Source organism: Lysobacter sp. CA199 (genome assembly GCF_052078715.1).
Classification (GTDB): domain Bacteria; phylum Pseudomonadota; class Gammaproteobacteria; order Xanthomonadales; family Xanthomonadaceae; genus Lysobacter.
The window spans coordinates 173244-230914 of record NZ_JBQJIL010000014.1 but is presented as its reverse complement, the minus strand read 5'-3'; the positions used below and the strand labels follow the sequence as shown (position 1 = coordinate 230914).

The following is a 57671-nucleotide window of genomic DNA, read 5'->3' as shown; positions in this document are numbered from 1 at the left end:
GGCGTCCCGGCCCGCTGCGCTAGACTCCTTCGTCGGGCCGGTGCCGGCAGGGCGCGACCGCCTGGGCACCGACCCATCATCGTCAGCCAGAACAGGAAGATTTCAACGCATGTCGTGGCTCAAGAAACTCATGCCGTCGGGTATTCGCACCGAATCGTCGGCGGCCAAGCGGCGCAGCGTGCCCGAGGGCCTGTGGGAGAAGTGCGAGCGCTGCGGCGCCGTGCTCTACCGCCCCGAGCTCGAGGAGAACCTCGAGGTCTGCCCCAAGTGCAGCTTCCACATGCCCATCCGCGGCCGGGTGCGCCTGACCGCGCTGCTCGATCCGGGCAGCACCAGCGAGATCGGCGCCGCGCTGGGCCCGATCGATGTGCTCAAGTTCAAGGACCAGAAGAAATACTCCGAGCGCATCAAGGCCGCGCAGAAGGCCACCGGCGAGCGCGATGCGATGATCGTCCTGCGCGGCACGCTCAAGCAGCGCACGCTGGTCGCCGCTTCGTTCGACTTCGCCTTCATGGGCGGCTCGATGGGCTCGGTGGTCGGCGAGCGATTCACCCTCGGCGCCGAGACCGCGCTGGAGATCGGCAGCCCGTTCGTGTGCTTCTCCGCCAGCGGCGGCGCGCGCATGCAGGAAAGCCTGTTCTCGCTGATGCAGATGGCCAAGACCTCGGCCGCGCTCGGCCGCCTGCGCGCGGCGGGGCTGCCTTACATCTCGGTGATGACTCATCCCACCACCGGCGGCGTGTCGGCGTCCTTCGCGATGCTCGGCGATATCAACCTGGCCGAACCGGAGGCCTTGATCGGCTTCGCCGGCCCGCGCGTGATCGAGCAGACCGTGCGCGAGAAATTGCCGGAAGGCTTCCAGCGCAGCGAGTTCCTGGTCGAGCACGGCGCGGTCGACCAGATCTGCGATCGCCGCGAAATGCGCGACCGTCTCTCGCATCTGCTGGCGATGATGATGAAGCAGCCGCAGCCGGAAGACGACGTAGAGGCCGCCTGATGGCGGCCGGGAATGGGGAATGAAGGGAATGGGGAATGGAAAGCTCGCCGCGACGTGCTTTCCATTCCCCATTTCTTTCATGGCCTGATTTCTTTCATGGCCTGTTCCCCGCCCCAAGAACTGTGAGCTGGGAAGCGCTACGCAACCTCATTCAGCCGCGCGGCGCCGTAGCGCGCGCGGCTTGCGGCAAACTCGCGTTGCGGCGATCCCCCGAAGGCAGTCGTGCCTTACCGCGCCGCGCGGCTTTCATTTCCCATCCCCGACTTCCTATTCCCGACTCAAACACATGACTCGCAAATATTTCGGTACCGACGGCATCCGCGGACGCGTAGGCGAAGGCGCGATCTCCGCCGATTTCGTGCTGCGCCTGGGCAACGCCTACGGCCATGCGCTCAACCGGCGCGGCTGGCGCAATCCGATGGTGATCATCGGCAAGGACACGCGCATCTCCAACTACATGTTCGAAGCCGCGCTGGAAGCCGGCCTGGTCGCCGCCGGCGTGGACGTGCAACTGATGGGACCGATGCCGACCCCGGCGGTCGCCCATCTGACCCGCTCGCTGCGCGCCGACGGCGGCATCGTGATCTCGGCCTCGCACAATCCGCATTACGACAACGGCATCAAGTTCTTCTCGGCTGAAGGCGAGAAGCTCGACGACGAGACCGAACTGGCGATCGAGGCCGCGCTGGAAGAGCCGTTCCGCACGGTCGAATCCGAGCGGCTGGGCAAGGCGATCCGCACCCGCGACGCCATCGGCCGCTATCTGGAAGCCTGCAAGGGCTCGGTATCGCGCGGTTTCGATCTCAGCGGCATGCGCATCGCGATGGACTGCGCCAATGGTGCGACCTACCAGGTCGGCCCGCTGGTGCTGCGCGAACTGGGCGCGCGGGTCGACGCGATCGGCGTGGATCCCAGCGGCCTGAACATCAACGACGGGGTCGGCTCGACCCATCCGCAGACCTTGGTCGAGCGGGTCAAGAGCACAGGCGCGGACCTGGGCATCGCCTTCGACGGCGACGGCGACCGGGTGTTGTTCGTCGATCACGAAGGCGCGATCTGCGACGGCGACGATCTGCTCTATATCCTGGCCACCGACTGGCAGCAAAGCGGACGCCTGCAGGGCCCGGTGGTCGGCACGCTGATGACCAACTATGGGCTGGAGCGCGCGCTGGAGCAGCGCGGTATCGGCTTCATCCGCGCCAAGGTCGGCGACCGCTACGTGCACCAGCAACTGATCGCCCACGACGGCGTGCTCGGCGGCGAAGCCTCCGGCCATCTGCTGTGCCTGGACCGCACCAGCACCGGCGACGGCATCGTCAGCGCGCTGCAGGTGCTCGAAGTGCTCGGCCGTCGCGGCCTGTCGCTGCGTCAGGCGCTGCAAGGCCTGAACCGGGTGCCGCAGAAGACGATCAACGTGCGTTACGAGGGCCAGTCCAAGCCAACCGAGGCGGCGTCGGTGAAAGAAGCGCTGAAACAGGCCGAAGCCGCGGTCTCCGGCCGCGGCCGCGCCTTCCTGCGTCCCTCCGGCACCGAGCCGGTCGTGCGCGTCACCGTCGAAGCCGACGACGCCACGCTGATGCAGAACACGCTCGACGCGCTGGCCGGCGCGGTGCGCGCGGCGGTGTAAGCGCGCACGCACTCAAGCCATGCGGTAAACGACGAAGGCCGCGCGAGCGGCCTTCGTCGTTTCCTCCAGCCACCGCACCTGTAGGAGCGGCGCAAGCCGCGACCGCGACAATGAATCACCGGCGCGCACCGTGACGCGCCGCGAACCGGTACGCGCCGCGATTGCGTGCTGTCTAGGATCTGACCGCGAGACACCCAGGTCGCGCCGGCCCGTCACTGGCGCGGTCGCGGCTTGCGCCGCTCCTACGAAAGGCGATCGTTTCGCGGTCAGCGCTGCTGGAACCGAGTCAACATCTCCCACGACCGGCTCACCGCCGCCGGATCGACCTTGGCCTCCGGCAACGGCCGGTAATTGCGATCCATCACCGTCGCCGCGCCGTAGTTGTCGAACAGATACGTCAGTTCGCCCTGGCGGATTCCGCGCTGCGACCAGCTCTCCACCAACAGCGGCCGGCGATCCTGGGCCGGACCGAACAGATCGCGCCCGGTGCTGTAGTCGGCGCTGTCGTTGCGGCAGCCTAGCGCGTGTTTCATCACCGTCGGCACCAAGTCCTCGTGCGAGGTCGCATGGGCCGATTTCTGCGCCGGCTTGCCCGGCCAATGCAGCACGAACGGCGTGCGCAACTGGTAGTCGGAGAAATTGCCGTTGTGGCCCCAATAGTTCTGCTTGAGGTCGTTGAACTCTTCGCCGTGGTCGCCGGTGATCAGCACCACGGTGTTGTCGGCGAAGGGGCCGGCCTGCAGCGCGGCGAGGAATTTTCCGATCAGCGAATCGGCGTAATGCACCGCGGTGCGATAGCGGTTGAAGTCCGGCAGCGGATCGTGTTCCGGGCCGAATTCCAGCGGATTGATCGACTCAGCCATCGGCTGGAACAGCGGCGGATAACCGCGCGGCATGTAATACGGCTGATGGGGCGAGTCCATGAACACGAAACCGAAGAAGCGCTGGTCCTTCGGCGTGGCGGCGATGTCGCGCTGCAGATCGGCCAGGATCGCCTGATCGCGCTCGGCGCTCTTGCGTTCGCGCGGGCCGTTGACGATGTGTTCGCGCACCTCGGAGAACGCCGTGCGATCGAACTCCGGGCTGTACAACGGCGCACTGCCGTAGATGTGCATGCCGTAGCCGTCTTTCTTCATCTGCCCGATCATCGCCGCGCCGCGTTGCTCGGCCAGCATCGGATGCCAATAGCCGCCCGGCAGTCCGTACAGCAGGCCGAACACGCCGAAGCGGGTGGCGTTGCCGGAGCTGTAGTGGTTGTCGAACTGCTGCGACTGCTGCGCGTAGCGCCAGGTGTTGGGCATGACTTGCGCGGTCAGCACATCGTGGCGCAGCGATTCGAGCAGGATCACCACCACGTTGAGCTTGGGCGCGGCTTGGCAATCGAGCGGGCGGCGAGGGTAGTTCAGCAGCCCCTGGCCGGCACCGGGCAGACTCGCCGAGGGGTCGCTTTCGACGCCGAAACGCTGCAGCGAGTCCTTCAGCGTGATCGGCTGCGCCCACGGAATATAGGGAAGCTGCGACATGACGACGCGATCGCCGCGGGCATCGGAGTACGCCACCATGGCCTGGCCGAACAGCATCACCGCCAGCGCGACCCACCAGGCCTTGAGGATATTGTTCAGACCCGCGCGCCGGTCCAGCGCGCGCCACCACAGCCAGGCCAGCGCGATTTCCAGCGCCAGCACGCTGCTGACCGCCAGCGCGATCAGGCCCCAGACCGTGCCAGAGAACACCACCTGATCCTGCATGGCGCCGCCGAACACCATGTTGGCGACCATCGCGTTGAGGTGGAAACGGTACAGCGCGAACACCTTGGCATCGGTCACCAACAGGCAGATCCAGGCCGCCTGCAGGATCACCGCGCTCACCGTCATCCAACGCATGCGCCGGCCAGTCCAGCCCAGCAGCAGCGGGATCAGGCCGAGCAGGGCGCCGAAGAACACGAAATGCCCCGGCAGCGCCAGGGTCAGGAAGAACGCCGCCTTCCAGTGTTCGGCCAAATGGGCGAAGGGGATGTTGAGCGCGGCGATGCCGATGGCGATCGCGGCATTGCTCAAGGTGAAGCCGGTCAGCCAGGCCAGGGCGCGGCGCGCCGAAAAGGCGGTGCGGGCGGCTAGGTCGTCCATGAGGGAGGTTCTCGGCGAAGAAGAGGCCGCCGGCGCGGGCACCGGGGCGGGGGCGCGACTTTAGCGTGTAACTTCGGCCGGCAACACCGCCGGATGGCGGGCTGCGCGTTCCGGCCACCCCGCCGCGGCCGCGATATTCAGGCTGAGGCCTCGGCGTTCATGTCCGTGGGCACGCCGGGGCGCCGCAAGGCGTGCCGGCAGGACCGCAGTTGCGCGCCCGCGCCGGCTTTGAGCGAAGATAGCCGCCTATCCGGAAGAGACACCAACAGGACCTCAACGTGAGCCAGATTCCCACCCTCGACATCCGCCGCTTCGACACAGACCGCGAGGCCTTCGTCGCCGAACTCGGCGCGGCCTACCGCGAATGGGGTTTCGCGGGCATTCGCGGCCACGGCATCTCGGCCGAGCAGATCGACCAGTCCTATGACTTGTTCAAGCGCTTCTTCGCGCTGCCCGACGAGGTCAAGCGCAAGTACCACGTCCCCGGCGGCGGCGGCGCGCGCGGCTACACCCCGTTCGGCGTGGAGACGGCCAAGGGCGCCAAGCACTTCGATCTCAAGGAGTTCTGGCATGTGGGCCGCGAGATCCCGCGCGACTCCAAGTACGCCTCCGACATGCCGCCGAACCTGTGGCCGGAGGAGATCCCCGAATTCCGCGAGCAGGCCTACGGCCTGTATCAATCGCTCGACGGGCTCGGCTCGCGCGTGCTCAGCGCGCTGGCCCTGCACATCGGGCTGCCCGAGCAGTACTTCGCCGACAAGACCGATTCGGGCAATTCGATCCTGCGTCCGATCCACTACCCGCCGATCACCGCCGACGACATCCCCAACGAGCGCGCCGGCGCGCACGAGGACATCAACCTGATCACCTTGTTGGTCGGCGCGAGCTCGGAAGGCCTGGAAGTGAAGTCGCACAAGGGCGAGTGGGTGCCGTTCACCGCCGACGCCGACACCATCGTGGTCAACATCGGCGACATGCTGCAGCGCCTGACCAACCACGTATATCCCTCGACCACCCATCGCGTGGTCAATCCGCCCGGCGCGAAGGCGCGCCTGCCGCGTTACTCGACCCCGTTCTTCCTGCATCCCAATCCGGATTTCCTGATCGACGTGCTGCCCTCGACGATCACCCCGGACAATCCCAGCCGTTATCCCGAGCCGATCACCGCGCAGGGTTACCTGGAAGAGCGTTTGCGCGAGATCAAGCTGAAGTAAGCCCGCTCGCGGTTCGCGCAACCGCGCAGAACGATCGAACAAGCCGGCGCAAGCCGGCTTGTTCGTTTCCGCGCTCCCGCATCGCACCGCACCGCCCATCCGCCACGCAACCACGAAGTTTTTTGTGGGAGGGGGCTTCAGCCCCGACCGACGCAGCGACGCAACTCTACGTTTCGATATCGCGATCCACGGTCGCTGGAGCTCAAGTCCACCAACGCCGGAACACACCCCCCGGAACAAAACGAAGCCGGCCTCACGGCCGGCTTCGCTGCAAACAACGAATTAAGCGGACATCCCTGTCCAGGCCCGCGGCATGATCGGTGAGTAGCCGCGTGGCAGGCCCGCTCCGGGGCCCGGTTCGATCATTACGATCAAGCAAGCGCGCAGCCCTGGCCTCCAGGCCGGAGCGCGCCCCTCCCTGGGCGCGCTCCGGCGTTGGTCCGCCGGGTCCGTGGACGCGACGAAGGCTCGCCGCGTCCGGGCCGCGGACCCTCAGCAGCCGATCGCCGTGCACAGCGGCACGATGTTGTCGTCGTTGAAGCGCGCGCCGACCCACGCGGTGCCGAAGGCGCCGATGTGCGGGCCGCTGACCACGCTGTTGACTTGGTTGCCGGCATGCGAGTTCGGCGTGTAGTTGATGAGCCAGCCGCCGCCGCTCGCGCCGTAGGTCATGTCGCAACCCTGCACCAGCACATTGGTGCCTTCCGACGGCGAGTCGTAGGTCTGGCCGGCGCAGATGTGGGTGTACTGCGTGCTCAGATTGCTCGCATAGCCGTGCGAATAGGTGTACAGCGAGTACGGCTGATTCCAGGCGCGGCCCAGCCAGCCCACGTAGCTGGTCACCGGAATGCCGGTGGTCTGCTCGCCGGTCAGCTTGATCACCGCCACATCCCAGCGGCGGCTGCCGACATTGATCCAGTTGGTCGGCACGCGTGCCTGGCTCCAGCCGAAGCGGCCGTACGGGGCTTCGCCGTAACGCTCGGCCGGCACGAACACGAAGTTCGAGTTGAAGCCGGCGCCGCGGGTGTAGACGCAATGCGCGGCGGTGGTCAGCACCGCGGTGCCGCTGGAGACTTGAGCGGTGCAGTACGAACCGCTGCCGTCGGGCTTGGTGAAGTACAGCTTGCCGATCTTGTTCCACGGCGAAGCCTTCCACTGGCTGGTGTAGTAGTTGCCGGGGAAGCGGGTATAGGCGTAGTGAGCGCCGTCTTTCTCGCCGCCCAGCGCGGAGATCGGGGCGGCGGTCTGGCGCGCGTCCAGCGCGTCGAGTTTGTCCCAGGTGGCGCGGAAGTGATTGCGCGCGAGGTAGTTGGCGAACGCCGGCGCGGCGCCGCCGGGTGCGGTCGCGGCCGGACGCATCAGCTGCGCGGCGGTCGCTTCGACGTCGATCGTCGCGGCGGACTTGGCGTCCTGTTCGCTCCATACCAGTGGCTGCACCGCGGCGCGTTGACGCGCGGTGGCGAACGGTTGGGCGGCGCTCTTGGCGCTGAGCTGCTGCGACTTGGGCGCATCGATCGCGGCCACATCGCCATACGGCGTGCGGATCACGGTTTCGCCGGCGCTGGCCAGCGCCGCGGCGGAGAGCAGGGCGACGCCGCCGAGGACGGCGAGCTTGCGGGACAGGCGGGTCGGGGGATTGCGGTGCGACTTCATGCTGGAGCTCCTTGGGTATCGCTTTCCATGGGCGATTGACGGATCGGCATTGGGTGATCCGGGCGCGCCTCGATCCGGGCGGCGCGGCCGGTACTGCGGCCTTGGATCGCCGGTGGGGAGCGCCGCGCTGAGGCAGGCAAACAATTCCCCGTCCCGCGCCGCGGTCAGGCGGCGCAAGCGATCGTCCGGTTGTGGTTCGCCCGGTGCGGGCGGCTACCCCCAGGAAACGCGGGTGCAATCGGGCTCAGGACAGGGCGCGGGCAAGAAATCTCGCGCTGCCGCTGCCGCGCGGGGCGCCGTCTGGGCCGTTTTCAGACACCGCAAAGCCAGCAGCAGCAAGGGTTTGCGCTGGCTCGACCGGATCCGCGCCGGAGCCGTGGGTGTTGCAGACGCGATACGCGATCTGGCGCCGGAAGGCTGCCCGAAGGCAGGAAGTCTGTTGTGGGAGGGGCTTCAGCCCCGACGCTCTTCGATCAGAGACAATGGATTTTCCACCTCTGACCGAAAAGCGTCGGGGCTGAAGCCCCTCCCACAAAAGAAAGATTGCGCCGATTCGTACGCGCTCGGTCAGCGTTGCGCATCGCCACACCGGCCTCGCGGAAGGCCTTGAGCGAGAAGCGTCGGGGCTGAAGCCCCTTCCACAAGAGATTGCGCTGGATTCGTGCGCGCCCGATCAGGCCCCGCGCACCGCCACTCCGGCCTCGCGCAGGGCCTCGCGCCAGGCCGAAACCTTCATCTGCGGCCGTTGCGAGGCGTTGGCCGGGCTGGTCGAGGGCAGCCGCACCAGGCGCAGATCCGACCGCGCCAGCGGCTTGAGTACGAACCGACGGAAGCTGTGTTCGGCCTTGGCGCCGTTGAACAGCAGCGTGCGCACCCGCGGGTGGCGGGCCAGAAAACCGGCGAAATCGTTGGCCACCGCAGTGTCGTCGCGGATCGCCGCGTCCAGGCTGCCTTCGCGCTCGCACTGGGCGAGCACGTCCCACAGCGCGATCCCCGCCGCGCGCAAGGCATCGAGCCGGCGTTCGTACTCCAGTTCCGGCCCGGCCCCGACCAGCTCGCCCATGATCGGCCAGAACCGGTTCTGCGGATGCGCGTAGTAGCGCGCGGCGGCGAGCGAAGCCGCGCCGGGCATGCTGCCGAGGATCAGCACCTGCGCCCGCGGCGATTCGATCGGGGCGAAGCTGTGCAGCACGGAGGAGGCGGAGGCTCGCTTCATGAGCTTTGTATGGGGATTGCGGCGCGACGGACAAAGGGTCGCGCGCGGTGCGCGTTCGCGCCAGCCGCGGACCGGCCGCGGTCGCCCGCGCGCCGCCCAGCAGGTAGACTGCGCCGTCTTCGCAACATGGGAGTGGCCATGCGCCGCAGGATCGTCGCTGGAAACTGGAAACTGCACGGCAGCCGCGAATTCGCTTTCGCGCTGCTCGACGAAGTCGCCGCGCAGACGCCGCCGGCCGGCGTGGAACGGGTGATCCTGCCGCCGCTGCCGTACCTGGGCGAGTTGGTCGAACACTATGCGCAGCGCGGTCTGGCCTTCGGCGCGCAGGACGTGAGCAGCAACGAGAAGGGCGCCTTCACCGGCGAAGTCTCCGCGGCGATGCTCAAAGAAGTCGGCGCGGTCTACGGCCTGGTCGGCCACTCCGAACGCCGCCAGTACCACGCCGAAAGCAGCGAACTGGTCGCGCACAAATTCGCCGCCGCCAAGGCCGCCGGCCTGGTGCCGATCCTGTGCGTGGGCGAGACCCTGGCCGAGCGCGAGGACGGAAAAACCCAATGGCGCCTGCAGGAACAGCTCGCGCCGGTGCTCGAACGGGTCGGCGTGCTCGGCCTGGAAGGCGCGATCGTCGCCTACGAACCGGTCTGGGCCATCGGTACCGGCAGGACCGCGACGCCGGAGCAGGCCCAGGAGGTCCACGCATTCATCCGTAGCGAAATCGCTGCGCACGATGCTAGAATTGCTGGCTCGCTTCCGATTCTGTACGGCGGAAGCGTCAAAGCCGACAACGCCGCCGCGCTGTTTTCCCAGCCCGACGTCGATGGCGGACTGGTCGGAGGCGCCTCCCTGGTCGCGGCCGATTTCAACGCCATCGCAATCGCGGCGGCCCCCTGATCGCAAGAACCGGCGAACCCCGCCCGTCCGATGCGGTCGTAACAAGCTCTCCTTAGCGAAGAATCCCCAACGATGCTGTTGTTCCTCAACGTCATCTATGTGCTGATCGCGATCGCCATGGTCGCGCTGATCCTCATGCAACGCGGCGCAGGCGCGCAGGCGGGCTCGGGTTTCGGCGGCGGCGCCTCGGCCACGGTGTTCGGTGCCCGCGGTTCGTCGAACTTCCTGTCCAAGGCCACCAAGTGGCTGGCGATCGCGTTCTTCGCGATCAGCCTGTTCATGGCTTGGCAGGCCAGCCGCACCGCGCCGGTCGAGACGGGCAAGCCCGATCTGGGCCTGCTCGGACGCGCCGCGACCCAGCAGCCGGCCGCTCCCGCCGCGACCACGCCTTCGGCCCCGGCCAGCGGCGTGCCGCAGGCTCCGGCGGCGCAGGGCGCTCCGGTGGCTCCGGCTCCGGCGAGCCAGGTTCCGGCCGCTCCGGGTGCGGTGCCGTCGCAGCCGGCTCCGGCGCAGCAGCAGGCGCCCGCGCAGCCGACGCCGGTCCAGCCGGCCGCTCCGGCAAAACAGCCGGCTACTGGCGGCTGAGATAAACAGGTTAAAATAGAGTTTCAGCCCCGCCGGGATAGCGGGGCCGGTCAGCGATGACCGATCGGCTTCGCGACACGATTACGAAGCCGGGGCCAGGATGGCGTGGTTGGTAGCAGTGCCCAGATGGCGGAATTGGTAGACGCACTACCTTGAGGTGGTAGCGACTTAGGTCGTGGGGGTTCGAGTCCCCCTTTGGGCACCACATCCATCCCGACGCAGCAATCCCCAGCTCCAAGCAATTCGCAACTTCGCACCACGGTACGCAGGTGCGGCACGCACGGCGGGCCGCGCCGCGCGTCCAAACGACTGGGTGCCCCGGGCGCCAAGCCAAGGTCGCGGTAACGCGCGCCCATGTAGCCGAACAAGTAGCCGAGAGAACACCGCGTGCTGGCCGAATACCTGCCGACTCTGCTGTTCCTGATCGTCGCCGGTGGTATCGGCGTCGCCCTGTTGGTAGTAGGTAATGTGCTCGGGCCCAAGCGCCCGACCGCGGAGAAACTGTCTCCCTACGAATGCGGCTTCGAGGCCTTCGAAGACGCGCGCATGCAGTTCGACGTGCGCTACTACCTGATCGCCATCCAGTTCATCATCTTCGATCTGGAAATCATCTTCATCGTGCCCTGGGCCACCGTGTTCCGCGAACTCGGTGTCGTCGGCCTGATCGAAATGGGCATTTTCGCCAGCATGCTCCTGCTCGGCTTCGTTTACGTCTGGAAGAAGGGAGCGCTCGAATGGGAGTGATCCAAACCGTCAGCGACACCGTCTCGGGTCTGATGCACAACCCGATTCCGGAAGGCCGCCTCGACGACATCCTGCGCCCGGAAGGCGAGAACCCGCTGCTGCAGCAGGGCTTCGTCACCACCAACCTGGACACGCTGTGGAATTGGGCGCGTACCGGGTCGATGTGGCCGATGACCTTCGGTCTGGCCTGCTGCGCGGTCGAGATGATGCACGCCGGCGCCTCGCGCCTGGATCTGGACCGTTACGGCGTGGTGTTCCGCCCGTCGCCGCGCCAGTCCGACGTGATGATCGTCGCCGGCACCCTGGTCAACAAGATGGCCCCGGCGTTGCGCAAGGTCTACGACCAGATGCCCGACCCGAAGTGGGTGATCTCGATGGGCAGTTGCGCCAATGGCGGCGGCTACTATCACTATTCCTACGCCGTGGTGCGCGGCTGCGACCGCGTGGTTCCGGTCGACATCTACGTGCCGGGCTGCCCGCCGACCGCCGAAGCGCTGGTCTACGGCATTCTGCAACTGCAGCGCAAGATCCGTCGCGGCACCAATTTCGGCGAACACAAGCAAGGCGTCCGCGAATGAGCGCCGCGCCTCTTGCCCAGCGCCTGAGCGAACGCTTCGCAGGCGCTTTTGTCATCGTGGCGCAGCCGCGCGGCGAAATCACCTTGGAAGTGGCGCCGACGCAATGGCTCGCCGCGGCGTACGCGCTGCGCGACGAATTCGGTTTCGAACAATGCGTCGACGTCAGCGGCGTGGATTACCTCAGCTACGGCAGCGACGAGTGGGACACCGACGTATCCTCGGAAGGTTTCTCGCGCGGCGTGGAAGGCAACAGCGCCGGCCGTTTCCGTTGGGGCGAGTCGCCCAACGGCGCCGCCGATTCGCTGCCGGCGCGTCGTTTCGCCGCGGTCGCGCATCTGCTGTCGTGCCAGCACAACCAGCGGGTTCGGCTTAAAACCTTCGCAGATAATGACGACCTACCGGTGGTCGCTTCTCTGAGCGTCGTTTGGCCGGGCACCAATTGGTTCGAGCGCGAAGCGTTCGACCTGTACGGCATCGTCTTCGAAGGCCATCCTGACCTGCGCCGGATCCTCACCGACTACGGCTTCGTCGGCCATCCGTTCCGCAAGGACTTCCCGCTGATCGGCAACGTCGAAGTGCGTTACGACGCCGAAAAACGCCGCGTGGTCTACGAGCCGGTGTCGATCGAGCCGCGCGTCGGCGTGCCGCGCGTGATCCGCGACGACGCGCGTTACCAGACCGCCCAGGGCGAGACGGCTCAGCGCGAAGCCGCACAGGGCGAGGTGAAGTGATGAGCAACCCCGCCAGCGACATGCCGTTGATCAACCTCAACACCTCGGGCCTGAACAACGCCGAGATCCGCAACTACACGCTCAACTTCGGCCCGCAGCATCCGGCCGCGCACGGCGTGCTGCGCCTGATTCTGGAGATGGACGGCGAAGTCGTGCAGCGCGCCGATCCGCACATCGGCCTGCTTCATCGCGGTACCGAGAAGCTGGTCGAGTCCAAGCCGTTCAACCAGTCGATCGGCTACATGGATCGTCTGGATTACGTGTCGATGATGTGCAACGAGCACGCTTACGTGCGCGCGATCGAAACCCTGGTGGGAATCGAAGCGCCCGAGCGCGCGCAGTACATCCGCACGATGTTCGACGAAATCACCCGCATCCTCAATCACTTGATGTGGGTGGGTTCCAACGCGCTCGATCTGGGCGCGATGGCGGTGTTCCTGTACGCCTTCCGCGAACGCGAAGAGCTGATGGACTGCTACGAAGCGGTCTCCGGCGCGCGCATGCATGCGGCCTACTACCGTCCCGGCGGCGTCTACCGCGACCTGCCGGACCGGATGCCGAAGTACAAGGAATCGCCGTGGAAGAAGGGCGCCGGCCTCAAGCGCTTCAACGAGTGGCGCGAAGGCTCGATGCTCGACTACCTGGACGCGTTCACCGACGACTTCCCCAAGCGCGTCGACGAATACGAAACCCTGCTGACCGATAACCGCATCTGGAAGCAGCGCACCGTCGGCGTCGGCGTGATCTCGCCCGAACAGGCCCTGGCCTGGGGCATGACCGGTCCGATGATCCGCGGTTCGGGCATCGCCTGGGATCTGCGCAAGAAACAGCCTTACGCCAAGTACGCGGAAGTCGATTTCGACATCCCGGTCGGCGTCAACGGCGACTGCTACGACCGTTACCTGGTGCGCGTGGCGGAAATGCGCGAGTCCACCCGGATCGTCAAGCAGTGCGTGAAGTGGCTACGCGCCAATCCCGGCCCCGTGATCGTCGACAACTTCAAGGTCGCCCCGCCCAAGCGCGAGGAGATGAAGGACGACATGGAAGCCTTGATCCATCACTTCAAGCTGTTCTCGGAAGGCTATTGCGTGCCGGCCGGCGAGACCTACGCCGCGGTCGAAGCGCCCAAGGGCGAATTCGCCTGCTACCTGGTCTCCGACGGCGCCAACAAACCGTTCCGTTGCAAGCTGCGCGCGCCGGGCTTCGCTCACCTCTCGTCGATGGACGAGGTCGTCAAGGGCCACATGTTGGCCGACGTGGTGGCGATGATCGGCACTTACGACATCGTGTTCGGCGAGATCGACCGCTAAGCGTCGAACGACAAAAGTTGTCCCAGATCGCGCGCCAGGGGCGCGCGGTCGCAGAGGAAAGAAAGAATGAAGGCGACAGGCAATTTCGAGGCCGCACAGCACGTCGATCCGATGGTGGCACTGTCGGACAAGACGCGCGCGCACATCGACCACTGGCTGACCAAGTTCCCGGCGGACCGCAAGCGTTCGGCGGTGCTGCAGGGCTTGCACGCCGCGCAGGAGCAGAACGACGGTTGGTTGACCGACGAGCTGATCGCCGCGGTCGCCAAGTACCTGAGCCTGCCGCCGGTGTGGGCGTACGAGGTGGCGAGCTTCTATTCGATGTTCGAGACCGAAAAAGTCGGTCGCAACAATGTCGCCTTCTGCACCAACATCAGCTGCTGGCTCAACGGCGCCGAGCAATTGGTCGCCCATGCCGAGAAGAAGCTGGGCTGCAAGCTCGGTCAATCCACCGCCGACGGACGAGTCTTCCTCAAGCGCGAGGAAGAGTGCCTGGCCGCGTGCTGCGGCGCGCCGGTGGTCGTCGTCAACGGTCATTACCACGAGAAGCTCGACGCGACGCAAGTCGACGAGCTGATCGATGGTTTGAAGTGAGGTCGGGCGAGATGGCTCACGGTCACCACGACTACTCCAAGGGCTACGGCCCGGTCGGCCCGGCTCCGCAGGAGCATCAGGTCGTCTATACGACGCTGCACTACGGCACTCCGTGGTCGTACGAAAATTATCTGAAGACCGGCGGCTACAGCGCGCTGCGCAAGATACTCAGCGAGAAGACCCCGCAGGACGAGATCATCAACGCGGTCAAGGCCTCGGGCCTGCGCGGCCGCGGCGGCGCGGGCTTCCCGACCGGCCTGAAGTGGAGCTTCATGCCCAAGGGCAGCGGCACCCAGAAATACATCCTGTGCAACTCGGACGAATCGGAACCGGGCACGGCCAAGGACCGCGACATCCTGCGCTTCAACCCGCATGCGGTGGTCGAGGGCATGGCGATCGCCTGCTACGCGACCGGTTCCACGGTGGCCTACAACTACCTGCGCGGCGAATTCCATCACGAGCCGTTCGAGCATTTCGAGCAGGCGCTGAAGGAAGCCTACGAGAACGGCTGGCTGGGCAAGAACGTGCTCGGCAGCGGCGTGGACATCGACATCTACGGCGCGCTCGGCGCCGGCGCCTACATCTGCGGCGAAGAAACCGCGCTGATGGAATCGCTGGAAGGCAAGAAGGGCCAGCCGCGCTACAAGCCGCCGTTCCCGGCCAATTTCGGCCTGTACGGCAAGCCGACCACGATCAACAACACCGAGACCTATGCCTCGGTGCCGGCGATCCTGCGCAACGGCGCGGAGTGGTTCTTGAATCTCGGCAAGCCCAACAACGGCGGCCCGAAGATTTTCTCGGTGTCCGGCCACGTCGCCAATCCGGGCAACTTCGAAATTCGCCTGGGCACGCCGTTCGCCGATCTGCTGCAGATGGCCGGCGGCATTCGCGGCGGCAAGAAGCTCAAGGCCGTGATTCCGGGCGGCTCGTCGATGAAGGTGTTGCCGGCCGAGCAGATGCTGGCCTGCACGATGGACTACGACTCGCTGCAGAAGGCCGGTTCCGGCCTGGGCTCGGGCGCGGTGATCGTGATGGACGAAACCACCTGCATGGTCCGCGCCTGCCAGCGCATCGCGCGGTTCTATTTCAAGGAAAGCTGCGGCCAGTGCACGCCGTGCCGCGAAGGCACCGGCTGGATGTACCGCATGCTGACGCGCATCGCTGAAAAGCAGGCGACCCTGGAAGATCTGCAGATGCTGCGCGCCGCCGCGGGCCAGATCGAAGGCCACACCATCTGCGCGTTCGGCGAGGCCGCCGCGTGGCCGGTCCAAGGCTTCCTGCATCACTTCTGGGACGAGTTCGAGTACGCGATCGTCAATAAGCGTTTCCTGGTAGACGATCAAGCTGCCGGCACTGTGGTTGAGAAGAAGGTGGCGGCATGAGTGCAGCATCCTTCCATATCCCCCATTGTTCGAGCGCGCAGCGCCCGAACAATGCGCCCCTTGACTCAAGGGGCTCGTTCGCCGCTTTGATGGGGAGCTCGCTGTGAGCGCTCAACCGGTAAATCCGAATCTTCCGCCCGATCACGTCACCGTCTTCATCGACGGCGTCGAGATGGCCGCGCCGAAGGGTTCGATGATCATCCAGGCCGCCGACAAGGCTGGTATTCCGATCCCGCGTTTTTGCTACCACGACAAGTTGGCGATCGCGGCGAACTGCCGCATGTGCCTGGTCGAAGTCGAGAAGATGCCCAAGCCGGCGCCGGCCTGCGCCACCCCGGTCATGGACGGCATGAAGGTCATCACGCGCAGCGAGAAGTCGCTCAAGTCGCAGCGCAACGTGATGGAATTCCTGTTGGTCAACCATCCGCTGGACTGTCCGATCTGCGATCAGGGCGGCGAGTGCGAGCTGCAAGATCTGTCGATGGGCTACGGCCGTTCGGTCAGCCGGTTCTCCGAGCGCAAGCGCGTGGTTCCCGACGAGGACATCGGTCCGCTGGTCGCTACCGAGATGACCCGCTGCATCCAGTGCACGCGTTGCGTGCGTTTCACCGGGGAAATCGCCGGCACGTACGAGCTCGGCGGCATGTACCGCGGCGAGAACCTGCAAATCGGCACCTTCGACGGCAAGCCGTTGACCACCGAACTGTCGGGCAACGTCATCGATGTGTGCCCGGTCGGCGCGTTGACCAACAAGGTGTTCCAGTTCAAGGCGCGTCCTTGGGAACTGACCGCGCGCGAATCGCTGGGTTACCACGATGCGCTGGGCAGCAACCTGTTTCTGCACACCCGCCGCGGCGACGTGCTGCGCACCGTGCCGCGCGACAACGAAGCGGTCAACGAGTGCTGGCTGTCGGACCGCGACCGTTACTCGCACCAGGGTCTGTACGCGGAAGATCGCGCGCAGCGACCCTTGGTGAAAGACAACGGCGAATGGCGTGAAGCGTCGTGGGACGAGGCGCTGAGCCGCGCCGCCCAGATCCTGCGCGACAACGGCGGCGACAATCTCGGCGTGCTCGTGCATCCGGCGACCTCGAACGAGGAGGGCGCGCTGCTGGCGCGTCTGGCCCAGGCCGCGGGCAGCGGCAACATCGATCACCGCATTTCCCAGCTCGATCTGTCCGACGCGGCCGTGGCCGAGACCTTCGCCGCGCCGGTCGCCGAGATCGACCAGGCCGACGTGGTGGTGATCGTCGGCAGCAACCTGCGTCATGAGCTGCCGCTGGTGCATCAGCGCGTGCGCAAGGCCTGGACCCGCGGCGCCAAGGTGCACGTGGTCAATCCGGTCGATTTCGATTTCACTTTCGACATCGCCAGCAAGCGCATCGTCGCGCCGTCGCAGCTCGCGACGGCACTCGGCGATGAAGCGCTGGGCGAGATCGCCAAGGCCGGCAGCCATGTCGTGCTGATCGTCGGCGGCCTGGCCGAGAACGGTTCGTACGCGGCTTCGATCCGCGCGGCCGCCAAGGCCTTCGCGCAAGCCACCGGCGCCAAGCTGTGCCGGATTCCGCAAGGCGCCAACGCGGTCGGTCTGGCCCAGTACGGCGTGCTGCCGAGCGCGCGCGATGCCCGCGCGATGCTCGACGACGCACGTGGCGCCTACATCGTTTACGGCATCGAGCCGGGTCTGGATTTCGCCGACACGCAAAGCGCCTTGCGCGCGCTCGGGGCAGCCCAGGTCGTGGCCTTCAGCCATTACGCCTGCCGTTCGACCAAAGCCGTCGCCGACGTGATCCTGCCGATCGGTCTGCTGCCGGAAATCGACGCCACTTTGGTCAATCTCGACGGCATCGCCCAACAAGCCGTCGCCGGCGGCAAATTGCCGGGGCAGGCACGCGCCGGCTGGCGCGTGCTGCGCGCGCTCGGCGGCGAGCTGGGCGCGAACGGCTTCGAGTTCACCGATTTCGACGGTCTGCGCAAGAGCCTGGCGCCGCGCGGCGTGACCCCGGCCGCCGGCCGCGCACCGAGCGTGGCGGGCGAAGGTTTGGAGGTCGCGGTGTCGACCGCGATCTACCGCAGCGATGCCACCGTGCGCCGTGCGCCGGCGTTGCAGTCGCATCCGCTCAATGTGGAACCGCGCGCGGTGCTCAATTCCAAGGACGCCGTGGCGCTGGGCTTCAGCGACGGCGCGGTCGGCAAGTTCAGTTCGGGCGCGGGCACGGCGACATTGCCGGTCGCGGTCAGCGACAAGGTCGCGCCGGGTACGGTGTGGATCGAAAGCGGGCATGGCGCCACCGCGCCGCTCGGCGCCGGCCGCGTGCAGGCGGGGAGGGCTTAAGCCATGGCGGACGGAATGTTCTTCACCCAGGTGGTCGACCCGGTACGCGAGTTCTTCCTGAACTTCGGCATGGCCGGCGCGGTCGCGTGGATCGTGCTCAAGATCCTGCTGATCGCAATGCCGGTGATCATCACCGTCGCGTTCTACGTGGTCTGGGAACGCAAGCTGATCGGCTGGATGCACGTGCGCCGCGGTCCGATGTACGTCGGCATGGGCATCCTTCAGGCCTTCGCCGACGTGTTCAAGCTGTTGTTCAAGGAAGTGATCCAGCCGACCAAGGCCGAGTCCTTCCTGTACAAGCTCGCGCCGCTGCTGACCCTGGCGCCGGCGTTCGCGGCGTGGGCGGTGGTGCCGTTCGATGCCAAGGCGGTGTTGTCCAACGCCAACGCGGGCCTGTTGTACCTGCTGGCGATGACCTCGCTGGGCGTGTACGGCATCATCCTCGCCGGTTGGGCTTCCAACTCGAAGTACGCCTTCCTCGGCGCGATGCGCGCTGCCGCGCAGGTGGTGTCGTACGAAATCGCGATGGGCTTCGCCATGGTCGGCGTGATGGTCGGCGCCGGCAGCTTGAATCTCACCGACATCGTGATGGCGCAGTCCGGCAACGCCGGCGCGCTGGAATGGTTCATGGTGCCGATGCTGCCGCTGTTCGTCGTCTATTTCATCTCCGGCGTGGCCGAAACCAACCGCGCGCCGTTCGACGTGGTCGAAGGCGAGTCGGAAATCGTCGCCGGTCACATGGTCGAGTATTCGGGTTCGGCGTTCGCGCTGTTCTTCCTGGCCGAATACGCCAACATGATCCTGATCAGCTTCCTGACGGCGATCTTCTTCGTCGGCGGCTGGCTGAGTCCGTTCCAGGGCCTGGGCATTCCCTTCCTGTCGGTCGACGGCTGGTGGTGGCTGCTGGCCAAGGTGTTCTTCTTCGCCAGCTGCTTCATCTGGTTCCGCGCCTCCTTCCCGCGTTATCGCTACGACCAGATCATGCGTCTGGGCTGGAAGGTGTTCATCCCCTTGACCATCGCTTGGATCGTCGTCGTCGCCTTGATGGCGTACTACGAAGTGTTCCTGCCGAACGTCTGAGGACAGGCCGTCGATATGACCCGCATCGTTTCCTATTTCAAAAGCCTGCTCCTGATCGAGCTCGCGCAGGGCCTTGGGCTGACGCTCAAGTACCTGTTCAAGCCCAAGTACACGCTGATGTACCCGATGGAGAAGACGCCGCAGTCGCCGCGCTTCCGCGGCGTGCACGCGCTGCGCCGTTATCCCAACGGCGAAGAGCGCTGCATCGCCTGCAAGCTGTGCGAGGCGGTGTGCCCGGCGCTGGCGATCACCATCGACTCCGAAAAGCGTGAGGACGGTACCCGCCGCACCACGCGTTACGACATCGATCTGTTCAAGTGCATCTTCTGCGGTTTCTGCGAAGAGTCGTGTCCGGTGGACTCGATCGTGGAAACGCATATCCACGAATACCACTTCGACCAGCGCGGACAGAACATCGTCAACAAGCAGCAGCTGTTGGCCATCGGCGACCGTCTCGAAACCGAGATCGCCGAGCGCCGCGCCGCCGACGCCGCCTTCCGCTGAGTACTGATATGGATCTCGCCCAGATCGCCTTCTACCTCTTCGCCGCCATGGCCACGCTGTCCGCCGTGGCCGTGATCAGCGTCAAGAACCCGGTCCATGCCGCGCTCAGCCTGGTGCTGACGTTCTTCTCCGTCGCCTGCGTGTGGATCATCGCCGGCGCCGAATTCCTCGGCGTGGCCCTGATCCTGGTCTACGTCGGCGCGGTGATGGTGTTGTTCTTGTTCGTGGTGATGATGCTCGACATCGACGTCGCCCCGTTGCGCGAGGGCTACGTCCGGTACCTGCCGGTCGGCCTGTTGGTCGCGGTGGTGATGCTGGTGGAGATGCTGACCCTGATCGGGGTCAGGGCCAGTCTGGCCACGCCACTGACCGCCGACGCCTCGGGCGGTTCCAATACCAAATGGCTGGCCACCGCGTTGTTCACCGACTTCCTGCTGCCGTTCGAGATCGCCGCGGTGATCCTGACCGTGGCGGTGATCGCGGCGGTGATGCTGACCCTGCGCCGCCGTCCGGGCGCCAAGCACCAGAATCCCAGCGAGCAGGCGCGCGTTCGCGCCAGCGATCGCATCCGCATGATCAAGATGGACGCCGTGAAGCCGGTGGTGGCCGAACCCGCGCCCGCCGAGCCCGCCGCGCAGGAGGCCAAGCCGTGAGCGAATTCTTCGGGTCGGGTCTGGCCCTGGGCCACTATCTGGCGCTGGGCGCGGTGCTGTTCTGCATCAGCGTCGCCGGCATCTTCCTCAACCGCAAGAACGTGATCGTGCTGTTGATGTCGATCGAGCTGATGCTGCTCGCGGTCAACATCAACTTCGTCGCGTTTTCGCGTCAGCTGGCCGATCCGGCCGGTCAGGTGTTCGTGTTCTTCATCCTGACCGTCGCCGCCGCCGAGGCCGCCATCGGCCTGGCGATCCTGGTCACGCTGTTCCGCAACCGGCGCACGATCAACGTCGCTGAAATCGACACGATGAAGGGCTGACCGGCATGCAACCCGTCGTAATTTCCAAGACCATCCTGCTCGCCGTAGTGCTCGCGCCGTTGCTCGGCGCGATCGTCGCCGGCCTGTTCGGACGCAGGGTCGGCCGCGCCGGCGCGCACACCATCACCATCCTCGGCGTCGCCGCCAGCTGCGCGATGTCGATGGTCGTGCTGTGGCAGCTCGTGGGGCAGGGCGCCGCGCCGTTCAACGAGAACGTCTACACCTGGTTCCAGATCGGCGGTTATCAGGCCCATATCGGCTTCATGATCGACAAGCTGACCGCGATGATGATGGTGGTGGTCACCTTCGTTTCGTTGCTGGTGCACGTCTACACCATCGGCTACATGGTCGAGGACGACGGTTACCAGCGCTTCTTCAGCTACATCTCGCTGTTCACCTTTTCCATGCTCATGCTGGTGATGAGCAACAACTTCCTGCAGCTGTTCTTCGGCTGGGAAGCGGTGGGCCTGGTGTCGTACCTGCTGATCGGTTTCTGGTTCAAGAAGCCGACCGCGGTATTCGCCAACATGAAGGCCTTCCTGGTCAATCGCGTCGGCGACTTCGGCTTTCTGCTCGGCATCTGCGCGGTGCTGTGGGCGCTGGGTTCGCTGGACTACGGCACCGTATTCGCCAACGCGCCGACCCTGGCCGACCGCACCATCCAGATCTGGGGCGGCGAGCATCCGATCGTGTGGTCGCTGCCGACGGTGATCTGCATCTGTCTGTTCATCGGCGCGATGGGCAAGTCGGCGCAGGTACCGCTGCACGTGTGGCTGCCCGACTCGATGGAAGGCCCGACCCCGATCTCGGCGCTGATCCACGCCGCGACGATGGTGACCGCGGGCATTTTCATGGTCGCGCGCATGTCGCCGCTGTTCGAGCTGTCGCAGACCGCGCTCAACTTCGTGCTGTTCATCGGCGCCACCACCGCGTTCTGGACCGGCCTGATCGGCATCGTGCAGAACGACATCAAGCGCGTGGTCGCGTACTCGACCCTGTCGCAGTTGGGCTACATGACCGTCGCGCTCGGCGTGTCGGCGTACTCGGCGGCGGTGTACCACCTGATGACCCACGCCTTCTTCAAGGCGCTGCTGTTCCTGGCCGCAGGCTCGGTGATCATCGGCATGCACCACGAGCAGGACATGCGCAAGATGGGCGGCCTGCGCAAGTACATGCCGATCACCTACTGGACCAGTTTGCTCGGTACTCTCGCCTTGGTGGGCACGCCGTTCTTCGCCGGGTTCTATTCGAAGGACACCATCATCGAAGCCGCCGCGCATGCCGCGCACGGCGAGCACGCGACCTGGGTCTCGCAATACGCCTACTGGGCGGTATTGCTGGGCGCCTTCGTCACCGCGTTCTACAGCTTCCGCCTGCTCTACATGACCTTCCACGGCAAGGAGCGCTTCCGCGACGCGCATGCCGATCATGGTCATGCGGCGCATGGCCACGACGATCATTCCCATGACGGCCACGCGACCCATGCGCACGACGACCACGCGCACGACGACCATGGCCACCATGGTCCGCACGAGCCGCACGAATCGCCGTGGGTGGTGACGCTGCCGCTGATCCTGCTGGCGATTCCGTCGGTGTTGATCGGCTTCTTCACCGCTGGCCCGATGCTGTTCGGCACCGACTGGCTTGGCCATGAGAAGCAACTGCCGTTCTTCCTCGGCGCGATCGATCTGGCCGCGGCGCGCGACACCATCGCCCAGGTCGGCGAAGAAGCCTGGCACGGTCCGATCAAGTTCGCCCTGCACGGTTTCACCGCGCCGGCGTTCTGGCTGGCCTTCTCCGGCTTCGCCCTGGCCACGGTCATGTACCTGTGGAAGCCGGAACTGCCGGCCAAGGCGGCCAAGCTGTTCAAGCTGCCGATCCGCATCCTGGAGAACAAGTACGGCATGGACAATCTGTGGATCGACGGTTTCGCCGGCGGCGGCGTGAAACTCGGCAAGGCCTCGCGCGCGATCGACAGCGGCCTGATCGATGGTGCCGTGGTCAACGGCAGCGCCGGCGTGGTCGGCTTCATCGCCAACCTGACCCGCCGGGTCCAGTCCGGTTATCTCTACCACTACGCCTTCGCGATGATTCTCGGCCTGATTGCTCTGCTCGCCGTCGTCATTCGGTTCTGGCAATAACTCGACAAGGACACCCGACGTGAGCCCCGTGCCCTTGCTTAGCATTCTGATCTGGCTGCCGATACTCGGCGGTTTTGCCACTCTCGCGTTCGGCAACGAACGCGCCAACGCCGCGCGCTGGTTCGCGCTGGTCGTGGCCATCATCACCCTCGGCGTGAGCGTGACGATGTTCACCCACGCCGACTTCACCAGCGCGAGCATGCAGTTGGTCGAAGACCATGCGTGGATTCCGATCTACGACATCCGCTACCACCTCGGCGCCGACGGCATCTCGGCGGCGCTGATCGCGCTGACCACCTTGACCTCGACGCTGGTGCTGATCAGCGCCTGGACGTCGATCGACAAGCGCGTCAGCCAGTACTACGCGGCGTTCCTGATCCTCGAAGGCCTGATGGTCGGCGTGTTTTCGGCGCTGGATGCGATGCTGTTCTACGTCTTCTTCGAAGGCATGCTGATCCCGATGTTCATCATCATCGGCGTATGGGGCGGTCCGCGCCGCGTGTACGCGTCGGTGAAGTTCTTCCTGTACACCTTCCTCGGCTCGGTGTTCATGCTGGTCGGGTTGATCTACCTGTACCTGAAGGGCGGCAGCTGGCAGCTGGCCGACATGTACACGCTGCAGCTCACCGCCACCGAGCAGATGTGGATCTTCTTCGGCTTTTTGATCGCCTTCGCGGTCAAGGTGCCGATGTTCCCGGTCCATACCTGGTTGCCGGACGCGCACGTCGAGGCGCCGACCGCGGGTTCAGTGATCCTGGCCGCGATCATGCTGAAGATCGGCGGTTACGGCTTCCTGCGCTTCGTCCTGCCGATCGTGCCCGACGCCGGCCACGAGTACGCCTGGCTGGTGATCGCGCTGAGCCTGATCGCGATCATCTACGTCGGCCTGGTCGCTTTGGTCCAGGAGGACATGAAGAAGCTGATCGCGTATTCGTCGGTCTCGCACATGGGCTTCGTCACCCTGGGCACCTTCATCGCGTTCTATCTGGTCCACAACGGCGATGCGCACGGCACCGATGCCGCGCGTCTGGGCCTGCAGGGCGCGATGGTGCAGATGATCAGCCACGGCTTCGTGTCGGGCGCGATGTTCACCTGCGTTGGCGTGCTCTACGACCGAATGCACAGCCGCATGATCAAGGACTACGGCGGCGTGGCCAACGTCATGCCCTGGTTCGCCGCGTTCGTGGTGCTGTTCGCGATGGCCAATTCGGGCCTGCCGGGCACCTCGGGTTTCGTCGGCGAGTTCATGGTGATCCTGGCCGCGTTCCAGCAGCATCCGCTGGTCGCCGTCGGCGCCGCGACCACCCTGATCGTTGGCGCGGGCTACACCCTGTGGCTGGTCAAGCGCGTCATCTGGGGCGAGGTGGGCAATGCCCACGTGGCCGAGATGGAAGACATCAACCCGCGCGAAGCGCTGGTGCTGGGCGTGTTCGCGGTCGGCGTGCTGGTGTTGGGCGTGTGGCCCAAGCCGCTGACCGACCTGATGGAGCCGGCGATCGCCAACCTCGCCAGCCAGATCGTCGTCAGCAAGCTGTAAACCCGCGCGGGCTTCGGCCCGCGCGCTACGCAATCCGATAGAAGCGAGGAACGCGGCACCGGAGACCAACCAGCGAATCGGCCGATCCACCCATTTCGCCCTTCTCCGCCCGTTCCGACTACGGCTCGCCGCAACGAGCCAGATCCACCAAGAGATCCGCTATGAACATGCCTGTACGGACCTTCGCCGATGTGATGCCCCTGCTGCCGGAACTGGTGGTCGTCGTCGGCGCGTTCGCGCTGCTGATGCTCGATCTGTTCGTCGAGGAGCGCAATCGCATCATCTCCCACGTGTTCTCGATCGTGGTGGTCGCCGTGGCCACGGCGATGATCGCCTTCGACGTGGGCGGGCAGGGCGTGGTCCTCAGCGGCATGTTCGTGCGCGATACCGCCGCCGACGTGCTCAAGCTCGGTATCGGCGTGGTCGGCATCCTCTCGCTGATCTACACCTGGCCGTACCTGCGCGCGCGCAACCTGTACAAGGGCGAAGTCGGCGTGCTGATGCTGTTCGCCATCGCCGGCATGATGTTCCTGGTTTCGGCCGGCAGCCTGACCATGGTCTACGTCGGTCTGGAAATGCTGGCGCTGTGCTCCTACGCGCTGGTCGCGGTGGATCGCGACAGCCCGCTGGCCTCGGAAGCGGCGATCAAGTATTTCGTGCTCGGCGCGCTGGCCTCGGGCCTGCTGCTGTACGGCCTGTCGCTGATCTACGGCGCCACCGGCAGCCTGATGCTCGATCAGATCGCCACCGCCGCCCAGGTCGGGCCGAAGTCGCTGATGCTGGTCACCGGCGTGGTGTTCGTCGTCGCCGGCATCGCCTTCAAGTTCGGCGCCGCGCCGTTCCATATGTGGCTGCCGGACGTCTATCAAGGCGCGCCGACCCCGATCACCTTGTTCATCGGCGCCGCGCCCAAGCTGGCCGCGTTCGGCATGACTTACCGCCTGCTCGAAGTCGGCGCGCACGGCCTGGACCACCACTGGCGCCTGCTGCTGGCCGGCCTGGCGGTGCTGTCGCTGGCGATCGGCAACCTCAGCGCGCTGGTGCAGACCAATCTCAAGCGCCTGCTCGCGTATTCCACCGTGTCGCACGTCGGCTTCCTGTTCCTTGGCATGGCCGGCGGCGGCGCGCAGGGTTTCGCCGCTTCGATGTTCTACGTCATCAGCTATTCGTTGATGACCGCCGCGGCCTTCGCCGCGATCATCGTGATGTCCGGCCGCGGTTTCGACGCCGACAAGATCGACGACTACAAGGGCCTCAACACGCGCAGCCCATGGCTGGCCGGCATGATCCTGTGCGTGATGGCCTCGCTGGCCGGCCTGCCGCCGTTCCTGGGCTTCTGGGCCAAGCTGGCGGTGCTCAAGGCCGCGTTGCAGGGCGACATGCTGTGGCTGGCGATCGTCGGCATCGTGTTCGCGGTGATCGGCGCGTTCTACTACCTGCGCGTGATCAAGGCGATGTACTTCGACGAGCCCGACGGCAAGATGCCGCCGCCGAGTGAGGATCGTCCGCTGCGCCTGGTGTTCTCGGTCAATGCGCTGTCGCTGCTCGCGCTGGGCATCGCCTGGAATCCGATCATGGAATGGTGCCAGCGCGCCTTCATGGTCTGATCCGCGACGCTATGCGTTGCTGCAAGGGGCCGGCATTCGCCGGCCTTTTTGTTTTGCGGCGCCCGCGCATCTTCATGCCTGGCGTCTGGCGGGCCGGTACTGCCCACGGCAAGCTGAAGAACGCGTTCAGGCGTCCGTGCCGGATCAGCGGGTATCTAGAACGGGATTCGAACCTGTATTACGCGGCTTTCAAGCTTTTTTGCTCGCCGATCGCACTCAGCGGTGAAAAAGACTTGAAATATTTTGAACACTCTCTAAGATTGCGCACCTGCGAAGGGACAACGGTTCGACGGGGAATTCCCCACCCGATCCCGAAGATTCTTCGCAGCAGTAAGCGGCAATCAAGAAGATTTGATTACAGGCTTGCAGTAAGTATCGCCGGCCGCTATCATGGTCGGCCTGATGCGGGGTGGAGCAGTCTGGCAGCTCGTCGGGCTCATAACCCGAAGGTCGCAGGTTCAAATCCTGCCCCCGCTACCAGCTTCGGCTGAAGGAGAAGCCTCCCAGGAGGCTTTCTTTTTTGGTCAAGGCTCGGGCTTTGTGATCGCGCTCTGCTCGCGCGGACACGCCGAAATCCAGTTGTACGGACAAGGGGCCCAATGGGCCCCTTGTTGTTTTTGCGATCGGCGAAAGTCGGTCGCGGTGGAACGAAGCGGGATTTCCCGGTAACAAGCGGTTTTTGGCGCGGCGCGGCGGCCGGATTCAGGCGGCCATCGAGCGCGGCGGAAAACTCGCCGAAACATGGCGTACCGAAGATGGTCATGCCAGTCGCACCCCTCAGGAGTTCAGGCGCGTGACGGACAAAGCAACGCAAATCGCCGCATTGCTCGCCCCGACGGTAGAGTCGCTGGGCGTGGAATTGCTCGGCATCGAATATCTGCCGGCCGCCGGCAACGCCACGCTGCGCATCTATATCGATGTGCCGGCCGCCGAGTACGACGCTGCGCCCGAAGGCGAGCAGCCGCGCTCGGTCAGCATCGAAGACTGCGAGGCGGTGAGCCGCGAAGTGTCGGCCCAGCTCGACGTCGAAGACCCGATCGCCAGCAACTACACGCTGGAAGTTTCCTCGCCGGGCATCGACCGGCCGCTGTTCACGCTCGAACACTACGTCCGCTTCACCGGCGAGACCGTCAAGGTCACCTTGAAGCTGCCGCACGAAGGCCGCCGCCGTCTGCAGGGCGAGATCCTCGGCGTGGAAGGGCAGCAGGTCGTGTTCCTGGTCGAGGGCGCGCCCAACGACGGACGCTTCGTCGTGCCGTTCACGAACATCGACAAAGGCCGGATCGTGCCGGACTGGGCCGCGCTGGGTTTCGCGCCGACCAAACCCGGTCAACCCATCGACAATGGCCGCAGCAAACCCAAGGACAAGCCTTCCAAGCCGCCCAAACGGCGCGCTTCGAAGAAGAAGTGATTTGAATCTGACGCCAATTACCAACCCGAATAGCCGGCGGCGCGAGCCGACCCGTGCGGAGTGACGAGATGAGCAAGGAACTGTTGCTGGTGGTGGATGCGGTAGCCAACGAAAAGGGCGTACCGCGCGAGGTCATCTTCGAGGCCATCGAGGCCGCGCTGGCTTCCGCCGCGAAGAAGCGCTACCACGATGAAGACGTGCTGGTGCGCGTGTCCATCGATCAGAAAGACGGCAACTACGAAACCTTCCGCCGCATGGAAGTCGTGGCCGACGACGTGGTCATGGAATCGCCGGACCGGCAGATCCGCCTGATGGACGCGGTCGACGAAGTCGAAGGCGTGGAAGTCGGCGACTACATCGAAGAGCAGATCGAAAACCCCGATTTCGGCCGTATCGCCGCGCAGGCCGCCAAGCAGGTGATCGTGCAGCGGGTGCGTGAAGCCGAGCGTGCGCAGGTCGTGGACGGCTGGAAGGATCGCGTCGGGGAGTTGGTCACCGGCATCGTCAAGCGCGTGGAGCGCGGCAACATCTACGTCGACCTGGGCGGCAACGCCGAGGCGATCATTCCCAAGGACAAGGGCATTCCGCGCGACGTGCTGCGCGCCGGCGACCGCGTGCGCGGTTACCTGTTCGACGTGCGCACCGAGCCGCGCGGCCCGCAGCTGTTCATCAGCCGCGCCGCGCCGGAATTCATGATGGAGCTGTTCAAGCTGGAAGTGCCGGAAGTCGGCCAGGGCCTGGTCTCGATCAAGGCCTGCGCGCGCGATCCGGGCGACCGCGCCAAGATCGCTGTGCTCGCGCACGACAACCGCACCGATCCGATCGGCGCCTGCATCGGCATGCGCGGTTCGCGTGTGCAGGCGGTGTCGAACGAACTCAACGGCGAGCGCGTGGACATCGTGCTGTGGTCGGACAACCCGGCCCAGTTCGTGATCAACGCGATGGCGCCGGCGGAAGTGCAGTCGATCATCGTCGATGAAGAAAAGCATTCGATGGACCTGGCCGTGGCCGAAGACCGCCTGGCTCAGGCGATCGGCAAGGGCGGCCAGAACGTGCGTCTGGCCAGCCGCCTGTCGGGTTGGCAGCTCAACGTGATGACCCAGGATCAGGTCACCGCGAAGTCGGAAGCCGAGCAGATCGCCGCGCGCCAGCTGTTCCAGGACAAGCTGGAAGTCGACGAGGAAATCGCCGGCATCCTGGTCTCGGAAGGTTTCAGCACGGTCGAGGAAATCGCCTACGTGCCGGTCGGCGAGCTGCTGGCGGTGGAGGGCTTCGACGAGGACATCGTCGAGGAACTGCGCGCCCGCGCCCGCGACGCCCTGCTCAACGAGGCGCTGGCCGCCGAGGAAGAGCTCGACGAGCACCAGCCGGCCGCCGATCTGCTGTCGCTGGAGGGCATGGACGAAGCGCTGGCCTTTACCCTGGCGGCGAGAGGCGTGGTCACCCGGGACGACCTGGCCGACCTGGCCACCGACGAGTTGACCGATATCGAAGGCGTGGACGAGGAACGTGCCGCCGCCCTGATCATGGAAGCGCGCAAGCACTGGTTCGAATGAGGTGACACGCGTCGCAAGAGGCCCGGCGAGGCGTCTTGCGGCAAACCGGGGAGCGGCCTTGGGTCGGCCCCGGATTCGCAGGATCGGGCATCGGCCCGGTCCGCGGGCAGGCCGAGACGGCTTGCGCGAGCCGGTGCAAGGGCGCGCGCGGGGCTAGAATGGCGCCATCACGCGCGGGATGCGTTCCCGCGCCAAGAAGGACACGGAAAACCGAATGTCGCAGCAAACCACCATCCGCAAGCTGGCCGAACTGGTGAACACGCCGGTCGAGAAGTTGCTGGAACAGCTGGCCGAGGCCGGCATGAAGTTCAGCGGCCCCGACCAGGTCGTGACCAGCATCGAAAAAGTCAAGCTGCTCGGCTTCCTCAAGCGTTCGCACGGCAAGGCCGATCAACCGGCCGAAACCGACGAAGCGGCCAAGAAGATCACCCTCAATCGCAGCCGCAAGCAGGAAATCACTGTCGGCGGAGGCAAGCACAAGACCACGGTCGACGTGGTCGTGCGCAAGAAGGTGACTCTGGTCCGTCCGAACGAGCCGGCAGGCTCGGGCTCGCCCAACGACGAGCGCGCGGATATCCTGCGCAAGCTCGAAGAGTCCAAGCAGCGCAACCTCGCCGAGCAAGAGCGCCTGGCCGCCGACGACAAGCGCCGCGCCGATGCCGTCACGGCCGTGCGTGTGGCCGCCGAGGAAGCCGCGCGCGCCAAGGCCGAGGAGGAGCAGAAAGAAAAGCTCGCCGACGTCAGCGCCATCGTGCCCAGCACCGACGACGCGGCTACGCCGACGGCCACGGTGCGCAAGCCGCCGGCCACGCACGGCCACGGCCATCCCAAGCCTCCCGCACCGGCTCCGGCCCGTCCGGACCAGAACGCCCCGCGCCACAAGACTCGCGGTTCGCACGCGATGGTCGCCGGCGTCGAGGACGACGATGCAGCCAACCGCTTCGCCGGCCAGTTGCACCTGAGCCCGTCCGATCGCGCGCGCCGCACCAGCAATTCGCGCGGCAAGGGCGGCAACCGTCCGCAGCAGCGTCGCTCCAACGAGCAATTGCGCTCCGGCGGCGGCCAGCACGGCTTCTCGCGTCCGACCGCGCCGATCGTGCGTGAGGTCGCCATCGGCGACACCATCACCGTCGCCGATCTGGCCCAGAAGCTCGCGCTCAAGGGCGGCGACGTGGTCAAGGCGCTGTTCAAGATGGGCGTCATGGCGACCATCAACCAGAGCATCGACTACGACACCGCTGCGCTGGTGACCGAGGAACTCGGCCACACCGTGCTGCGCACCAACGCCAACGCCGCCGAGGACGCGCTCATCGCGCATGCCGAGGAAGTGCAGGGCGACAAGGTCGCGCGTCCGCCGGTGGTGACCATCATGGGTCACGTCGATCACGGCAAGACCTCGCTGCTGGATTACATCCGTCGCACCAAGGTCGCCTCGGGCGAAGCCGGCGGCATCACCCAGCACATCGGCGCGTACCACGTCGAAACCGCTCGCGGCGTGATCAGCTTCCTCGACACGCCCGGCCACTCGGCCTTCACCTCGATGCGCGCGCGCGGCGCCAAGCTGACCGACATCGTGGTGCTGGTGGTGGCGGCCGACGACGGCGTCATGCCGCAGACCAAGGAAGCCGTGCAGCACGCCAAGGCGGCCGGTGTTCCCTTGATCGTGGCGATCAACAAGATCGACAAGTCCGGCGCCGATCCGCTGCGGGTCAAGAACGAACTGCTGGCCGAGTCGGTGGTCGCGGAAGATTTCGGCGGCGACACGCAGATGGTGGAACTGTCGGCCAAGACCGGCGACGGCGTGGACGATCTGCTCGACGCGATCTCGCTGCAGGCCGAAGTGCTGGAGCTCAAGGCGGTTCCGATCGGTCGCGCCATCGGCACGGTGATCGAATCCTCGCTCGACAAGGGCCGTGGCCCGGTCGCCACGGTGCTGGTCCAGCAGGGACAGCTCAAGAAGGGCGATTACCTGGTCTGCGGCGTGCAGTACGGCCGCGTGCGCGCGCTGTTCGACGAAACCGGCCGTCAGGTCGAGTTCGCCGGACCGTCGATCCCGGTGCAGGTGCTCGGTCTGTCGGGCGTGCCCGACGCCGGCGACGATTTCGTCGTGGTCGAGGACGAGCGTCTGGCCAAGGACGTGGCGCAGCAGCGCGACGCCAAGCGTCGCGAATCGCGCCTGGTCGCCGCCGCCGGCAACCGCATGGAAGACATCATGGCCCAGATGGGCAAGGGCGAGGGCCAGTTGAGCCTCAACCTGGTCATCAAGGCCGACGTGCAAGGTTCGGTCGAGGCGCTGCGTCAGGCCCTGGTCGCGCTGTCCAACGATCAGATCCGCATCAACGTGATCAGCTCGGGCGTCGGTGGCATCACCGAGTCCGACGCCAATGCCGCGGCCACCGCCAAGGCCACGGTGATCGGCTTCAACGTCCGCGCCGACGCTTCGGCCCGCCGCATCATCGAAGGAAACGGCGTCGATCTGCGTTACTTCTCGATCATCTATGACGTGATCGATCAGGTGAAGCAGGTGGCGTCGGGCATCCTCGGCGTGGAAATCCGCGAAGAGATCATCGGCATCGCCGAGGTTCGCGATGTGTTCCGCAGCTCGAAGTTCGGCGCTGTGGCCGGCTGTATGGTCGTGGAGGGCGTGGTCAAGCGCTCCAAGCCGATCCGCGTGCTGCGCGACAACGCCGTGGTGTTCGAGGGCGAGCTGGAATCGCTGCGTCGCTTCAAGGAAAACGTCGACGAAGTTCGCAACGGCACCGAATGCGGTATCGGCGTGAAGGCGTACAACGACGTCAAGCCGGGCGATCAGATCGAGTGCTTCGAGCGCATCGAAGTTCAGCGCACGCTGTAAGGCCGGGAACAGGGAGTACGGGAACAGGGAGTAGGGAATGGGGAATGGCCGCAGCGTCGCTCCCCATTTCCGCGAAGGGTTCCGATCCTGGCTTCCTGGTTTCCATTTTTGATTTTCGATACACGGATCCACATGCCCAGCAGCAAATCGTTCCACCGTACCGACCGGGTCGCCGCGCAATTGCGCCGCGAGCTCGGCAAGATCGTGCACGAGGCCGTGCGCGAGCACGGTCTGCCGTCGGTCAGCGTGTCCGATGTCGAAATTTCGCGAGACCTGGCTCATGCCAAGGTGTTCGTCACCGCGCTGCAGGCCGAGCGCTCGCGCGAGGCGGTCAAGGACCTTAAGGAACTAGCGCCCAACCTGCGTTACCAGCTCGGTAAGGCGATGAAGCTGCGGCACGTGCCGGAGCTGCATTTCCACTACGACGACTCGGTCGATCGCGGCGAACGCATCGGAATCTTGTTGCGCGATCTGCCCGCGGCCGAAGCGGCCGACGAAGGCGCCGGCGAAGGCGAGGGCGGCAAGGACTGAGTCCTGCCGCATCCGGTGAGCGACGGCGTGGGCTCAGCTCCAGCCGTGCGCCGATCTGCGCATAGCTCACCCCTGCTCGCTACGGCCTCGCACCGGGCCCGGCTCGAAAGACTTCCCGCTCCACTCGCGACCCGTCCCGACTCCCGATCCCCGCCGGGGCTGCTTCACGCGCCCGATCCGGCGCAATATGGGAGCATTCCGCGGCGCAGACCACGGCCGGCATGCGGCCATCATTCCAAGGCGACGGCTTGCTTGAACACGACGCGTAAACGCAATTGGCGCAACGTCGACGGTCTGTTGCTGCTCGACAAACCGCAGGGGCTGAGTTCCAACCAGGCCCTGCAACAGGCGCGCCATCTGTTCCGTGCCGAAAAGGGCGGCCACACCGGCAGCCTGGACCCGCTCGCGACCGGCCTGCTGCCGCTGTGCTTCGGCGAGGCGACCAAGATCGCCGGCCTGCTGCTCGGCGCGCGCAAGGCCTACGTCACCACCGCCGTGCTCGGCCTGACCACCGACAGCGACGACGCCGACGGCGCGCCGCTGCTCGAACGGCCGGTGCCCGAACTCGAAGACGCCGCGATCGAAGCCGCGCTTGCGCCGCTACGCGGCCCGATCCGCCAACGCGCGCCGATCTATTCCGCGCTCAAGCAGGGCGGCGAACCGCTGTACGCCAAGGCCCGCCGCGGCGAGACCATCGAGGCGCCCCAGCGCGATGTGATCGTGCATTCGCTGCGCCTGACCGGCCGCGACGGCCCGCGCCTGGAACTGCAGATCGAGTGCGGTTCGGGCACCTATGTGCGCAGTCTTGTCCGCGACCTCGGTGAGACCCTGGGCTGCGGCGCCCACGTGGCGGTGCTGCGGCGGCTGTGGGTCGAGCCGTTCATGCAGCCGCGCATGGTGACTTTGGAGCAACTGCGCGAGTTGGCCGAGCAGGGCGGCGAACGCGCCGTGGACGAACACCTGCTGCCGATCGAGGCTGGCCTGACCGGCTTCGACCGGGTCAGCCTGGACGCGGACGCCGCGCAGCGGCTCGGTCACGGCCAGGCGGTCGGCTGCGACGCCGGCGAGCCCGGCCTGGTGGCGATCTACGGCGAAGCCGGCCGCTGTCTGGGCCTGGGCCTGCGTCAGGCCGAAGGCCGCCTGCAACCGCAACGGCTGTTCCGCTGGGCCGCGCAGGGCGGTTGACGGCGGCCGGGCGGCCCGGCCCGCGCCACGAACGAGTCCAGCTGAACGGGCCGCCATGCCGGATTTGGGTGCCGGCGAGGTTGCGCACCCGGTATCGATCCGCACCGATCCGCGGTCGCAATCGTCTTCGCGGGCTGTTACAATTCCGCCGCTTTTCAAGCACTTCGCCCGGACTTCGGTGCGCGGCCCGCTTGGACGGCAATCCTTACCTTTAAGCACGCGGCGGGCCAGGCGGTGCGTCGGCGCGAAAATTTCGCGGCCGATTCGCTTCTGCGGGCCCCGCATCTACCGAGAACATAAGTCATGTCGATCGACACCAGCAAGGTTATTGAAGACAACAAGCGCGGCGCCAACGACACCGGTTCGCCGGAAGTCCAGGTCGCCCTGCTCACCGCTCGCATCGAGCAGCTCACCGGCCACTTCAAGCAGCACAAGCAGGATCACCACAGCCGCCGCGGCCTGCTGATGATGGTCAACCGCCGCCGCAGTCTGCTCGACTACCTCAAGCGCAAAGACGGCGAGCGCTACAAGGCCCTGATCGAGAAGCTCGGTCTGCGTCGCTAATCGGACACCCAACCGCGGCGCAGCGATGCGCCGCGGTTTGTTTTGGCGGACATGAAAGTCCGCAGGCGATGCAGGACGCAACGCCGCCAGCGTCGGTACGCGAGCGCGACCGCCGAACTGGAGCGGCCCACGGGCCACATGCGACGCAGCGCCGGAGCGCGCGCGAAACGCAACAAACCTCAGGCCGCTGCGCCGGCGGCCGACCGGAGCGGGGCAAGGGCCCCGACCGGAACGCATAGTTATCGAAGGAACCCAACGTGGCAAAAATTACCAAGACCTTCCAGTACGGCAACCATCAGGTGACCCTGGAGACCGGCGAAGTCGCCCGTCAGGCCGGCGGCGCAGTGATCGTCAAGTTCGAAGACACCGTATTGCTGGTGACCGCCGTTGCCGCCAAGAGCGCGCGCGAGGGTCAGGACTTCTTCCCGCTGACCGTGGATTATCAGGAAAAGTTCTACGCCGGCGGACGCATCCCGGGCGGCTTCTTCAAGCGTGAGGGCCGTGCGACCGAGAAGGAAACCTTGATCTCGCGTCTGATCGATCGTCCGATCCGTCCTCTGTTCCCGGAGGACTACAAGAACGAAGTGCAGATCATCGCGACCGTCATGTCGCTCAACCCGGAAATCGACGGCGACATCCCGGCGCTGATCGGCGCTTCGGCCGCCATGGCGCTCGCCGGCACCCCGTTCCAGGGTCCGATCGGCGCGGCCAAGGTCGGTTACAAGAACGGCCAGTACCTGCTCAACCCGACCGCCACGGAACTGGCCGACTCCGAGCTCGAGCTCGTCGTCGCCGGTACCTCCAATGCGGTGCTGATGGTCGAATCCGAAGCCAAGATGCTGTCCGAGGACGTCATGCTCGGCGCGGTGATGTTCGGCCATCGCGAAATGCAGAAGGTCATCAACATCATCAACGAGCTCGTCGTCGAAGCCGGCACCAAGGCCTCCTCGTGGGAAGCTCCGGCCAAGAACGACGCGCTGATCGGCGCGCTGAAAGAGGCCGTAGGCGGGCAACTTGCGCAGGCCTTCATGGTGCGCGACAAGCTGCAGCGCCGCGACGCCATCAGCGCGATCAAGAAGGACGTGCTGCAGTCGCTGGCCGGCCGCGCCGAAGCCGACGGCTGGGTCAACGCCGAGCTGTCGAAGGAATTCGGCGAACTCGAATACCAGACCATGCGTAACTCGGTGCTCAGCACCAAGGTCCGTATCGACGGCCGCGCGCTCGACACCGTGCGCCCGATCGCTTCGAAGGTCAGCGTGCTGCCGCGTACCCACGGCTCCTCGCTGTTCACCCGCGGCGAGACCCAGGCCATCGTGATCGCCACGCTGGGCACCACGCGCGACGGTCAGATCATCGACGCCGTCTCCGGCGAGTACAAGGAACACTTCCTGTTCCATTACAACTTCCCGCCTTACTCGGTCGGCGAATGCGGCCGCATGATGGGCCCGAAGCGCCGCGAAATCGGCCACGGCCGCCTGGCCAAGCGCGGCGTGCTTGCGGTGATGCCGACGATGGAAGAATTCCCGTACACCATCCGCATCGTCTCGGAAATCACCGAGTCGAACGGCTCGTCGTCGATGGCTTCGGTCTGCGGCAGCTCGCTGGCGCTGATGGATGCCGGCGTGCCGATCAAGGCGCCGGTCGCGGGTATCGCGATGGGTCTGGTCAAGGAAGGCGACAACTTCGTCGTCCTGTCCGACATCCTTGGCGACGAGGATCACCTCGGCGACATGGACTTCAAGGTGGCCGGTACGTCGGAAGGCATCACGGCGCTGCAGATGGACATCAAGATCCAGGGCATCACTGAAGAGATCATGCAGGTCGCGCTGGGCCAGGCCAAGGCCGGCCGTCTGCATATCCTCGGCGAGATGGCGCATGCCCTCACCCAGTCGCGCACCGAGCTGTCCGAGTACGCGCCGCGTCTGCTGACCATGAAGATCCATCCGGACAAGATCCGCGAAGTGATCGGCAAGGGCGGCTCGACCATCCAGGCGATCACGAAGGAAACCGGCACCCAGATCGACATCCAGGACGACGGCACCATCGTCATCGCCTCGGTCAACGCCGCCGCCGCGCAGGCCGCCAAGGCGCGCATCGACCAGATCGTCTCCGACGTCGAGCCGGGCCGCATCTACGAAGGCAAGGTCGCCAAGATCATGGACTTCGGTGCGTTCGTCACCATCCTGCCGGGCAAGGACGGTCTGGTCCACGTCTCGCAGATCTCCAATGAGCGCGTCGAGAAGGTCAGCGACAAGCTCAAGGAAGGCGACGTGGTCAAGGTCAAGGTGCTGGAAGTCGACAAGCAGGGCCGCATCCGCCTGTCGATGAAGGCAGTGGAAGAAGGCGAGGGCATCGCGGCCGAGTAATCGTCGCGCGTCACGTCGGATTCGAAAAAGCGGGCTTCGGCCCGCTTTTTCGTTGGGGGCGGCGATGCATGCGTGGCTACCGGGCGGCAACGGTCCGTGTCGTCGTTCGTATCGGTAAGGCGGTGGCCGGACGAGGCGATGAGCCGATACGGTCGAACGGCGATGCACGGGAGATGCATGGGATACGCCGACGGCGATTCGTTTATCCATCCGCCGATGCAAGCGACACCGTCGCGCACGGCCACGTCAGTCGCGTCGATCGCGCGATCGGCGATCGCGGCCCGACGCCGGATAAACCCTCCGCCGGCCCGGTGCATCCAGTAACGGATCGTTGCGGCGACGGCGGTGCGGATGCGTTGTCGGATGCACGGACGAGTCGCTTCGAGTCGCGACATGACGCTGCCCGTGCGTACTGTGTTGCGACGCGGGCCGGGCGTAACGCGACGGCATCGTGTTCTTGAGCAACGCCCGCACCGGCCTGGCGCTGGATCGGGTGATTTGTCTTTGGAAAGCCAATGCCGGCGGGGCCGACCCTGCCTCGGTCTGCAAGCCGTAGCCCACGCCCGCTCGCATCGACCGACGCGGATAAGCCATGCATCGGCGCGGACGTCGCTGTCGGTTGCCGACGCCGGTTTCGCACCGCTTGCCGTCGCCGTTGAAGGGCGTCGCGTCCCCGGTCGTCGGACTGCTTGGGCTTGTCAGCTTTTGTCCACAATGAACGCAATCTGTGACCGATCGCTACGAGTCGCTCAAACGGGCGCCACGCCGATGGTGAACGGCGGTAACCTGGGGTTCCTGCCACTTTCGCTGGAGCTGTCATGCGCAGTGCGATCATCGTGGTTCTGGCAACGATGCTGGCCTTGCCGGCCTGGGCGCAGTCGGTCGCGTTCGGCAACAAGCTGGTCACCGTCGGCGACACCGTCGGCCGGCTGTACCAGGTCGCGGGCAAGCCTGATCGCGTCGTTCAGTTGGAAAACAAGTTCGGCGCCAACGACGGCGAGCGTTTCGAGTACTACCTGAAAGGCAAGACCGTGCTGATCACCGTGCGCGACGGCGCGATCGTGCAGGTTTCCGAAGTATTGACCTGAGCCCATCGTGCCCGGCGGGATGAACCGCCGGGCACGAGCGCGTGCCGACTGCGAACGATCTGCGTGGCGGCTCGTGCGGGGTGGTCTGTTCGCGGCGCGGCGGTTCCGCGTCGAACCGGGCCGCCGTTATCGCTTGTGCGCGAGCTGCGCCACACACGCGGCGACGACCGGACGGCCGCACCGCCGCCGATGCGCTGGCGACTGCTGCCGGCGAGTTCTGTTGCTCATGGCGCGCCGCGAAAGCGGAGTGAGACCGCGCAAGTCAGACCGAATCGCATTCCTGTCGCTGGATATCCTGCACCGCGCCTTGCAACAGGAACGGCGGCATGCCGTCGGAGGTGCTGGATTCGGCGCCGGGCGCAGGGGTTTGCTGCGCATTGGGACGGTTCCAGCTCTGCGCGCGTTCGCCCGCGCGTTCGCGCGCTTGGCTGGCTTGTTCGGGCGACATGTCGCGGGTGAGCGCGCGAATCTGCGCTTCGATCGACTCGCGTTGGCCCACGGCCGATCGCCCGAGGCCCGGGCGCGTTCCGGCCGGCGCGGCCGCGTCGGCCACCGCATCGGGCTGCGCCGGCGGCAACGAATCGCGCAGTTGCAGGAACAGGCTCAGCGATTCCACCGGATCGGACTTGACCGTCTGGCCGAGAAAATTCCGCCGCATGCTGTCGCGCCGAGGCGAGTAGGCATAGGCCAGCGACGCCAGCATGCGCCGGTCGCCGCGCATCGCCGCGGTGCGGGCGATGGATTCGGCCTCGCCGCGATAGGTCGCCAACGCGGGCAGGGCGTCGAGCAGTTGCTGTTGGCGGAAGGCGTTGCCGCTGGCGTAGTGGCGCATCGCCGCCGGATGCCCGGCGAGCGCGGCGCGGCGCCAATAGCCGGCGCGCTGTTCGGCGCTCATCGGCGGCACGTCGGCGCAGTGTTCGGATTGGGTGAGCAGTTTGTCGGTCATGCTCTGGTAGCTGTCGGCCATGCGCTTGCGCTGTTCGCGTTGCTGCGGCGTGTCCTTCGGCATGCGCTCGAGCTGGCGTTCGAAATTGTCCAGGCCGTTCTCCGCGCCGGCCAGGCGCTGGCGCAGGCCGTCGCAGTACTCCATCTCCGCCGCCAACCGGCAGGCCGCGGCAGGCTCGTTGGCCGCGCGCCGCTGCAGTTCCGGCAGCACCAGACGCAGCGGCGTTTCCAGCGACGGCAGCGGCCGGGCGGTCCCGGTGGAGTAACGAGGAATCGAAGCGTTCGGCCCATTGCCGCCGCCGGCCCTGGGCGGCGCGGCTTGGCTCGGCGCAACCGTCGCGGCGGTGCTCGCCTCGGCCGGGGCATCGGCACCGGTGTGCCGGCCCCAGAAGTACATGCCGGCGCCGGTGGCGGCCAGCGCCAACAGCCACAGGGCGTTGCGTCCTTGCTTCATGGGGGTGGTCATCGTCGTTCGGATCGGTCGGTGGTCCGCATCGACGAATCATAGAAGGCAATGGCGATGCATGCGCGTGCCGTCGAATGGATGGCGCAGGAAGGTTGGAAGCGCCTGGGGCGCCTGGATTGCCTGCGCAGGCCGGGACGTCGCGGCAGCGTGTCTAGCTCGGCCTCGACGACAAGCCGACCGGCCGCGCGACTGGCGCTGGCGCGACCATCGATCCGGGTTCGTGACCGAACGATTCGGATTCGTCTGATGGCAAACGGCGAGTGCTTATCGGAGGCTGGCCGGACCTCCCCTCACATCAAGCACTGTCATGACCTACCGCAAACGCCCGGCCGCTTCCTTGTTGGCGATCGCCGTGATCGCCGTGATCACCATCGCCACGTCCTTCGCCGTATCCGCCGAACGCTACGACTCCGGGCGCGCCTATGCCGGCGATACAGTGGTCGAGTTCCAGGGTCAGCGCTACCGGGCCAAGTGGTATGCCAATGTCGGTCAATCGCCGGCGCAGGTCGCCACCGCCGCACACTCCTGGGACACGCCTTGGGAGTTGGTCGACGCGGCCGCCGGTTCGCCGGCGCCCGCGCCTGTATCGACACCTGCGGCGGCGGGCGATACCTACGTTGGCGCCAACGCTTATCCCGGCGGTTGCGTCGTGATCCACGGCGACGCGCTGTATCGCGCCAAGTGGTACGCCAATGCCGGCCAGTCGCCGGCGGACGTCGCGACCGCGCCCAATCCCTGGGACACGCCGTGGGAACTCGCGCCGGCTGGTACCAGCGCCGGTTGCCCCGACGGCGGCGGCACTCCGCCGGGCGGCGGCGATCCGCCCGGCACCGAGCCGGGGCCGGACGGCGAATACCGCATCGCCCGCAGCGCGCTCGTCGCCAAGGAAGCGCAACTGACCGATTCGCCGTTGATGCGCAAGGTCAAGGAGTCGATCCGCACGCTCGACAATGCCGCGGTCGAAGCGGTGCTGCCCGGGCGCGCGGCCAATCCGGACAATGTGCGCCGGGTCGAATCGATCCTGAGCAACGCCCAGTTCGAGTTCGTGTTCCCGATGCGCGCGCCCGAGTACAGCTATCGCGGCCTGCTGCAGGCGGTGGCCAAGTTTCCGGCGGTGTGCGCCACTTACGCCAACGCCGCCCAATCCGACGCGATCTGCCGCAAGACCCTGGCGACGATGGTCGCCCACTTCGCGCAGGAAACCGGCGGCCACGACGCCAGCATCGCCCTCCCGCAGTGGCGCCAGGCGCTGGTGCATGTACGCGAAATGGGCTGGAACGAGAACATGCGCAACGGCTACAACGGCGAATGCAATCCGGCAATCTGGCAGGGCAAGACCTGGCCTTGCGGCAAATTCGCCGACGGCACCTTCAAGAGCTATTTCGGCCGCGGCGCCAAGCAGCTGTCGTACAACTACAACTACGGCCCGTTCTCCGAGGCGATGTACGGCGATGTGCGCGTGTTGCTCGACCGTCCGGATCTGGTCGCCGACACCTGGCTCAATCTGGCCAGCGCGACGTTCTTCTTCTCCTACCCGCAGCCGCCCAAGCCCTCGATGCTGCATGTGATCGACGGCACCTGGGCGCCCAACGCGCACGATATTCAGAGCGGTCTGGTCCCGGGCTTCGGCGTGACCACCCAGATCATCAACGGCGGGGTGGAGTGCGGCGGCAGCGCCGAGCATCTGCAATCGCAGAACCGCATCGCCTATTACCGCGACGCCGCCGCCTACTTCCAGGTGCCGGTGCCGGGCGACGAGGTGCTGGGCTGCAAGGGCATGAAGCAGTTCGACGCCAACGGCGCCGGCGCCTTGGCGATCTATTGGGAACGCGACGAAAGCTGGGTCGCGTCCAACCCGGGCGGTAAGAGTTACGCCTGCAAGCTGGTCGGTTATCAGACTCCGCATTCGGCGTTCAACAGCGGCGACTATGAGCGATGCATGGTCGCGGGGTTTGCGAACGTGGTGGTGACCGACTAAGCCGACATCGTATCCGAAATTCCGCGTCCGATCCGTCGCGGCATAGAACACCAAGCAACGGCGCAAGCAGTCCAAGCCAATCCCGCTTGCGCAGTTCCCTCCATCCAGTCTTCTCGTAACGGCGACCACCGAGTCGCCGTTGCGTTTTTTTGAGCGCCGCACCATGGGTGCCCGCGGCCTTCCTCAAACCTGTTCCACATCCCCATCGCCCTCAGCGGTACGCGCCTTGAGATTGCCGATGAACGCCCGCAGCGCCGGCCGCACATCGGCGAACAACGGATCCTTGCGACGGTCCAGCATGACCGCGCTCAACAGCTTCAGGCCTACGGCCAGCGCGGCCGCGTCGTCGGCCGGGTAACCGGTGCCGCGGCGAACTTTGTCGACGATGGACAGCAATTCGTCGTGATGAGCGACATCGAAGCGCAGCGAATCGCCCGCGGGCGTGATCGGCGCTGTCGACCCGGAATCGAGTGCTTGAACGTGGATGCGATAGCGGTAGGGTTTCATGCGATGTTCCTTACGAACGGCGACAAACCAGTGATGCGATCAACGCGGATGCGCGGCCCCTGCCGCGCATCCGCGGAACTTCGCCGCTAGGCCGCGGGCGTCCATCGATGGTGCACGCGGCTGGCGAGCCAGCCGGCCAGGGTGCCCAGGGCGGCGGCAAGCGCCAGGTCGGCTAAGTTCTCCAGCGAGGCCGGGCGATGCGCGGCGAACCACGCGACCAGTCCCAGAAAGAAGCCGAGCAGGTTGTTGAACACCGGCAGCGAACGCAGCGACACCACCATCGCGGCGACCGCGAACACCCCCACCGCGACGCTGGCCGCGCCCCAATGCGGCGTCAGTACCGCGAGCGCGGCGGCTGCGGCCATGCCCAGGATCAGGCCGGCGAATACGCAGGCCAGCGTGATCAGCCCGTGGCGCAGATTCGCGCCGCGGGTGAAGAAGGCGATCCAGCCGACGAACATCGCCCACACCGGCAGTTCCAACAACACCGAACCCAGACCGGCGGCGGAGGCGACCGCCGATTCGCCCAGCGTGACTTTCAGATGCGATACCCATTGACGCGTCATGGCTGCGGCCTCAGTTCGTCGTGGTCATGCGCGGCGCGAGCAGATCGCCGAGCCCGATGCGACGCAGGAACTCGGCGCGGATCCGGTCGCCGACCGCGTTGACCACTTCGGCGCCATCGCTGGCCGGATCGACGTGCACGCGGAACGGACGCAGGCCGTAGGGGCGGTCGACGATCTGCACGATCGCTTCGGCCACGCTGGCCACGTCGGCGTCCTCGGGCACGGTGCCGGCCAGCTTGCGCAGAATCTCGTCGCCGAACCCGGCGGTGGGCGCGGCGTCGTATTCGGCCAGACACTGCGTATCGGCCGGCGCGCCGGCGTGGGCGAAGTGATTGGTGCCCGAGGTGAACGCGCCCGGGACCAGGATCGAGCTTTCGATGCCCCAGCGCGCGAGTTCGCCGGCATAACTGATCGCAAGCGAATCCATCGCCGCCTTGGCCGCGAAGTACGGGGCCAGATACGGCGGGGTACCGCCGCGCACGCTGCTGCTCGACACCCACAACAGTAAACCGCGGCGTTGCTTGCGCAGTTGCGGCAGCGCGGCGCGGTTGACCCGTTGCGCGCCGAGCACGTTGCTGTCGAACAGTTGCGCGAATTGTTCCGGGGTGAAGGCTTCGGCCGGACCGAAGGCCATATGGCCGGCGTTGTGCACCAGTACGTCGAGGCGGCCGTGGTCTTGCACGATCCGGGCGAGGGCGGCGTCGGCCGAGTCCTGCGAGGCGACATCGAGTTCGATCGCGCGCAGGTCCACGCCATGTTGCGCGGCGTAGTCGGCGGCCGCGGAAACTTGCGGCGCATTGCGCCCTGCGGTTTCGCGCATGCTGGCATAGACAGTGTGGCCGGCGTGGGCGAGCGCGCGCGCGGCGAGGGCGCCGAAACCGCTGGAGGCACCGGTGATGAGGACGATCTGCTGCTGGTTCATGGCAAAGCTCCGCTGGCGGACGTCGTGCGACGTCCGGGATGAAGGAAAAAGACGAGAGGAGTAGCGAACGAAACGAAAAACGAAGCAGAGGCAAAACGCGAGAGGAACGAGGGAATGCGAGTCGCGAGACGACGTTGCCGCGAGTGTTCTTGTGGGAGGGCCTTCAGGCCCGACGCTCTTCGTTCAGTACGCCGCGATCGGAAAACAAAGCGTCGGGCCTGAAGGCCTTCTCGCACACGACGACGCGCTTTTCGCAGCGACGCGCCGCCGGCGATGCGAGCCTCAGAAAATGTAGCCGCCGTTGACCCGCAATACCTGCGAGTTGACCCAACTACCGTCCGGACCGGTCAAAAATGACACCGCCGAGGCGATTTCTTCCGGTTGGCCGAGGCGTTCGAGCGGAGCGAGGCCGGCGAAGTGGGCGATCTGTTCCTCGCTCTTGCCGTTGAGGAACAACTCGGTCGCCACCGGGCCCGGCGCGACCGCATTGACGGTGATGTTGCGGCCGCGCAGTTCGTTGGCCAGCACATGCACCAGGCCTTCGACACCGGCCTTGGAGGCGATGTAAGGGCCGTAGTTCGGGAAGGCCTTGCCGATCACGCTGGTCGACAGCGCGACGATGCGGCCGCCTTCGTCCAGATGCTGCGCAGCCAGGCCGAGCACGATGAAACTGCCGCGCAGATTGGTGGTCACTACGCGGTCGAACTCGGCCAGATCGCCGCCTTCGATCGGCACATAGGGCATCACGCCGGCGCTGTTGACCACCGCGTCGAGGCGGCCGAAGGTCGCCTTGGCGAAGTCGAACACGGCTTGCATGGCGTCGGCGTCGGCGACGTCGCCCTGTACGGCGGCGGCTTGGCCGCCGGCCTGGCGGATTTCGGCGACCACGGCCTCGGCCGCGGCCGTGTTGCCGGCGTAATTGACGACCACGGCGTAGCCGTCGGCGGCCAGGCGCAGGGCGATGGCGCGGCCGATGCCGCGCGAGGCGCCGGTGACGAGAGCGGTCATGGAGGAAGAGGTCGGGACGGACATGGCGGACTCCTGAGGCGGGCGATTGGGGAGGCGAGGGAGGCGGACGGCCTGCGGTTTCGCTGTGGGGCCAGTCTGCGCGTTGGCCATGGGTGGATAAAGCGGATCGAATTGGCAATACAATTCAAAAAACGCCAACAATGATCCGCCTGGGAGACCGTCATGGACCGTTTCGAGGCCCTGCGCCTGTTCACCCGCATCGTCGAATTGGGCAGTTTTACCCGCGCCGCCGCGGTGCTGGACCTGCCCAAGGCGACCGCGACCCACGCGATCAAGGAACTGGAAGCGCGCCTGGGCGTGCGCCTGCTCGATCGCACCACCCGTCAGGTGCGGCCGACCTTGGACGGGCAGGCCTATTACGAGCGCTGCGTACACGTGCTGGCCGAACTCGACGATGCCGATTCGGCGCTGAGCGCGGTGGCGAGCAATCCACGCGGCACCTTGCGTCTGGACCTGCACGGCACCCATGCAACCGGCATCATCCTGCCGCGCATCAACGAGTTCCGTGGGCGCTATCCGCAGATCGATCTGGAAATCAGCAGCGGCGACCGCTTGGTCGACCTGGTGCGCGAAGGCATCGATTGCGTGGTGCGTTCGGGCGTGCCGCGCGATTCGTCGTTGGTGGCCAAGCGCCTGGCGTTGATGCCCGAGGTGGTCTGCGCCAGTCCCGAGTACCTGCAGTACTTCGGCACGCCGCGTCATCCCGACGAATTATCGGCGCATCAGGCGGTCGGTTTTTTCGCCAGCAATCGCGACCTGCGATATCCCTTCGAACTCACGGTCGAGGGACGCTTGCGCGAGTATCAATTGAACTCATGGATATCGGTCAACGACGCGGCGTGCTACGTCGCCGCGGCGTTGCGCGGCTGCGGGTTGATCCAACTGCCGCGGCACGGCGTGGAGCAGCACATCCGCGATGCACGCCTGATCGAAGTGCTCGGCGATTACGCCAGCCCGGGCGTGCCGGTGTCGGTGTTGTATCCGCAGCATCGGCAATTGTCGCCGCGGGTGCGCGCGTTCGTGGATTGGGTGGCGGGGGTGTTCGCGGACAAGTTCGGCCACGAAGACCAGAGCGCGAGTCGCTGAGCGTTGCCACGTTTGGAAAAGGGGGCTCGCGTTCGGCGTTGGATGGAAGTCCGACTGAGAATCGGGTCGCGGGGGGATTCGCTTTTGTTGCGGGGTCTGGAGCAAAAGCAAATCCCCCCTACCCCCCCTTTTTCAAAGGGGGGGTAGGGGGCGGCGAAAACTTCAGTCGACCAAGTCTTTCGCGTACCGCACCAAACGATCGAGCAGATCCGGTTCTTCCGCCGGCGCCGCTTGCACTGCCGCCTTCGTCCGCAAACGCTGCTGCAAGGCCGGCGCCGGTTTGGCCAAGGTGCCGAAGTCGCGCACGATCCCCAGTGGCGCGTAACCGCTGTAACCGGGGAACACCGGCGCCAGGTTGCTGTGGCCCATGCGCTTGACCAGCAACTCCGACAGCACCCGGCGATGGTCCGTGGTCACCGGCACGTCGCCGAAATGCGGCGAGAGGATTTCCGGATCCAGGCCCGACCACGAGCCGTAAAAGCGCCGCCCGTTGACCGGTCCGCCCAGCACCAATACCGGATTGCCGTAGCCGTGGTCGGTGCCGCCGTTGGCGTTGGCGCGCACGCGCCGGCCGAATTCGGACTGCACGACCACGGTCACCCGCGAGGCGTGGCCGCTGGCGTCGAGCGCGGCGTAGAACGCCGACAGCGCCTGCGAGAGTTCGGCGATCTTGTTCTGGTAGTAGTGATAGCCGCTGCCGGCGGTGCCCTGGCCGTCGTGGGTGTCCCAACCGCCCAGGTCGAGGGTGGCGTAGTGCAGGCCGAGGTTGAACTGGATCGACTGGGCGATCGTCCACAACTGCTGGGCGAATCCGCTGGTCGGCCAGCCGGCCGGCGGCGCGCTGTAGGTTTGTTGCGCGATCACTTTGAGTGCGCTGTCGGCGCGCTGCCCGCCCAGTTCCAGCGGCGAGCTGCCGCCCCACAGGCTGCCCAGGGTTTCGTTGACGCCTTTCAATCCGGCCGGCGAATCGCTGCGGGTTTTCTGCCACGACCAGGCGCCGGCGTTGAGCGCGAAATCCGACGGGCTGCCCATGGTCAACGCCTGTACCGAACCCAACAATCCGGCCGGCTGGCGCGAGGCGACGCCGAGCGCGGGAATTCGTTCGGTGCCGTTGAGATTGGGCTGCGCGTTCATCGCCCGCGCCAGCCAGCCGCTGCCGATGCCTTGCTGGCCCGGCGTGCCCAGATCGATGTAGAGCTGGGCGTCGAAGTGGCTGCGGGTCACGCTGGTCAGCAGGCCGCAGGCATGCACGATGCCCAGATGGCCGGCGTTCCACAGATCGCGCAATCCGCTCGCCGAAGGATGCAAGCCGAAGCCGGTGCCGGCGCCGCTGGCCAGCGTGAGCGGCAGCGCGCCGTAAGTGCCGGTCGCGGCGATGGCCAGATTCGGCCGCGCCTGCTCGTAGAAACCGCGGTCGGCGCCGTCGGTCGGCACCACCAGATTCAGGCCGTCCAGGCCGCCGCGCAGGAACAGGTGCACGACGGTGTCGTGGCCGTTGGCGGCGGCGAAGGCGGGGTTGGCGAACAGCAGGGCGGGGCCGCCCACCGCGCCGATGGCCGCGGTCGCGCAGGTGCCCTTGAGGAAATCGCGTCGGGTCGTCATGTCGGCGTCCTGGCTTAGCGGCAGAGGAATTCGGGCGACATCAGGATCAGGGACACCATGCTGCGCAGGCGTTCCTGGTTGTAATGCCGTTTGAGGTCGTTGCCGGCCCAGGCATTGGTGTCGGTGATGACGTAGGTGGCCGGATCGCCGTTCTGGGCCATGAACGCGACCAGGGTCTGGCGCCGCGCCGCCGTGGGCAGGTAGCCCAGGATGCGCTGACACCAGAAATCGACCAGCTTGTTCGCGGTCCACGACGGCACCTTGCTGCGCGTGGTCGCCAGGATCGGCGCGAGCGGGACGTTGTTGTCGTTAGTCTCGGTGAACCAGTTGAGCAGCTTCCAGGTCATCGCGTAACTGCCCGAGCCTGACCACGCCTCGCGGGTGTCCGGATAACCGTTCGGCGCCGGCCACTCGTAGGGCGCATGACCGGTGAAGCCCATGCGCCAGGAGAACTCGTCGCTCTTCTGATTGCCCACGGCGATGGTCCAGTCGCTGTCGAGCGTGCGCATCGCGGCGGCGACCGCTTCGAACGGACGCCGCGCCTTGGCCGCCCACACGTTGACGAAGGTGTCGGTGTTCAAGATGTGGCGCAGCACCTTGGCGATCTGATCCGGCGCCTGCCAGTTCTGCCGGAACACTTGCGCCGCGCTGGTCACCAGCGCCGGATCGGGCGTGTCGGACATGAAGCGGCGGATCAGCTTCTTGCAGATGAAGCGCGCCACGCCGGGATGGCTGGCCAGACGATCGAGCACGTCGCGGCCGTCCTTCAGCGCCGGCTGCTCGGGGTAGAGCATGCGGCCGAGCAGGAACTTCGGTCCCGCGTCGTGCCAGGCCTGGCGATAGACGAAGCTGCCGTCGTTCTCGGTCGGATACTCCCAGTGACCGTTCTTGACCGACCAGCCGGTGAAGGCCGATGCAGTCTCGTACACGTCGATGTCGGTGTAGCCGGCCGGGTAGCTGGGATCTTCGGCATCGGGCGGCACCTGGAACGGGTCCATGAAACCCAGATAGTGCTCGGCGCCCAGCGTATGCAGTTCCAGCAACTCGCGGGCGAAGTTTTCATTGGGGCCGGCGCGGGTGTTGGAGGCGTTGTCGAGGAAGTAGAGCATCGAGGTGCTCTTGGCGACTTGCTCGAGCATCGCGCGGAAATTGCCGAACGCCTGCGGCCGCAGCACGTCGCGCTGATAGTGCACGTAGACCGGGCCGGCGTCGTAGTCGCTGGCCATGACGTTGAAATGATCGTGCCAGAAATTGACCATCACCTCGCGCAGCTGGCGCTTGGAATGGACCGCGCGCACCAAGGCCGCGCGCTGCATTTCCCAGGCTGGGCGCATGCGTATTTCATAGGCCGGATTGGGCTTGACGTGGTCGGCCCACAACTGGGTCAACGACTTGCCCAGGGTGGTGTAGCCGGCGTTGGCCAAGCGCGTTTCCACCGCGCTGTCGTCGATGTTGGTCCAGTCCAGCTGCCAATCGACGTAATTGGCCAGTCGCAGCACGCCGGTGCTGCCCAGCGCGTTGAATGCGGCGATCGATTGCGCGGTGGCGCCGTAACTCAGATTGTTGAGCACGCGCACCGCGAACGGCGCTTTCGGCAGATCCTTGGGCAGCGCCACGACCGGCGCGGCGCGCAGGTCCGGCGATGCCGCCGCGGCGTCGAGCGCGCCAGCGAGCTTGGTGCGCGCGGCTTTGGAAGGCGCGCCGCGGCCGAGGGTGCCGTAGCGTTGCAGCAGGTGCTGGCGGAGCGCCGCCTGTTCGGAGGCGGAGAGAGAGCGGGTCATGGCGCACTCCTAATGGGCTGGCGATAGGCGGGCAGGAGGAGCGCGAGCTTATGCGGCCCGGCAAGCGGCAAAGCCCTGGTTGCGTCACAGATCCTCGCGCGGGCCAATGAACTGCGTCACTGTTCGAACCCTGGTCTTCGCGCGGCCTGCACAATGCGCGTCACGAGTATCGGGCCATGCGTGGAGCGCGTCACGCGCGCATTGCTTACCCGGTATCTCAAGGTGTGTGCGGTTTGCCGGGTTTGTCCGATCGCTCTATCGGCCGCCGCGGCCAATTTCCCGCGAATTCGTGGATTTGCGCACAAGCCGTATGTGGCGTGGACCGTAGACTGTCGCGCCGCGAAGCAAATTCCCGGTCGCCATAAGCAGATGCACGCCCTTCATTTCTGGTCGTGGTGCGTAGCAACAAAGATGGCGTGGAAGCCGTGCCGCGTCGGTCTGGGGATCGCGCACAGCGCGCACGGCACCCCTCCCTTGAAGGATTCTCCATGCAAGCTGTCATTCGGCCTGTCATCCGGCTGCGACGCCGTCCGCTGTCCGTGTTTCTCGCACTGGCGCTTCCGGCGCTGTGCGCTCCCGCGCTGGCGCAGTCGGCTGATTTAGAGCAGGCCGCTTCACAGCAGGCCGACGCGCAACCGGCCTCCGGCGACAAACCCGCGACCTTGCTCGATCAGGTCGTGGTGACCGGTTCGCGCATCCCGCGCGCGAGCCTGGAGGGCCCCTCGCCGGTCACCGTGATCAGCGCCGAAGATATCGACAAGCAAGGCTTCCGCAACGCCTTCGACGCGCTCGCAGCGCTGAGCCAGAACACCGGTGCGGTGCAGGGCGAGGACTTCGGCAACACCTTCACTCCGGCCGCCAACGTCATCAATCTGCGCGGCCTGGGGCCCAACCACACCCTGGTGCTGATCAACGGCCGGCGTCAGGCCGATTACCCGCTGGCCTACGAAGGCTCGGTCAACGTGGTCAATCTGGCCAATATTCCCAGCGCGCTGATCGAACGCATCGAAGTGCTCGGCGGCGGCGCCTCGGCGGTGTACGGCTCCGACGCAGTCGCCGGCGTGGTCAACTTCATCCTCAAGAAGAAGTTCGAAGGCACGCAGCTGAATGTGCGCGTGGGCGGCACCGAGCAGGGCGGCGGGCAGAACCAGCGCCTGCAACTGGTCAGCGGCCATTCCAGCGATCGCTTCGACGCGGTTTACGGCATCGAACTCTCGCATCGCGAACCGATCTGGGGCGACCAGCGCGACTTCATGGATTCGCTGCTCGACAACCCCGGCGACACCGCGCTCCTGCCGACCCAGGTCGGCTTCCGCCGCAACGCGCGCACTAACGGCTACATCGATCCGGGCGCGGCCTGCGGCGGGTTGTCCGGTCTTTATCATGGCTCCACCTCGCGCGCCAACAATCCGCGCCAGGGCTGGTACTGCGGCAGCAACGAAGCCTCGCCGGCGTTCTGGACGGTGCAGACGCAGAAGAAGAACGCCGACGCCTACGGCCTGTTGACCTGGCACCTGAGCGATCGCACCGAATTGTTCGCCGACGTGCAGTTGGGCATCGCCAGCATCGAGAACAACACCCGCGCGCCGAGCTGGACTTCGGACAACAACTATTTCCTCAACCAGGCCAGCGGCCTCAACGAGATATGGTATCGCCGCATCGCGCCGGAAGAGATCGGCTCGGCGCACGCCAACAACAACCGTTTCCTGGAACGCTCGTGGGCGTTCTCGGTCGGCGCGCGCGGCGCGCTGGGCGACAGCGACTGGAACTACGAGCTGGCCTACAACCACGGCCGCAACGAGAACCGCACCAAGCGCCGCCAGTTCCTGGCCGGCATCAACGAGTACTACCTCGGCCCGCGCCTGGGCACCACCGCGGCCGGGATCGGCATCTACAACCCCGATCCGGCGCGTTTGTACCAGCCGCTGAACCCTACCGATTACGAGCGCCTGACCGGATTCCACGAAGGCATCAACGCGTCCTGGATCCAGAATCTGGCCTTCAGCGTCAACGGCACTTTGTTCGACTTGCCGGCCGGTTCGGTCGGTTTCGCCGGCGTGCTCGAAGCGGGCACCCAGGGTTACAGCAACCGTCCCGATCCGCGTCTGGGCGACGGCACCTTCTGGAACACCAGCGCCGGCTCGCGCGCCAGCGGCGAGCGCGACCGCTACGCCATCGGCGCGGAGATCAACGTACCGATCTTCAGCACGCTGACCGCTTCGGCCGCCGCGCGCTACGACGAATTCCGTTTCGCCGGACGCAAGTCGGGCAAGGCCACCTGGAACGCCGGGCTGGAATTCCGCCCGATCGAAAGCCTGCTGATACGCGGCACCGTCGCCACCAGTTTCCGCGCGCCGGACATGAACTACATCTTCGCCGCCGAAACCCGCGGCTATAACCCGGGCATGACCGATTACTGGCGCTGCCGCACCGCCGGCCAGCCCTACGACGACTGCGACTTCTCCGGTCTGGCGATCGATTACACCAGCACCGGCAATGCCGGACTGAAGCCGGAGAACGGCAAGTCCTATGGCCTGGGCGTGGTGTGGTCGCCGTCGGAGCATTTCGATCTGTCGGTGGACTACTACAGCATCCGCTTGGACGACGAGCTCACCAATCTCGACAGCAGCCGCATCCTGCGCGAAGAAGCCGACTGCCGCCTCGGCCGGACCATCGGCGGCGAAGCGCGCGACATCAACTCGCCGAACTGCCGCGAAGTGTTGAGCCGGGTGATCCGCAATCCGTCCGACGCGCCGGTGCAGCCCGACCAGGTGCGCCGCGTGCTGGTCAACGCCATCAACGCCGCGTCCGAACGCAGCGACGGCATCGACCTGAAGAGCAACCTGCGCTGGAACGCCGGCCGTTTCGGCGACTTCGCCGCGCGCGTGGCCTACACGCTGGTGATCAAGCGCGAGTATCAACAGTTCTCCGACGATCCGAAGATCGACATACGCAACAGCCTCGACTACACCGACTGGCGCAGCAAGGTCAACACCGGCCTGACCTGGTCGATCGGCCCGTGGACCACCAACCTCACCGCGCTGCGTTACGGCAGCCTGCCCAAGAGCGACGGCAGCGGCCGCATCTCGCCGTACACCAAGTACAACGGCAGCGTGGGCTACCGTTTCGGCGATCGCTCCACGCTGTCGCTGGTGGTCAACAACCTGCGCGACTCGCAGCCGCCGGCGGACCGCAACAACGGCGGCTGGCCGTTCTATCCGGTCGGTAACTACGACCCGTACGGCCGTCAGTTCTGGCTGGAGTACGACATCAAGTTCGATTGATATCGAATCGCTCCCAATCGACCAGGGCGGCTGGCCCGTCCCTGGTTGTTGGATTGCGTGTGCCAGAAAAATGCATACGATCCACACCGGTTTTTTCGCGTTGGCCCAGTCGCGCGATCTGACACCGGCTTGTGCGATTATTCGCCTGCCGCGACGACGCGCTCGTGAGTCGGCGTCGCTCGGACGGCGAAGTATCATCACAAGGAGGTTGTATGCGTTTGGGGAAAGCAAACACCGTGCGTTGGTCGGCCATGGGTTTGGCGATCGCGCTGACAGGCATCATGTCGGCAGCCAATGCCGGGGCGCTGGGGGCGCCGTATCAACCGGGCGGCATTTCTAACGGGACCCGTTCTTCCGATCTGCACGCGGTGACCGGTGCCGGCGGCGAGTCGGTATTGCTGGCAGGTTCCTATCTCAATCGTTATGCGCCGGGGGGCTCGGCTTTGTGGCCGATGGCGCAGACACTGAGCGGCGTGGTATGGGCCGATGTGGGAACCGATCGCCTCGGCAACTATGTCGTGGTCGAGGAAATGGTCGGGCAGGGCGGCATTTTCGCGACGGTTTTCAATCGCAACGGCACGGTGATCACGCCGCGCTTTCGTGTCGACCAGGGCACGATGACCGATTTCAGTCAGCCGTACGTATCGATGAACAGCGATGGCATTTTCACCATCGCTTGGACGGTCAAATTGTCGGCCAACAGCTTCACCCGCCGCAATCGCGTGTTCAACCGCAACGGCAGCGCGCGAGGCCCTGAGTTCGTAGCCCAGAGCGGCGATTTTGTCACTCAGTTGCGTTCCTCGATCGATGCCAGCGGTCGTTTCAGCAACCTGTCGTTGCACGTCACTCCCGATTTCTGGCACGTGCGCCTGGCCGCTACCCGCTTCGACAGCAACGGCAACGTGGTTGCGCCTTTGAGCTACATCACCAGTCCGCCCAACACGGTCAATTACCCGGTCGTGGCCGGCAATCAATCCGGCGATCAGGTGATCGCGTGGATGAACTACGCGCGCGACACCAACACTCAGAGCATCGCGTTCCAGCGTTACTCGCCCGGCGGTCAGTTGCTGGGCGGCAACGTGTTGGTCGATGCCTCGGCCACCGAGCCGTTTCTGCCCGCGGTGGGTGTGGCCGAGGACGGCAGTTTCGTGGTGGCCTGGGCCGCGCGCACAGCCGCTTCCAATCCGAACGCTTCCTGGGGCTTGTACGCACGCCAGTACGCAAAGGACGGAACCGCGCTGGGCGCGGCCTTCAGGATCGACAACGCGTCTGCCGCGAACCCGTATTCCCTGAGCCACACGGTGGCGATGAACCACGCGGGCGAGTTCACCGTCATGTGGCAGCAGTACGACGGCAGCCAGACCAGTGTGTGGGCCCGAAACTATGCACTGGACAATCAGCCGGTTGCGCAGACGCTGACCTCGGGCGTGCCGATCAACGCACTGAGCGGGGCGGCCGGAACGCTGCGGTACTTGAAGTTCACCGTGCCGCTGGGAACCAGCAACTTCAACGTCACCATGAGCGGCGCGGGCGACGCCGACATGCTGATCAAGCATGGCGCCCAGCCGACTCCGGCGCGTTACGACATCAGCCCGGCGATCAACGGCAGCAACGAAGGCGCGCTGGTCAACAACCCGCCGGCGGGGACCTTCTACATCGGCTTGTACGGATACACCAGCTATTCGAACGTCAGCGTAAGAGTGGATTACTGATCTTCCGCGGCGCTTGTCGCCGTCAACATAAAGCGGGCTTCGGCCCGCTTTTTTCCGCTGCGGCTGGCCTGGCGGGGCGTCGCGGCCAAACTGCGGGTGCCGCCATGAGGCACGGCAAGGCGCCATCGCAAAAACGTGGAAGTCGGCGATATTTTGCCCCGGCTCAGGTGAGGCCGGCGCGCGTATCTTTTTTCATCGTTGCATCGCTGCTTATCCGCATCACCGCCGAGGCGGACAAGCGGCGGGCCCGAGCCCGCCGCTTGCGGTTACGCGCTGGCGCCGCTCACAGCGGCGAGTTGATCTGCACGTCGCGGCTGAGGGTGTTCGACACGCCGGTGGCGAGGTCGGTGTAGGTGACGTTGACCACGTCGAGAATCGGCATACCGCCGCGATAGGTCTGGCTGCAATTCTGCGTATTGCACGACAGCACCAGGCCGTTGTCGTTGGTCCACACGTAGCTGTAGTTGCCGGCCGGCAGGTTGCGCACCTGGAAATCGGCGCGATAGCTGCTGGCGCCTTGATAGAAGGTCGCGCAGCGGCCCAGGTTGCCGGGAGGCGCCGGCTGGTTGTTGGGGCTGACGAAGCAGTACAGCACCGGCCGGTTCGGCAAGGTCTGCGCTTCAGCGCTGGGCGCGTGGCCGGCCGATCCGACCGCGGCAAGAGCGATCGCGCCGCAAAGCAGGCCGTTCATCAACATCGATCCATTCGATTTCATGACGTACATCCCTATGTATTGCCAGACCATCCTGGCCGGCCGAGCATAGCGCCACGCCGTCGCCGTGCACGCGACCTGTCGGTTTTGACAGGTGCGCACGCGTGCGCAGCCGGTCGGGGCAGGGCTGGCGCGGACGGCAGGGCCGCGGGCATCGAATCGGAGGTCCCGGTTCGGTTGGGCCCGGCTCGGCTCAAGACGGATGCAGGGCTCGGATCGGCAGGGCGGCAGCGAGCGTGAGAGGCGCGTCACGCGGTCGCAGCCTCGCGGCGGGCCCGCGCGCCCGGCCGATGCGATAATCGACGCCTCCCGTTCCGCGGACCCGGCCGTGCTGCAGCTGCTGATCTACCTGCGTTACATGGCGGTGGCCGGACAGATGCTCACCGTCGTGTTCGTGGTCCAGCGCCTGAATCTGCCGATTCCGGCCAAACCGCTGCTGTCGATTTCCGCCGGCCTGCTGGCCTTCAACGTGCTCAGCCATTGGTGGTCGCTGCTCCATCGCGATGCCGGTCCGCGCGCGCTGGTGCTGCAGCTGCTGGTGGATCTGCTCGCGCTCACCGCGCTGCTGTATTTCTCCGGCGGCCCGGCCAATCCGTTCGTGTCGCTGTACCTGATGCCGGTGGCGATGGCGGCGATCGGCCTGGAGATCGCGCCGATGCTGGGCCTGACGGTGCTGACCGCGGGCCTCTACACCTGGCTGCTGCGTCACCACCTGCCGTTGCCGCACGTGCACGGCAGCGATTTCCAATTGCACGTGACCGGGATGTGGGTCAACTTCCTGCTCTCGGCCGGCATCATGGTGGTGGTGCTCAGCCGCTTCATGACCATCGTGCGCGATCAGCGCCGGCGCTTGTCGGAAGCGCGCGAGCGCGCGATCCGCGACGAGTCGCTGTCGGCGCTGGGTTCGCTCGCGGCCGGCACCGCGCACGAGTTGAACACGCCGTTGGCGACGATGGGATTGCTGGTCGACGACTGGATGTCCAGCCAGCAACCGCCGCCGCGCGAGGACATCGAACTGCTGCGCGCGCAACTGGCGCATTGCCGCGATCACGTGCGCGCGCTGGCCGAGATGGCGCGTCGCGGCGCCGCCGGCGAGAGCACGCACGAGGATGCCGACGCGTTCGTGCACGCCTGCGTCGACCGTTGGCGTCTGCTGCGGCCCAACGCGACCGCGGTGTTCAACGCCGGCGCGCCGGGCCGCAACGTGCGCGTCGACGCCAGCCTGCCGCAGGCGGTGATCAATCTCATCAACAACGCCGCCGACGCCAATGCCGCGCGCGGCATCGACGCGCCGGTGGAAGTCCGCACCCGGGCGCGCGAGGGCTGGCTCACCGTCTGCATTCTCGACCGGGGCGCCGGGCCCGCGCAGATCGCCGCGCGTCCGCGCCGCGACAGCGAGGGCCAGGGCCTGGGCATCGGTCTGATGATTTCCAAGGCCAGCATCGAACGCAGCCACGGCCGCGTGCGCCAGACCGAGCGCGAAGGCGGCGGCTGCATGACCGAGATCGAACTGCCGCTGGCGCCGCCGTCTGCGACCGCGCAGGCCGGGTCATGAGTCTGCCCGCGCGCATCTTGCTGATCGACGACGACTTGGCGTTCTGCCAAGTGCTCGCGCGCATGCTGACCCGGCGCGGCGTGGAGGTGCGGGCACGCCACGATGCCGCCAGCGCCTTGGGCGCGCTGGAGGAGTTCGCGCCCGAAGGCATCGTGCTGGATCTCAAGCTGGGCGCCGACAACGGTTTGCTGCTGATCGGCGCCCTGCGCGAGCGCTGCCCGCGCGCGCGCATCGTGCTGGCGACCGGTTACGCCAGCATCGCCACCGCGGTCGACGCGATGCGTCGCGGCGCCTGGAACTACTTGCCCAAGCCGTTCGATATCGATGCGCTGGCGCAGTCGTTCGAATCGCCGTCGCCGCAAGCGCCGCCGGAACCGCCGGCCGAGCCGCCGTCCTTGCGCCGGCAGGGTTGGGAACATATGCAGCGGGTACTGGCCGAGTGCGGCGGCAACGTCTCGGCCGCCGCGCGCCTGCTCGGCGTGGACCGTCGCACCTTGCAGCGAAAACTGGCCAAGCGCCCGGTGCGCGAGCGGCCGGAGTAGGGCGAAGTTCTACCCGGCCACGCCCCTGTAGGAGCGGCGCAAGCCGCGACCGCGACAATCGGTTACGACGAAAATCGGTTACGACGAACCCAGGGTTTGCGACGTCAGCCGATTGTCGCGGTCGCGGCTTGCGCCGCTCCTGCAGGCGCGAGCCGCGATGTGTCGCGCCCACGGCGCAGGCCGCGCGCATTTCAATGGAAATCGCGCGAATGTGTGGCCAATGTACCCAGCAGCTGCGTCAGATCTTCCATGCGCGAGGCGATGATGTGTTGCACGCCGTCGACCCGTTCCAACTTGCCGTCGATCGCCATCAGCCGCGATTCCACCAGGACGCGCCGTTGGCGCTGGGCCAGATCGCGCCAGACCACCGCGTTGACCATGCCGTCCTCGTCCTCCAGGCTCAGGAAGGTCACGCCGCTGGAAGTCTCCGGACTCTGGCGCACCGTCACCAGACCGGCGAAACGCACCCGTGCGCCGTGTTCGACCTTGGCCAATTGCGACGAGCGCCGGCAACGCCGCGCATGCAAGGCGCTGCGCAGCAGCGACAGCGGATGCCGGCCCAGTGTGGTGCCGAGCAGGGCGTAGTCGGCGCGCATGTCTTCGCCGGCGGTCGGCAGCGGCAGCGACACCGGCGCCTCGTCGCGCGCCAGGCCGGCGAACAAGGGCAATTGCGTATCGACGCCGGCCACCGCCCAGCGCGCGCGGTGGCGATGGCCAGCGAGCGCGCGCAAAGCGCCGGCATCGGCGAGCAGGGCGCGCACGCGCGTGTCGATCGCCGCGCGCGCGCACAAGTCTTCGACGTCGCGCCACGGCGCGCGCGCGCGGGCATCGCAGATGCGATCGGCCGAGGCCTCGTCGAAACCGGCGATCAGGCGTAGCCCCATGCGGATGGCGTGCGGATGGTTGCCGCGGCCGCCGGGTACGGCTTCCAGCGTGCAGTCCCAATCGCTGTAGCGCACGTCGACCGGCAGCACCGTCACGCCCTTGCGCCGCACATCGTGCAGGATCTGTCCGTGGGTGTAGAACCCCATCGGCATCGAATTGATCAGGCCGCAGGCGAAGGCCGCGGGATGGTAGTACTTGAGCCAGCAGCTGACGTAGGCGATCAAGGCGAAGCTGGCCGCGTGCGATTCGGGAAAGCCGTAGCTGCCGAAGCCCTTGATCTGTTCGAAGATGCGGTGGGCGAAATCTTCGGTGTAGCCGCGTTCCAGCATGCCTTCGCGCAGACGCTCGCGATGCGGCTCCAGGCCGCCGTGACGTTTCCACGCGGCCATCGAACGGCGCAGTTGATCGGCTTCGCCCGGGCTGTAGCCCGCCGCGACGATCGCGATCTGCATCACCTGTTCCTGGAACAGCGGAATGCCCAAGGTGCGCTGGAGCACGTCCTTGAGCGCCGCGGAGGGATACTCGACCAGATTCGGATCTTTTCGCCGCAGAAGATAGGGATTGACCATGTCGCCCTGGATCGGTCCGGGCCGCACGATCGCGATCTCGATCACCAAATCGTAGAACGTACGCGGCCGTAAGCGCGGCAGCATCGACATCTGCGCGCGCGATTCGATCTGGAACACGCCGACGGTGTCGGCCTCGCAGATCATGTC

45 protein-coding genes, 2 tRNA genes and 2 pseudogenes (1 of these 49 only partly in view) are annotated in these 57671 nt (G+C 66.2%); 37 read left to right on the top strand and 12 right to left on the bottom strand.

Annotated features, from left to right (window positions below; genetic code table 11):
- Nucleotides 1-109 precede the first annotated feature (109 nt).
- Both accD and glmM read left to right on the top strand, forming a co-directional pair.
- Nucleotides 110-997: an acetyl-CoA carboxylase, carboxyltransferase subunit beta gene (gene accD, locus ACTOWJ_RS24685; protein ID WP_441337263.1), complete on the top strand. Its 888-nt coding sequence runs from the start codon at nt 110-112 to the stop codon at nt 995-997.
- A gap of 286 nt (nt 998-1283) precedes the next feature.
- Nucleotides 1284-2624 (top strand): phosphoglucosamine mutase, encoded by a 1341-nt coding sequence (gene glmM / locus ACTOWJ_RS24680; RefSeq protein ID WP_441337262.1) that lies wholly within the window; start codon nt 1284-1286, stop codon nt 2622-2624.
- Nucleotides 2625-2890: 266 nt separating this feature from the next.
- On the opposite strand, the gene ACTOWJ_RS24675 is transcribed toward glmM, so the two are convergent.
- Entirely contained in the window at nt 2891-4750 is a 1860-nt protein-coding gene (locus ACTOWJ_RS24675) for a DUF3413 domain-containing protein (protein ID WP_441337261.1), read from the bottom strand.
- Nucleotides 4751-5028: 278 nt separating this feature from the next.
- Between ACTOWJ_RS24675 and ACTOWJ_RS24670 the strand changes: the two genes are divergently transcribed.
- Nucleotides 5029-5964, top strand: a complete 936-nt coding sequence (locus tag ACTOWJ_RS24670) for an isopenicillin N synthase family dioxygenase (RefSeq protein ID WP_441337260.1) — start codon at nt 5029-5031, stop codon at nt 5962-5964.
- A gap of 492 nt (nt 5965-6456) precedes the next feature.
- On the opposite strand, the gene ACTOWJ_RS24665 is transcribed toward ACTOWJ_RS24670, so the two are convergent.
- Nucleotides 6457-7617 (bottom strand): trypsin-like serine peptidase, encoded by a 1161-nt coding sequence (locus ACTOWJ_RS24665; RefSeq protein WP_441337259.1) that lies wholly within the window; start codon nt 7615-7617, stop codon nt 6457-6459.
- Nucleotides 7618-8290: 673 nt separating this feature from the next.
- Nucleotides 8291-8833 carry a DNA-deoxyinosine glycosylase gene (locus ACTOWJ_RS24660; RefSeq protein ID WP_441337258.1) on the bottom strand — a complete coding sequence of 181 codons (543 nt, stop codon included), beginning with the start codon at nt 8831-8833 and terminating at the stop codon, nt 8291-8293.
- A 138-nt stretch (nt 8834-8971) separates the two neighbouring features.
- Here ACTOWJ_RS24660 and tpiA point away from each other — a divergent pair, with 138 nt between their 5' ends.
- The 27 genes and pseudogenes from tpiA to ACTOWJ_RS24525 all read left to right on the top strand — a co-directional run bounded on the left by tpiA (nt 8972) and on the right by ACTOWJ_RS24525 (nt 37383).
- Nucleotides 8972-9724, top strand: coding sequence for a triose-phosphate isomerase (gene tpiA / locus ACTOWJ_RS24655; protein WP_441337257.1), 753 nt, complete (start codon nt 8972-8974; stop codon nt 9722-9724).
- Nucleotides 9725-9796: 72 nt separating this feature from the next.
- On the top strand, nt 9797-10309 hold the full coding sequence (gene secG / locus ACTOWJ_RS24650; protein WP_441337256.1) for a preprotein translocase subunit SecG: 513 nt from the start codon (nt 9797-9799) through the stop codon (nt 10307-10309).
- 120 nt (nt 10310-10429) lie between these two features.
- A tRNA-Leu gene (locus ACTOWJ_RS24645) sits at nt 10430-10514 on the top strand.
- 182 nt (nt 10515-10696) lie between these two features.
- A complete protein-coding gene (locus ACTOWJ_RS24640; protein ID WP_441337255.1) occupies nt 10697-11053 on the top strand; it encodes an NADH-quinone oxidoreductase subunit A in 357 nt (118 codons plus the stop codon).
- Entirely contained in the window at nt 11044-11631 is a 588-nt protein-coding gene (locus tag ACTOWJ_RS24635) for a NuoB/complex I 20 kDa subunit family protein (RefSeq protein ID WP_441337254.1), read from the top strand. The genes ACTOWJ_RS24640 and ACTOWJ_RS24635 overlap by 10 nt, the downstream gene beginning before the upstream one ends.
- Nucleotides 11628-12362, top strand: a complete 735-nt coding sequence (locus ACTOWJ_RS24630; RefSeq protein WP_441337253.1) for an NADH-quinone oxidoreductase subunit C — start codon at nt 11628-11630, stop codon at nt 12360-12362. Before ACTOWJ_RS24635 ends, ACTOWJ_RS24630 begins: the two co-directional genes overlap by 4 nt.
- A gap of 20 nt (nt 12363-12382) precedes the next feature.
- Nucleotides 12383-13672, top strand: a complete 1290-nt coding sequence (locus ACTOWJ_RS24625; RefSeq protein ID WP_441337292.1) for an NADH-quinone oxidoreductase subunit D — start codon at nt 12383-12385, stop codon at nt 13670-13672.
- 66 nt (nt 13673-13738) lie between these two features.
- A complete protein-coding gene (gene nuoE / locus ACTOWJ_RS24620; RefSeq protein ID WP_441337252.1) occupies nt 13739-14266 on the top strand; it encodes an NADH-quinone oxidoreductase subunit NuoE in 528 nt (175 codons plus the stop codon).
- A gap of 11 nt (nt 14267-14277) precedes the next feature.
- Entirely contained in the window at nt 14278-15648 is a 1371-nt protein-coding gene (gene nuoF, locus ACTOWJ_RS24615) for an NADH-quinone oxidoreductase subunit NuoF (RefSeq protein WP_441337251.1), read from the top strand.
- Nucleotides 15649-15751: 103 nt separating this feature from the next.
- On the top strand, nt 15752-17983 hold the full coding sequence (gene nuoG, locus ACTOWJ_RS24610) for an NADH-quinone oxidoreductase subunit NuoG (RefSeq protein ID WP_441337250.1): 2232 nt from the start codon (nt 15752-15754) through the stop codon (nt 17981-17983).
- A gap of 15 nt (nt 17984-17998) precedes the next feature.
- Nucleotides 17999-19063 carry an NADH-quinone oxidoreductase subunit NuoH gene (nuoH, locus tag ACTOWJ_RS24605; protein ID WP_441337291.1) on the top strand — a complete coding sequence of 355 codons (1065 nt, stop codon included), beginning with the start codon at nt 17999-18001 and terminating at the stop codon, nt 19061-19063.
- Between the two features lie 15 nt (nt 19064-19078).
- Complete coding sequence (gene nuoI, locus ACTOWJ_RS24600; protein WP_441337249.1) at nt 19079-19567, top strand: NADH-quinone oxidoreductase subunit NuoI; 489 nt, start codon at nt 19079-19081, stop codon at nt 19565-19567.
- Nucleotides 19568-19575: 8 nt separating this feature from the next.
- Nucleotides 19576-20220 (top strand): NADH-quinone oxidoreductase subunit J, encoded by a 645-nt coding sequence (locus tag ACTOWJ_RS24595; protein WP_441337248.1) that lies wholly within the window; start codon nt 19576-19578, stop codon nt 20218-20220.
- Nucleotides 20221-20240: 20 nt separating this feature from the next.
- Nucleotides 20241-20543 carry an NADH-quinone oxidoreductase subunit NuoK gene (gene nuoK / locus ACTOWJ_RS24590; protein ID WP_056176675.1) on the top strand — a complete coding sequence of 101 codons (303 nt, stop codon included), beginning with the start codon at nt 20241-20243 and terminating at the stop codon, nt 20541-20543.
- Nucleotides 20544-20548: 5 nt separating this feature from the next.
- Nucleotides 20549-22684, top strand: a complete 2136-nt coding sequence (gene nuoL, locus ACTOWJ_RS24585) for an NADH-quinone oxidoreductase subunit L (RefSeq protein WP_441337247.1) — start codon at nt 20549-20551, stop codon at nt 22682-22684.
- A gap of 19 nt (nt 22685-22703) precedes the next feature.
- Nucleotides 22704-24221, top strand: coding sequence for an NADH-quinone oxidoreductase subunit M (locus tag ACTOWJ_RS24580; protein WP_441337246.1), 1518 nt, complete (start codon nt 22704-22706; stop codon nt 24219-24221).
- Between the two features lie 161 nt (nt 24222-24382).
- A complete protein-coding gene (nuoN, locus tag ACTOWJ_RS24575) occupies nt 24383-25828 on the top strand; it encodes an NADH-quinone oxidoreductase subunit NuoN (protein ID WP_441337245.1) in 1446 nt (481 codons plus the stop codon).
- Between the two features lie 403 nt (nt 25829-26231).
- Nucleotides 26232-26308: transfer RNA gene (locus ACTOWJ_RS24570), tRNA-Met, on the top strand.
- Nucleotides 26309-26621: 313 nt separating this feature from the next.
- Complete coding sequence (gene rimP, locus ACTOWJ_RS24565; RefSeq protein ID WP_441337244.1) at nt 26622-27239, top strand: ribosome maturation factor RimP; 618 nt, start codon at nt 26622-26624, stop codon at nt 27237-27239.
- Nucleotides 27240-27307: 68 nt separating this feature from the next.
- Entirely contained in the window at nt 27308-28795 is a 1488-nt protein-coding gene (gene nusA / locus ACTOWJ_RS24560) for a transcription termination factor NusA (protein WP_441337243.1), read from the top strand.
- A gap of 214 nt (nt 28796-29009) precedes the next feature.
- Nucleotides 29010-29553 (top strand): annotated as a pseudogene (locus tag ACTOWJ_RS24555) (translation initiation factor IF-2); the annotation flags it as partial.
- Between the two features lie 74 nt (nt 29554-29627).
- A pseudogene (gene infB / locus ACTOWJ_RS24550) lies at nt 29628-31649 on the top strand (translation initiation factor IF-2); the annotation flags it as partial.
- A 132-nt stretch (nt 31650-31781) separates the two neighbouring features.
- Nucleotides 31782-32180 carry a 30S ribosome-binding factor RbfA gene (gene rbfA, locus ACTOWJ_RS24545; RefSeq protein WP_441337242.1) on the top strand — a complete coding sequence of 133 codons (399 nt, stop codon included), beginning with the start codon at nt 31782-31784 and terminating at the stop codon, nt 32178-32180.
- A 252-nt stretch (nt 32181-32432) separates the two neighbouring features.
- The gene (gene truB / locus ACTOWJ_RS24540; protein ID WP_441337241.1) at nt 32433-33365 is read left to right on the top strand and encodes a tRNA pseudouridine(55) synthase TruB; all 933 of its coding nucleotides are present in this window, start codon (nt 32433-32435) and stop codon (nt 33363-33365) included.
- 303 nt (nt 33366-33668) lie between these two features.
- Nucleotides 33669-33929: a 30S ribosomal protein S15 gene (gene rpsO / locus ACTOWJ_RS24535; RefSeq protein ID WP_057942725.1), complete on the top strand. Its 261-nt coding sequence runs from the start codon at nt 33669-33671 to the stop codon at nt 33927-33929.
- Nucleotides 33930-34186: 257 nt separating this feature from the next.
- Entirely contained in the window at nt 34187-36295 is a 2109-nt protein-coding gene (pnp, locus tag ACTOWJ_RS24530) for a polyribonucleotide nucleotidyltransferase (RefSeq protein ID WP_441337240.1), read from the top strand.
- Nucleotides 36296-37113: 818 nt separating this feature from the next.
- On the top strand, nt 37114-37383 hold the full coding sequence (locus tag ACTOWJ_RS24525; RefSeq protein WP_441337239.1) for a DUF2845 domain-containing protein: 270 nt from the start codon (nt 37114-37116) through the stop codon (nt 37381-37383).
- Between the two features lie 262 nt (nt 37384-37645).
- On the opposite strand, the gene ACTOWJ_RS24520 is transcribed toward ACTOWJ_RS24525, so the two are convergent.
- Entirely contained in the window at nt 37646-38794 is a 1149-nt protein-coding gene (locus tag ACTOWJ_RS24520) for a hypothetical protein (RefSeq protein WP_441337238.1), read from the bottom strand.
- A gap of 307 nt (nt 38795-39101) precedes the next feature.
- Between ACTOWJ_RS24520 and ACTOWJ_RS24515 the strand changes: the two genes are divergently transcribed.
- Entirely contained in the window at nt 39102-40772 is a 1671-nt protein-coding gene (locus ACTOWJ_RS24515) for a glycoside hydrolase family 19 protein (RefSeq protein WP_441337237.1), read from the top strand.
- A 183-nt stretch (nt 40773-40955) separates the two neighbouring features.
- Here ACTOWJ_RS24515 and ACTOWJ_RS24510 read toward each other — a convergent pair whose 3' ends face one another.
- The 3 genes from ACTOWJ_RS24510 to ACTOWJ_RS24500 all read right to left on the bottom strand — a co-directional run bounded on the left by ACTOWJ_RS24510 (nt 40956) and on the right by ACTOWJ_RS24500 (nt 42767).
- The gene (locus tag ACTOWJ_RS24510; protein WP_441337236.1) at nt 40956-41279 is read right to left on the bottom strand and encodes a DUF3861 domain-containing protein; all 324 of its coding nucleotides are present in this window, start codon (nt 41277-41279) and stop codon (nt 40956-40958) included.
- An 86-nt stretch (nt 41280-41365) separates the two neighbouring features.
- Nucleotides 41366-41845 (bottom strand): DUF1097 domain-containing protein, encoded by a 480-nt coding sequence (locus ACTOWJ_RS24505; RefSeq protein ID WP_441337235.1) that lies wholly within the window; start codon nt 41843-41845, stop codon nt 41366-41368.
- Nucleotides 41846-41855: 10 nt separating this feature from the next.
- Nucleotides 41856-42767, bottom strand: a complete 912-nt coding sequence (locus tag ACTOWJ_RS24500) for an SDR family oxidoreductase (RefSeq protein ID WP_441337234.1) — start codon at nt 42765-42767, stop codon at nt 41856-41858.
- A 151-nt stretch (nt 42768-42918) separates the two neighbouring features.
- Here ACTOWJ_RS24500 and ACTOWJ_RS24495 point away from each other — a divergent pair, with 151 nt between their 5' ends.
- Nucleotides 42919-43062: a DUF6053 domain-containing protein gene (locus ACTOWJ_RS24495; RefSeq protein ID WP_441337233.1), complete on the top strand. Its 144-nt coding sequence runs from the start codon at nt 42919-42921 to the stop codon at nt 43060-43062.
- Here ACTOWJ_RS24495 and ACTOWJ_RS24490 read toward each other — a convergent pair.
- Nucleotides 43050-43799, bottom strand: coding sequence for an SDR family oxidoreductase (locus tag ACTOWJ_RS24490; protein ID WP_441337232.1), 750 nt, complete (start codon nt 43797-43799; stop codon nt 43050-43052). The two genes, ACTOWJ_RS24495 and ACTOWJ_RS24490, sit on opposite strands and share 13 nt — an antisense overlap.
- 159 nt (nt 43800-43958) lie before the next feature.
- Between ACTOWJ_RS24490 and ACTOWJ_RS24485 the strand changes: the two genes are divergently transcribed.
- Nucleotides 43959-44882 carry a LysR family transcriptional regulator gene (locus ACTOWJ_RS24485; protein WP_441337231.1) on the top strand — a complete coding sequence of 308 codons (924 nt, stop codon included), beginning with the start codon at nt 43959-43961 and terminating at the stop codon, nt 44880-44882.
- Between the two features lie 162 nt (nt 44883-45044).
- Here the strand turns inward: ACTOWJ_RS24485 and ACTOWJ_RS24480 are convergent, their stop codons facing one another.
- Together ACTOWJ_RS24480 and ACTOWJ_RS24475 are read right to left on the bottom strand one after the other, a co-directional pair.
- Nucleotides 45045-46484, bottom strand: a complete 1440-nt coding sequence (locus ACTOWJ_RS24480) for a DUF1501 domain-containing protein (protein ID WP_441337230.1) — start codon at nt 46482-46484, stop codon at nt 45045-45047.
- Between the two features lie 14 nt (nt 46485-46498).
- Nucleotides 46499-48265 carry a DUF1800 domain-containing protein gene (locus tag ACTOWJ_RS24475; protein ID WP_441337229.1) on the bottom strand — a complete coding sequence of 589 codons (1767 nt, stop codon included), beginning with the start codon at nt 48263-48265 and terminating at the stop codon, nt 46499-46501.
- A 488-nt stretch (nt 48266-48753) separates the two neighbouring features.
- Between ACTOWJ_RS24475 and ACTOWJ_RS24470 the strand changes: the two genes are divergently transcribed.
- Together ACTOWJ_RS24470 and ACTOWJ_RS24465 are read left to right on the top strand one after the other, a co-directional pair.
- The gene (locus tag ACTOWJ_RS24470; protein ID WP_441337228.1) at nt 48754-51549 is read left to right on the top strand and encodes a TonB-dependent receptor plug domain-containing protein; all 2796 of its coding nucleotides are present in this window, start codon (nt 48754-48756) and stop codon (nt 51547-51549) included.
- A gap of 212 nt (nt 51550-51761) precedes the next feature.
- The gene (locus ACTOWJ_RS24465; protein ID WP_441337227.1) at nt 51762-53261 is read left to right on the top strand and encodes a PPC domain-containing protein; all 1500 of its coding nucleotides are present in this window, start codon (nt 51762-51764) and stop codon (nt 53259-53261) included.
- A gap of 283 nt (nt 53262-53544) precedes the next feature.
- On the opposite strand, the gene ACTOWJ_RS24460 is transcribed toward ACTOWJ_RS24465, so the two are convergent.
- Nucleotides 53545-53976 carry a hypothetical protein gene (locus tag ACTOWJ_RS24460; RefSeq protein WP_441337226.1) on the bottom strand — a complete coding sequence of 144 codons (432 nt, stop codon included), beginning with the start codon at nt 53974-53976 and terminating at the stop codon, nt 53545-53547.
- A gap of 325 nt (nt 53977-54301) precedes the next feature.
- Between ACTOWJ_RS24460 and ACTOWJ_RS24455 the strand changes: the two genes are divergently transcribed.
- Together ACTOWJ_RS24455 and ACTOWJ_RS24450 are read left to right on the top strand one after the other, a co-directional pair.
- On the top strand, nt 54302-55528 hold the full coding sequence (locus tag ACTOWJ_RS24455; RefSeq protein ID WP_441337225.1) for an ATP-binding protein: 1227 nt from the start codon (nt 54302-54304) through the stop codon (nt 55526-55528).
- Nucleotides 55525-56070: a response regulator transcription factor gene (locus ACTOWJ_RS24450; protein ID WP_441337224.1), complete on the top strand. Its 546-nt coding sequence runs from the start codon at nt 55525-55527 to the stop codon at nt 56068-56070. The genes ACTOWJ_RS24455 and ACTOWJ_RS24450 overlap by 4 nt, the downstream gene beginning before the upstream one ends.
- A 191-nt stretch (nt 56071-56261) precedes the next feature.
- On the opposite strand, the gene ACTOWJ_RS24445 is transcribed toward ACTOWJ_RS24450, so the two are convergent.
- On the bottom strand, nt 56262-57671 hold the end of the coding sequence (locus ACTOWJ_RS24445; protein ID WP_441337223.1) for an error-prone DNA polymerase. It continues 1719 nt past the right edge of the window; only the last 1410 of its 3129 coding nucleotides appear in the window; the start codon falls outside the window, past its right edge; its stop codon occupies nt 56262-56264.

What these genes read in the sequence shown, in the direction of transcription:
- ACTOWJ_RS24675 (WP_441337261.1), bottom strand. Translation starts at nt 4,750, where the DNA reads ATGGACGACCTAGCCGCCCGCACCGCCTTTTCGGCGCGCCGCGCCCTG.
- nuoL (WP_441337247.1), top strand. Translation starts at nt 20,549, where the DNA reads ATGCAACCCGTCGTAATTTCCAAGACCATCCTGCTCGCCGTAGTGCTC.
- glmM (WP_441337262.1), top strand. Translation starts at nt 1,284, where the DNA reads ATGACTCGCAAATATTTCGGTACCGACGGCATCCGCGGACGCGTAGGC.
- nuoI (WP_441337249.1), top strand. Translation starts at nt 19,079, where the DNA reads ATGACCCGCATCGTTTCCTATTTCAAAAGCCTGCTCCTGATCGAGCTC.
- ACTOWJ_RS24485 (WP_441337231.1), top strand. Translation starts at nt 43,959, where the DNA reads ATGGACCGTTTCGAGGCCCTGCGCCTGTTCACCCGCATCGTCGAATTG.
- nusA (WP_441337243.1), top strand. Translation starts at nt 27,308, where the DNA reads ATGAGCAAGGAACTGTTGCTGGTGGTGGATGCGGTAGCCAACGAAAAG.
- ACTOWJ_RS24505 (WP_441337235.1), bottom strand. Translation starts at nt 41,845, where the DNA reads ATGACGCGTCAATGGGTATCGCATCTGAAAGTCACGCTGGGCGAATCG.
- secG (WP_441337256.1), top strand. Translation starts at nt 9,797, where the DNA reads ATGCTGTTGTTCCTCAACGTCATCTATGTGCTGATCGCGATCGCCATG.
- ACTOWJ_RS24510 (WP_441337236.1), bottom strand. Translation starts at nt 41,279, where the DNA reads ATGAAACCCTACCGCTATCGCATCCACGTTCAAGCACTCGATTCCGGG.
- ACTOWJ_RS24490 (WP_441337232.1), bottom strand. Translation starts at nt 43,799, where the DNA reads ATGTCCGTCCCGACCTCTTCCTCCATGACCGCTCTCGTCACCGGCGCC.
- nuoN (WP_441337245.1), top strand. Translation starts at nt 24,383, where the DNA reads ATGAACATGCCTGTACGGACCTTCGCCGATGTGATGCCCCTGCTGCCG.
- ACTOWJ_RS24465 (WP_441337227.1), top strand. Translation starts at nt 51,762, where the DNA reads ATGCGTTTGGGGAAAGCAAACACCGTGCGTTGGTCGGCCATGGGTTTG.
- ACTOWJ_RS24520 (WP_441337238.1), bottom strand. Translation starts at nt 38,794, where the DNA reads ATGACCACCCCCATGAAGCAAGGACGCAACGCCCTGTGGCTGTTGGCG.
- rbfA (WP_441337242.1), top strand. Translation starts at nt 31,782, where the DNA reads ATGCCCAGCAGCAAATCGTTCCACCGTACCGACCGGGTCGCCGCGCAA.
- ACTOWJ_RS24470 (WP_441337228.1), top strand. Translation starts at nt 48,754, where the DNA reads ATGCAAGCTGTCATTCGGCCTGTCATCCGGCTGCGACGCCGTCCGCTG.
- ACTOWJ_RS24625 (WP_441337292.1), top strand. Translation starts at nt 12,383, where the DNA reads ATGCCGTTGATCAACCTCAACACCTCGGGCCTGAACAACGCCGAGATC.
- ACTOWJ_RS24630 (WP_441337253.1), top strand. Translation starts at nt 11,628, where the DNA reads ATGAGCGCCGCGCCTCTTGCCCAGCGCCTGAGCGAACGCTTCGCAGGC.
- nuoH (WP_441337291.1), top strand. Translation starts at nt 17,999, where the DNA reads ATGTTCTTCACCCAGGTGGTCGACCCGGTACGCGAGTTCTTCCTGAAC.
- ACTOWJ_RS24500 (WP_441337234.1), bottom strand. Translation starts at nt 42,767, where the DNA reads ATGAACCAGCAGCAGATCGTCCTCATCACCGGTGCCTCCAGCGGTTTC.
- nuoF (WP_441337251.1), top strand. Translation starts at nt 14,278, where the DNA reads ATGGCTCACGGTCACCACGACTACTCCAAGGGCTACGGCCCGGTCGGC.
- ACTOWJ_RS24475 (WP_441337229.1), bottom strand. Translation starts at nt 48,265, where the DNA reads ATGACCCGCTCTCTCTCCGCCTCCGAACAGGCGGCGCTCCGCCAGCAC.
- ACTOWJ_RS24515 (WP_441337237.1), top strand. Translation starts at nt 39,102, where the DNA reads ATGACCTACCGCAAACGCCCGGCCGCTTCCTTGTTGGCGATCGCCGTG.
- ACTOWJ_RS24595 (WP_441337248.1), top strand. Translation starts at nt 19,576, where the DNA reads ATGGATCTCGCCCAGATCGCCTTCTACCTCTTCGCCGCCATGGCCACG.
- accD (WP_441337263.1), top strand. Translation starts at nt 110, where the DNA reads ATGTCGTGGCTCAAGAAACTCATGCCGTCGGGTATTCGCACCGAATCG.
- ACTOWJ_RS24635 (WP_441337254.1), top strand. Translation starts at nt 11,044, where the DNA reads ATGGGAGTGATCCAAACCGTCAGCGACACCGTCTCGGGTCTGATGCAC.
- ACTOWJ_RS24665 (WP_441337259.1), bottom strand. Translation starts at nt 7,617, where the DNA reads ATGAAGTCGCACCGCAATCCCCCGACCCGCCTGTCCCGCAAGCTCGCC.
- ACTOWJ_RS24525 (WP_441337239.1), top strand. Translation starts at nt 37,114, where the DNA reads ATGCGCAGTGCGATCATCGTGGTTCTGGCAACGATGCTGGCCTTGCCG.
- ACTOWJ_RS24450 (WP_441337224.1), top strand. Translation starts at nt 55,525, where the DNA reads ATGAGTCTGCCCGCGCGCATCTTGCTGATCGACGACGACTTGGCGTTC.
- ACTOWJ_RS24460 (WP_441337226.1), bottom strand. Translation starts at nt 53,976, where the DNA reads ATGAAATCGAATGGATCGATGTTGATGAACGGCCTGCTTTGCGGCGCG.
- tpiA (WP_441337257.1), top strand. Translation starts at nt 8,972, where the DNA reads ATGCGCCGCAGGATCGTCGCTGGAAACTGGAAACTGCACGGCAGCCGC.
- ACTOWJ_RS24480 (WP_441337230.1), bottom strand. Translation starts at nt 46,484, where the DNA reads ATGACGACCCGACGCGATTTCCTCAAGGGCACCTGCGCGACCGCGGCC.
- nuoE (WP_441337252.1), top strand. Translation starts at nt 13,739, where the DNA reads ATGAAGGCGACAGGCAATTTCGAGGCCGCACAGCACGTCGATCCGATG.
- rpsO (WP_057942725.1), top strand. Translation starts at nt 33,669, where the DNA reads ATGTCGATCGACACCAGCAAGGTTATTGAAGACAACAAGCGCGGCGCC.
- ACTOWJ_RS24660 (WP_441337258.1), bottom strand. Translation starts at nt 8,833, where the DNA reads ATGAAGCGAGCCTCCGCCTCCTCCGTGCTGCACAGCTTCGCCCCGATC.